The sequence below is a fragment of the Streptomyces sp. NPDC127119 genome, assembly GCF_042677425.1.
Lineage (GTDB): Bacteria > Actinomycetota > Actinomycetes > Streptomycetales > Streptomycetaceae > Streptomyces.
Genome location: NZ_JBHXTO010000053.1, coordinates 1 through 45963, shown reverse-complemented (window position 1 = coordinate 45963; position 45963 = coordinate 1). Strand labels below are relative to the sequence as shown.

The window sequence follows — 45963 nt, the reverse complement described above, 5'->3', positions numbered from 1 at the left end:
TTCTGTGCGTGGTTTGGTAGGGGTGGTGTTGGTTGTCGGGGGGGGGCGGGGCCCCGGCGCCGCCCCCCCCCCCACGACCCGACGTCGAAGCGTTGACAGTGTTGCTGAGAGTCTCGACCCGCAGCTTCTCGGTCTTGATCCGCTAGGCGCCTTCTAGCGTTGAGGCGCTGTGAAGACCTCGGGGGTAGAAGTGAGAGCGCAGCGCACGCAGAAAACTTCATCCCGACGTGACCCCTCAGAGGGTTTCTACGCCAACACTGCCTGCGGCCCAGTGGTCTCCGCTACTATTTCTGCATATTTGAGGCAACGCACGTCAGCGGTGTCAACTTTTTCTTTGGGGGGCTTGTGCGTCTCGTATCATTCTCGCTGCAGAATTTTCGCAGCATCACAAAAACTGAACGCCTAAATCTGGGATCGCTGACCGTACTCGTAGGGCCGAACAATGAAGGTAAATCGAATATTCTTCTCGGCCTGGTCACGGGAATGAAACTACTTTCACTACACTTCGACCGTCTGTCTTTCAGGCATCGCAATTACTCGCGCCTAATTGCGTCATCCGCTCGCAGTAGAAGAATCTATCTTGCAGACCGAGACGTGCCGGTCAATCTGCAAGGAAAGCCCTCTGGGAAAACGACTTTTGACTTCGAATTCGAACTAACCGATAATGAGGTAGTCGAGTTTAAGAGTGCGGTTGGTAGTAACCTGAACGGCCGTTTGCCGGTTCGCATTATTGCATCACATGACGCCGTAGAATTTGAGGTCCGCAAACAGGGGCGTGGTGCTGCAACTCTGTCGGCTAAGGCGGCCGTAATTTCTGCATTCATTGCGTTGAAAATTGATGTTCAGGATATCCCTTCGATTCGTACTGCAGATGACGCAGTGGATCTCGTGAGAGGTATGGTGGAACGCGAACTTCAAACCCTAGAAAAGAATGAAGACTATCGGCTTGCCGTCGAGAGGATTGCTGAAATGCAAGCCCCTATTCTACAGAGCCTTCAGGAGGGTCTTGAGGAATCGCTGAGGGTCTTCCTGCCAGATCTAAAGTCAGTCGAGGTGACGGTTTCCGACCGACTCTCTGCTCTGAGGAAGAATTGTAAAGTAGTGATCGACGATGGCGCGGCTACTGAACTACGCTACAAGGGTGACGGCGTCCAGAGCCTGGCAGCCATGAGCTTGATGCATCATCTAACAAAAACCGCACCCACCGACAAGGGGTTGGTTCTCGCGATCGAAGAACCGGAGGCGCATCTTCATCCGCAAGCAGTACATGACTTGCGTCATGTCATTTCTTCGATTTCTCAACGACAGCAGGTGGTGCTTACGACTCACAGTCCCCTATTCGTTAACCGGACAGAAGTGGCAAGCAACGTTATTGTAAACGACAGTAGAGCCAAAGCGGCTCGGAACATCTCTGAAATTCGCGATGTCCTCGGTGTTCGCGTTTCAGATAATCTACACTCGGCTCGTGCGGTTCTCCTGGTCGAAGGATCGGAGGATCGCGATGCTATGGTTGCCTTGCTGAGTGCAGAATCTTCATCCCTGAAATCACATTTGGAAAATTCCACCCTATCTGTTGAATTCATGAAGGGTGCAGGGAATCTCGGCTATCAGGCCACTCTCTTCAAGCATCAACTCTGTCTTGTTCATGCATTTATGGATAACGATGCCGCCGGTATTGAGGCAGTTGCCAAGTCGATTTCACTGAAGGGTCTAGATCATTCCGAGGTAACTTTCTCCAACTTCCCCGGAATGAAATATTCTGAAATCGAAGATATGTACGACCCTAAGGTTTATGCGGAACGTCTAACTCTTGACTATTCCGTAACGTTCCCCACTGCCGACTTTGATAGGCGTAGAGCGAAGTGGTCAGACAGGATGAAGCGCGTTTTTCAATCATCCGGTCAGCAGTGGAATGAAGCTATCGAGGCAAGTGTTAAGGCCATGGTGGCGGAACAGGTCACCCGCAGTCCTGGGGTGGCGGTTCATCCAACGTGCAAGTCTGTAATGGATAATCTAGTGGCCGTACTCGAAAGGCGACTTCGCTGAATCAGGGAAGCCGCTATCGCTCGCTTTTGAGATCTGCTTCGAATCAGCCGGTGCTCGCACGTATGCAGCCTCGTTTGTTCGTATCGGCGACTCAATGCTTATACAGCTAAAAGCCTCTCCAGATCCGAGTGAATCGGCCGAAGTGATGCTTGACCGGCTTAGGTGTCAGCTCTCGGGCTGGCGAGGCGGGATAGTTTCCAGGGCCGCAAGCGCCGCTGCCGGGTCGCCGTAGTGCAGGAGATGCGGTTCGTCTGCTGCCGGGGGCACGAACCGCGTCCGGTACCGCTGTAGGTCGCTTTCTGCGAAGTAGATCGAATTCGGATCGTTTGCGTGAAGTTCGTTGCGCTTGCTGATTCTCGCCCATAGCTCTTCGTGGCTGGCTGCGAGATAGAAAAGCACTGGGGTGGCGCCAGCGCCAGTCGCGATGGCCCGCCATCTGGCCCGTTCCTCTGGGGTCCAAAAACCGTGGTCGACGACCACATCATGTCCCGCCTTGAGGTGTTCGCTCAGTTCATCCGCCACGTCTTCGAGGACCGGCCGCTCCAGGGTGGGAAAGGTGCCCCGGGGGAAGTCCACCCCGTAGACGCCGTGCCGTCGGTACATCTCCTCATCCGGGCACAGCCGAACGAACCCACGGGCTGTGAGAGCGCGGGAAAGGGTGGTCTTTCCGGAGCCGGGAAGCCCGGCCATCAGGACGCAGAAGGGCGGGCGCGGTGGCATCGGTCTCGTCAAGGTATGGGAGATGGCTTCTATCTCTGCTTCGGCTTCGGGTGTGATTATGCCAGCCCTGCGGGCCACGAGCAGCGTTCCTAGGCGGTCTTCCAGCACGCTCACGAGCGTGTCATCCATGACCGTCACGAGGAGACCTCCGATTCCGTGCGCCATGTACGGCCCGGACCGCCGAGGTCCACGCCGTACTCAACGATGTTGCCCTCGGTGTCGACGAACTTCGCGGTCATCACGACTACCGGTTCCGCCGGTGGGTTATCGGGGTCAAGCTCCAAGAGCCGTGCGTACTCCGGTGTAAGGAGGTGCGCGGAAGCGGTGTCGATCCGATGGCTGATCGGGTGGCCGGTCACCTGCGTGATGAGCTGGAGCGACGTCCCGCCTGTCAGCCGCTCGCTTGCTGCCAGTTGAGGGATCAGCTTCCCGTATCGCGCAGGAATCCAAGACGTGCTGTGGGCCACGATGCCGTGCCGGTCCCTGTAGACCCGGCTGCGTCGGACCACATCGGACCCGGGGTCAAGGTCCAGCGCCTGGGCTACTTCGGCGGGGGCAGGCACCACGGCCGCCTCGTGTGAGTCGGACCGCTCGCCCTGGCCCCAACTGGACCCGGTACGGCGTCCCCGGTCCTGACGCTGAGACCCCGACGACATTGATGCCGGCCGGTCCAGCACCTCAGTTCCGATGCCGTGGATGCCGCGAACTAGGCCCTCGTTGCGCAGCTTGCGTAGCGCTTTCTCAGCCGTCGCGGTGCTCACTTTCCACTCTTCCGAGAGGTTCTTGATGCTCGGCAAGAGGGACCCCGGCTGTAGCTGACCTGACGCGATCAACTCCGTGTAGTGGGCGGCAATCTTCGCGTACGGGGCCCGATTGTCGGCCTGGCCTGCCATGTCGCTTGCTCCTTGTCGTCACTTCCCTGAGGTTCCCTAGCTTACCGCTTGGCACCGCAGGGAACCCTAGGGAACCTTAGGGATGTGCCCGGAGGAAAGCCCGAGGGGGTGAGTACGAAGTGAGTACGCATTGATTGAGAACTCAACAGCGTGCCTGAGGTAGCCGCTCCACCTCTGCAAGCAAGAGGGCGGCGTGCGCGGGTTATGGCCCGTGTGCGGTTCAGCGCGACACGACTTTTCCGCAGCTCATCGGCTGTGGGCCGGTTGCCTCCGCTGCTCGTCTCGTACGAGCAGCGCTGAGGGGAGCCGGATCTTTCCGTCTTCAACGGCGCGCGGCCCCGGAGGTGCAACTCCGGGGCCGCTTTTCGGGCCGTTCCACTGATGAAGGAGTCACGACCCATGAAGTGCATCGTTGCTGGTCATGAAGCCGTTACCGCGTCGGAGTTCGCAGAGCTCGCGCTGGGTATCGACCTTGAACTGTTCACCGGTCTGGCTGCCGAGTCGGACTCCGACCGTGCGGCCCGGCTGGACGTGGCGCGGGAAGTCCTCGCGGAGCTGCGCGAGAGCGACCCGCAGACCGCGGCCTACGCGGAGTCCCTGCTGCGTACGAGCCCGCTCAACCCGCGGTCGATCGTCCGGCGTTCGCGCCGGACGGCGCACCGTGCGGCCCTGCACCACACCGTCCGCACGGCAGCCGCAGCGTGAGCGGGGAACCCCGCGGGCGGATGGTGGATTCGCTGAGTCCGCAGCAGATCCAGTCTGCGGAGAGGACGCTGGCTGCGGGCACGTGGACGATCACCGCGGGTGCGGTGCTGTTCTCGGTGCTCACGGTCACGCCGCTGGTGGAGGAAGTCACACCGGCTGAGTGGGACTGGACGGCGCCGATCCTGCCGCTGGTGGTCGACGCGGCGGTCGTCATCGTGGTCCGCCTGGACGCGGTCGTGGCACGGCTCGGGGGCGACTCCGGGCGCTGGCCGGCCGTGCTGCGGTGGATGACCGGTCTGATGACCCTGCTCCTCAACGTCGGCAACAGCGCGCTGAAAGGCGACCACGTCGGCGTGGCCGTCCACGCAGTCGCACCCCTGCTGCTGATCGTCACCGCGGAAGCCGGACTCGCCTACCGACGGGCGATCAACACGGCGTTGGAGCGCATCGAGCGTTCACGGGCCGCCGAACAGACGGCGCGTGAACAGCGGGCGAGGGCTGATCGTGAACACGAGCGGCAGACCCGTGAACAGCGTGAACACGACGCCCGCGAACACGCCGAACGCCTGGAGCGCGAGCGGGCCAACCGCGAGGCCAGCGAGCGTACCGCGGAGCGTGAGCATGCGCAGCGGGTGGAGCGTGAACGCCTGGACCGTGAGGCGGACATGCGCCGTGAGCAGCGCGAGCACGACAACCAGGTCCGCCGCGAGACCCAGCAGCGTGAGGATGCGCTGCGCCGTGAACAGCAGGACCGCACGGAGCGTTCACGCCCCGCTCAACCGGTCCGCGAGACGGCCGGCCACGCTGCCCGCGAGACCGCCGGACTGGAGTCCGTGAACACGGCGGATGCCGCCGTGAACACGGCCGTGAACAGCGGACCGCAGACGTTCACGAAGATGCCCGAGTCCGACGCCCGCTCCTATGTCCGGTCCTTCCGTGAGGGTGAGCGGACGGTGCGGCAGCTCTCGGAAGACACGGGCTGGTCGATCGGCTGGGTGTCCGCCCGGGTACAGGAAGCCCGCGAGCAGGCAGCCTCCAAGGCGCCGCAGGTTGAGGCGATGTTCTGATGCCTGCCGCCTACGCGAAGTGCTTCGACCCGTCCGGGGCCCGCTACGGGGTGCCCACCTACCCGTGGCGGATGGCCCCGGATGGCTACGCCACCCGCCGACAGCTCCGCTCCCGCGGGCTGCGGCCCGGCGGGCAGCCGATAGCGGCGCAGCTCATGCGGTTCAACCGCCGGACCGGCGGCCCGCGGGTGGCCTACCTGTACCGCGAGGAGCTGGCGCTGCCGGTGCGGCCGATGACGTCGCGCAAGTGGGGCGCGCTCGCTCTGGCGATGCTCGCCCGCCGTACCTGCCCCGGCTGCCGGCTCGATGTCGGCTACTGCATCCCCCGCTCGTACGGCATCTGCGGGTCCTGCATCGCCTCCGAGGAACAGCGCACCGCCTGAACATCCCTCACCCATCTGGGAGTTTCGCTGTGACCAGCCGTACCCGACCCCGCCGCGCCGTGAAGGTGCCTGCCGGGGCCACCACCGTCCGTCTCCCGCGCCAGCGCGGGCGCCGTAACGCTCAGCCGTTCGTCGTCGTGATGCCCGAACAGCCCTCCCTCACCCGCGAGGCCCTGTCGGTCGTGGGATCTCTGCTGTGGCACTTCCGCAGCGCGCTGGCCCCTACCGGTTTCGCGCTGCTCGCTCTCGTGGTGACCGCGCTTCTGCATGTGATCGCGTGGTGGTCGGGTTTGATCCTCGCCCCCGCCGCCGCGGCTCCGCTGGTGTGGCTGCTGGTCATGCAGCGCCGTCGCCCCGCCGCCGGCTCCGCCCTCGCCTACCGCATTGCCCTGGCCGCTCTGACCGCGTCGTCGCTGGCCTGGTTGGCGCTGGCCGCCGGGTTCGGGCCGCTGGCCGGAGCGCTTGAGGTGTGGTGGCTGCTCACCTGGCTCACCGCACAGACCGCCTGGCTCATCGTCCGCCGCACCCACTGACCCCACAGGGAGATTCTTCGATGGCAGCACACGCACGTCCTCAGCGCGCCGCCGGCTCCGGGGCCAACGGCGCGAACAACGGCAAGGGCAACAAGTTCGCCAACGCCGGCGCCGCCGCGGGCGGGTTCGTCGGCGCGATGGGCAGCTCGTTCGTCCCGCCGATCAACGTCACCGTGAACAACAACAAGGGCATGGCCCGCACCAGCAGCAGCAACTCCCAATCCCTGCTCCCCGCACCGGAGTTCACCTCCCCGGCGATGGTGCGCAACTACTGCAACACCCTCCGAGCGGCGGCTGTGACGCTGTCGATCGAGGTGGCCATGGGCGCCGAGATCCTCAAGGGCGTCTTGGCCACCGTCCCCGACCCGGACGGCCGGCCGTTCGGGTCCCGCCTGAGGGCGGCGAAGGTCGCGCGGAAGATGCAGAAGTCCGCCGACGATCTGCGCCACGCGGCGAAGAACGCCGCCGCCTGCTACGCCACGTTCCAGCAGGAGTTCGAGGAAGAGATCAACCGGGTGCGCCACCGTGCCCGCAAGCCGCAAGCACCGGTCATGAACTGGGCCCAGCAGTAAGGGAGGCGACACCGTATGAGCAGGAACAACCGGCGCAGCCGGAGCGATTTCCCCGACAACGCAACCGTCATGTCCCCCTACACGCTGGCCGACAACGGCTCCGGCGGGAGCATCGGCGCCTACCTCCTCAACCGGGCCAAGCCGCATCTTCCCCCGTGGCTGGGGGTCGGTGCGGCGGGTCTGGCCGGAGCGATCGGCAACTGGCGGTGGGACGAATCCGCTGCCGCCGGGGTCGGTCTGACCCTCGCCTCGGTGGCGCTGTCCGGCGCTACCTGGTGGATCGGCCGCTCCACCAGCACTCAGCGCCGTCTGCACTCCGCGATCACCGTGGCGTCCGGGTCGGCGTGGGTGACGGCCGCGTGCCTGGCCGGGCCGATGGCCGGTCCGCTGGACGACCTGTACCTGATGGGCGGCCCCGTCCTCGCTCTGTCGTGGAACGTGCGGATGCTCCTGCGCACCTCCGACGCCTCCGACGCATCGGGCGAGAGCGGCGACAAGGGGCTGCTGGAAAAGGTCGGACTGGCGCGGGCGCAGATCGGTGCGGCCAAGGTGGAGCCGAACCGGGTCACCGCCCCGGTCGCGCTGGAGCCGGGCGAGCAGACCAACGAGGACGTCACCAAGAGCCTCGCCCGCCTCGCCTCCGCGCTGGACCTGCCGCGCAACGCCGTGCGCTACACCCCCGACCCCGGCTCCGAGCGGCGCGGGGAGCTGGTCATCGTCCCCGAGGACATGCTCTCTGAGGTGGTGGAGTGGGAGGGTCCGTCGAACGTGGGCGGCTCGATCGCTCAGCCGCTGGTCATCGGCCGCTACGACGATGGCGCCCCGCTGGTCATCTGGCTGCCCGGCGACCCGGAGGCGGGCCGCAACGGCACCCACGTCCTGGTGGCCGGCGGAACGGGCTCCGGCAAGGGTGATGCTGCCCTCAACCTCCTCACCGAGGTGGTCTCGCGCCGGGACGTCATCGTGTGGTTCTCGGACCCGAAGATGTACCAGGACTTCGCCACCCTGCGCCCCGCACTCGACTGGGCCGCGGAAGGCGGAGCATCCACCGAAATCATGGTCGCTGCCGTGGAAGCCGTCATCCCGGCCCGTACCCGCTGGCTGGGTGCCCACGGCTACCGCCAGTGGGTCCCCGAAGCTGCCGAGACGCAGAGCAGCGCTGAGCACACCTGCCGTACGGACGGCACGGTGTGCGGGTGTGAGGGGATGCCGTTCCTGGTCACCTGGTTCGAGGAGGCCGCCAACACCCTGCGCGCGCTCGGGGATGACGCGTTCACCGGCATCGCGCAGGAAGCCCGCTCCGCCGGTGTCTCCCTGATCGTGTCGCTGCAGCGCCCCTCCTACGACCAGATGTCCACCAGCACCCGCGCCTCCCTCCCGTCCGTGATCGCGCTCGGCTGCGACCCGCGCGACGAGGGATTCTCCCTCCCGGATGAGGTGCTGGCCGCGGGTGCGCATCCGGGAGCGTGGGGCAACCGGCGGCCCGGCTACTGCTATGCCGTCTCGCCGGGCATCCCCGAGGACCGCTACGCCTCCCCGGGCCGGACCCGGCGCTTCACCCACCGGGCCGTGCCGGTCATGGAAATGCTCGCCACCTGGTCCCAGCGCAACGGCGCCCTCGCCGACCCCATCACCGCCGGCGCCGCCGTCAGCATCGCCGGAACCGCCTACACCGGCCGCCCCGACGAGAACGACAACGCTCAGCCAGCAGGGCTGCGGGTGGTCCAGGAGGAGTACGCCGTGGACGATCAGAACGGGCTGCGGGTGGACCCCGAGGACGCGCACATCGACCCGGAAGCCGACCTCCCCGAGGCGGAAGTCGGCGACGATGCGCCGATTTTCGGGCAGGACTCCGGGCGCAAGCCGTCGCCGCAGGAGGCGCGGGAGCTGTTCGCCCGCGCGCTCACGGAGTTCGAGCAGAGCGGCCAGATGGTCGTGGGGCCGGTCGACTTCCTGGAGTGGTGCGACCGCAACCAGCTCTCCCGCCCGTGGGTGTCCGCCCGCCTGAAGGAAGCCGCCATTGACGGTCGGCTGGAGGCGACGAACACCACCGGCCGGTGGCGCATCGTCCCCGCCCTGACAGCAGCGTGACGCCTGACACCGTCACGACGCCCTGACACCCAAACCCCTAGGCACACGCGGTGTCACGCACTCCTGACACCCCGCCCTGACACCCGCCTGACACCTCACCCACGCACGCCCACGGCGCCCCTGCGCCCGCTCGCGCGTGCCTCACCCGAGGAAGGTTCCGATGACCCACCACGACCCGCCGGGGATCATCGCCCCGCACATCCCCGCCGACGCCTACCGGCGCGCGCAGACCACCGGAGCACCGGTCGTCATAGTCGTCCCGACCACGAACCCGACCGGCGTCCCGTGGCGCCGGATCATGATCCCGCTCGCAATCGCCGGGGCCGCGGCCCTCGGGGGCTGGGGGCTGGTTGTCGCGCTGTGCGCGCTGCTCGATGCCGCCGCCCACACCGTGACCGTCATCGCCGGCGCTGCCGGACCCATCGGATTCGGAGGGATCACCCTCCGGCTCGCCCGCACCAAGCACCTCTAGCTACGCCCGGGGCGACCGCCCCTCTCGCCAAAGATTCGCGGTCGCCCCGGCCCAACCAGTCCTCAACAGACCTGTTGGAGGTCTCCCAGCATGACGCAACCCACCACCCTCCGGCGAGTGCGCGGCCACCGGCCGCGGCTGCTGGACGCGTTCTGCCGTCAGGGCGGAGCAGGCAAGGGCTACGACGACGCCGGATTCGACGTGACCGGCATCGACATCGACCCCCAGCCCCTCTACCCCTACCGGTTCATCCAGGGCGACGCGGTTGACTTCATCCGCGAGCACGGAGCCGAGTTCGACTTCATCCACACCTCACCCCCCTGCCAGCTCGACAGCGACTGCCAGCGCCTGCACGGCAACAGCCATCCGGACCTGATCGACCCCACCCGCGAAGCCCTGGAAACCACCGGGCGCCCGTGGGTGATCGAGAACGTACGCGGGGCGCTGCCCAAGCTCCGTGAGCCGGTGATGCTCTGCGGGGCGATGTTCGGGCTGGAGACCTACCGGCACCGCTACTTCGAACCCGGTGGCGGCTTCACCCTCAGCCAGCCTCCGCATCCGGTCCACCTGGTGCCGCAGGCGAAGATGGGGCGCCCCGTCCCGCCCGGTCACTTCGGGCAGTACGTCGGCAACTTCTCCGGCGTCCCCCTCGCCCGTCGCGTGATGGGCGTGCCGTGGATGACCCGTGAGGGCATCCGCGAGTGCATCCCGCCCGCCTACGCCGAACACATCGGCCGCGCCGCGCTGGTCCCCGCGCTGGAGGTGGCCGCATGAGCGGGCGCCTGACGCGCGCTGCCCTCAGCGCCGCCGAGCGCGGTTGGTACGTCTTCCCGCTGCGTCCCGGCACGAAGCGGCCCGCCCTGCACGGTGAAGCCGCCTGCACCCGTACCGGGGACTGCGCGGGAGGGCACCGCAAGTGGGAGGACCGGGCCACCGCTGACCCGGACCGCATCTGCGCTGCATGGTCGCGGGCGCCGTTCAACGTCGGTATCGCTACCGGCCCCTCCGGGCTGGTCGTCGTCGACCTGGACGTGCCCAAGAACCAGGACAACGGCAACAGCAGTGCGGACGCGCCTGACGGCGCGGCGACCTTTGAGGCGCTCTGCGAGCGCACCGGGCATTCCGTCCCCGACGCCCACCGCATCCGGACCGCGAGCGGCGGGGGGCATCTGTACTTCGCCGCACCAGCCGGTGTCCGGCTGGGCAACACCGCGGGCACCCTCGCCCCGCTGGTCGACACCCGGGCATGGGGCGGCTACGTCGTCGCCGCGGGCAGCACCACGGCGGGCGGCGCGTACGAGACCGTCAACGACACCGCCCCGGCTCCGCTGCCGGGATGGCTGCTGGAGGTGCTGCAACCCGCCCCCGTCCGCCTCGCGGTGCCGTTGCGGCTGCCCGCGGTCGACGGCAGCCGCGCGGCCCTGGCAGCGCTGGAAGCCGAATGCGCGACCGTGGCCGCGGCGCCGGAGAAGCAGGGCAACATCACGCTGAACCGGTGCGCGTTCAAGGTGGGGCGGTTCGTCGCATGGGGCGACCTCCCCCGGAACGTGGCAGAGAACGCCTTCCAAGCGGCGGGAGAGGCCCGCGGACTCACCGCTGCCGAGTGCCGCTCCACCATCCGCAGCGCCCTGGACAGCTCCCTGCGCAAGATCCGGCCCCGGGAGACGGCATGAACACCCCCCGCTGCTCCCGCTTGGAAGGCCAACCAGAACTGAGCGGCCCGCACCCCGCCGAACCGGCCGCACCCGGGCCGGTCGTGGGCGAGCCGAAAGGCGCCGCCCGTCAGGGCGTCCGCACTGCTCTTCGTCCTGACTCGCAGGCCGGAGACGGCCGGTACCCCGTGGCGTGGCTGCACATCGTCGCCCCGCGCGGCGCGGTGCCCACCGCCACCTCGAAATGCCTGTGCGGACGTGACCGCAGCGCGGTCGGCAAAGCCCGCGTACTCACCCTGATCACCGACCACGCAGCACACCGCGACACCTGCCCGCTCCGCACCACCCAGGAAGGGAAGGCCGCAGCATGACCGACCAGACCCCCGCCCCGGCCACCATCGACGCCGCCGCTCTGCTCGATGAGGTGGAAGCCTTCCACCGCCGGTTCAACATCTTCCCCACCGAGCACGCCTACGTGGCGGTCGCGTTGTGGGACGCGCATGCCCATCTGATCGACGCGCTCGACGGCACCGCCCGCATCGCCTTCCTGAGCCCTGAACCGGGATCGGGGAAGTCACGGGCCCTGGAGATCATCGAAACCCTCACCCCCCGCGCGGCCACCACCGTCAATGCGTCTGCCAACGCGCTGTTCCGGCTCGTGGCTGCCGACGAGGGAACCCCCACTCTGCTCTTCGATGAGATCGACACCGTGTTCGGGCCCAAGGCCGGCGGGAACGAAGAGGTCCGCGGGTTCCTCAACTCCGGCTACCGGCGCGGCGCCAAGTCGCTGCGCTGCGTCGGAGAGGGGTCCGATCAGAAAGCGGGCTGGTTCAACTCGTTCTGCGCGGTCGCCATGGCGGGACTCGGCTCGCTCCCGGACACGATCCTGACCAGGTCGGTCATCATCCGCATGCGCAAGAAGGCACCCAACGAGAAGTGTGAGCCCTACCGGCGCCGCGTCCACGAGAAGCAGGGCCACGTCCTGCGGGACCGGCTCGCGGAGTGGACCGCCACCATTGAGGACCAGATCGCAGACGCGTGGCCGGAGATGCCCGAAGGGGTTTCCGACCGGCCCGCCGACGTGTGGGAGCCCCTGCTGGCCGTGGCGGACGCGGCCGGCGGGCACTGGCCTGAGCGGGCCCGGGCCGCCTGCATCGCGCTCCTCAAAGCCGCTGCGCAGGGCGGTGAGGCGTCCCTTGGGGTGCGGCTGCTGACGGACCTGCGCGACAAGGTGTACTGCGGCTCCGACCGCATGCCCACCGCCGCGATCCTCGAAGTCCTCCTCGCCCTCGATGACGCCCCGTGGGCCGATATGAGCGAGGACGGACAGAGCATCAAGCCCCTCACCGCGCGCGCTCTGTCCAAGCTCCTGAGCCAGTACGTCCGCCCCGACAACACCCCCATCAAGCCCCGCGGCATCCGGGTCGGCAGCGGCACCCCCAAGGGCTACTACGCGGAGGACCTCTCCGACGCCTGGGCCCGCTACTGCCCTCCGGACCCCCAGAAGTCCGCAACATCCGCAACGTCCGCAACACCGCAGGTCAACGGGGGTGAAGTTGTGGCGGATGCCCCCGCTGAGAGCCGCCACGTGTCCGCGGAAACCGACACACGACAGCTCCGCATCGCCGGCTGACCAGCCACAACACCCGATGCCGCCACGTGCCCGGCGTGGCGGCATCTATCCGCAACAGAAACGGCATCCGCCGCAGATTCAAGCCGCTGACCAGCAATGTTGCGGCGTGGCGGATGTTGCGGATTCCCAGAGACCCCCAGGACGCCAGCTCCACGCGGTGGCTGCGTAGGCAGTCGCTCGCCCAGGAAGGACGTCATGAAGAAGTACCTGACGACTGCGGAAGTCGCCGAGCGCTACCGGACGTCGCCCGCGACCATCCGCTATTGGCGCTACGCCGGAACAGGCCCGCTGTGCTTCATCAAGCGCGGTCGACACGTCCTCTACGACGCCCAAGCTCTCGACAAGTACGACGCTGAGGAGATCGGAGGCCGGTGCGCGGCATGACCCAAACAGCAACGGGCCCCACCAGATGGAGCGCCCCCTCAGGGCTCGCTCGGCTTGCTCTGAGGGGGAGGGGAACAGATGGCTGACGTCTATGACCGATGGCACCTGTCTCGCCCGCCGGCCGACGCCGAGCCGTGCGAGACGCACAGCAGCAAAACCCAGACGGTGTTCCCCAGCACCGACCACGGCACAGGGAAACGCTGGCAGGTCCGCTACCGGGACTTGTCTGGCAAGCAGTGCAAGGAGAACTTCGACAAGAAGACTGCCGCCGAGTCTCGGGCCGCCAAGGTGACGAGTGAACTCGACGGTGGCACCTTCGTGAACCGGGAGTTGGGCAAGCAGAAGTTCAGGACCATCGCTGAGCGCTGGCAGGAGACGGCCGTACACCGCGAGCGGACCGAGACGAACGTCGAACGGGCCCTACGGCTGCACATCTACCCGACGTTCGGCAGTCGGGAGATCGGCCGGATTCAGCGGGCGGACGGACAGAGGTGGATCAAAGAGAGGTCTTCGGTCATCGCCCCGTCGACCTTTGCGACGCCCTGGAACGTCTGCACCAGCATCCTGAAGATGGCCCACCAAGAAGGGATCATCGCCAAGTATCCGTGGGAGGGGCTGAAACCGCCGGAGGTGTTCTATCCGGAGATCCACCCGCTGCACCCGGAAGCAGTGAAGGCGCTCATAGTGACCGCGTCCCCGCGCTACCGCGCCCTGGTGCGGCAGGCGGCATCGACGGGCCTAAGGCAGGGCGAGTTGTTCGGGCTGGAGGACGAGGAGCCTACCGAGATCGTGACGGTGAAGCAGCAGTTGATCGGTCCCGACAAGGGGGTGCCGTACCTCGGGGAACCGAAGACCAGCCAGAGCTACCGGCCGGTTCCTCAGGGACGTTCGGTCGTGGACGCGATCGTCCGGCACCGCCAGGAGTTCCCGCCGCGCGTCGTCCACATTGAGGACCGAACGAACCCGCGGAAGCCCGTGTGGCGCCATGCCCGGTTGCTGTACACCAGCGAGACCGGTGGAGCGATCCGACGCGGTAGCTGGGCAAAAGTGTAGGCCCGCAACGTCAAGCGCGCGAACGCCCACTTGGCGAAGTCTGGGAGCAAGGCCCGTGTCCCCGAGGACACGACGATGCACGACCTACGCCACTTCTACGCCTCGGTCCTGATCAAGAACGGAGCAACGCCGAAGCAGGTACAGAAGAGGCTCGGTCACGCCAAGCCGTCGATCACGCTGAACGTCTACACCCACCTCTGGGAGGCGGAAGAGGATCGGACGGCCGGCATGATGGAGGCGACGTTGGGCGATGTGCCCTGAGAGTGCCCTTCGGGCGCGGTGGATGGCTGACTTCCCAGCTCAGGAAGTCAGCCATCCACCTTGTGCGGGGGTGCCGCCTCTTCCTGTGCGGTGAACACACCGACGCGGCCCCGGCGTCCGGCGTGCAGGCCGACCGGGGGCGAAGCCGCGCGGACCGCCTCGTGTAGCGTGAACTCCGCGTCGACAGCGTGAAGTTCGGCGGGCCTGGGATGATCGGTTCGAGCAGGTCCGAGCGGAACCGCCGGGCTTCTGGACGCGGCCGCGTGGCCCCCTGTCGACCGTCGGACTCCGAGGAGTGCCTCATCCGGACCCTCAAGAGTGTCCCATCGGTCCTTGCTGCCGCCCCCGGAGGGCTGGTTGGCTGTGCGATCAATAACCGCCCGCTGTCCGAAAGGCAGGGCCCATGCCCGCATACCAACGGGACCCGGCGTCACCTGAACGAAGCGCCGTGCAGCGCGCCGCGCGGCGCGGCGCCACGGTTCCGCCCATCCTGGCCCTGCAGCGTGCGGCGGGGAACGCCGCGGTGTCACGCCTCGTCGAGGTGCAGCGCGAACGTGACGAGGAGCAGCACACGCACGGCTCGGGCTGCGGCCACGACCAGCCCGTGCAGCGCTCGTCGGTGCTCGGCGTCATACAGTCGGCCGGACGGCCCGTGGACCCGGCCATCCGCGCCAAGGCGGAGCAGGGCATGGGCACTTACCTCGGTGACGTGCGGGTGCACGACGGCCCGGCCGCGCAGCGTTCGACAGCCGAACTCGGGGCTCGCGCCTACACGACGGGCCGGCACATCGTCGTCGGCGCCGGCGGCGGGGACGAGCACACGATGCTGCACGAACTGCGCCACGCCTGGCAGCAGCAGCGGGGATCCGTGGCGGGCACGGACAACGGCGGCGGCATCTCCCTCTCCGACAAGAGCGACAAGGACGAGAAGGACGCCGAGTCCTGGGCCACCAGCATGAAGAACGCCCCCGTGCCGCAGAGCGCCCCGGCCGCCGGGGGCACACAGGAAGCCGCCGCCGCGCCCGCCTCGACGCCCGCGGTGCAGCGCGCGCCGAACATCGTCACCGTCACTCGTGAGCCTGACGACTACGAGGAGAACGGCGTCAGTTACGTCACGAGGGATTCCATGTCCAACCGGCCGTCCCGCCGCGTTCCGGACCAGAACACGTTGATGGGCCGGTCGGCGAACGACGCGATGCGTGCCTCGGGGCGCCCCCAGGCCAGCGGCTACAGCTGGCTGCACCGCGATGCGGCCTGGTCCCACGGAGACCCGGTGCACGGCACGCCGCAGCGCCGCGACAACATGCTCGCCGGCACGCAGCACACCAACATGGAACACCTCCGGTACGAGTCCGGCGCGTCCGGGCGCGGCGTCGACATGCTCGGGGCTCCGATCACCCAGATGGGGACACGCGGACGGACCGGCCCGAACATGTACAGCCAGGCGGAGTACAGCGTCCGGTCGCCCTACGACCCCATGAACGACAGGTACTCCAGGCGACTGGATCCGCACGACACACGCCGTGTCGGAGAGCGGGAAAGGGCCGGAGACCTGCCGCCGCGCGACGCCATCCACGACGACATGGAGCGGCACTACGCGCACTGGACCATGCGCGGGCTCTCCCCGTCCGCGGTGCCGAGCGAGTACGAGGAGTACGAGGAGGAGCAGCGCCGTGGCAGGGACAGCCGCTCGGCGTCTCCGAACATCGTCACCGTGTCGCCGGGGCGCCAGAGCTACCGTGACCGCCGGCACTGAGTGTCTCCCGGAGTGCCGGCGCCCGACTCGGCCAGGTGACCGGCGTTCCTCGCCCTGACCGACCGGGATCAGCCGGAGTTGCCACGCCTGCGCGCCGCGACCAGCACGCCGCCGCCCGCGAGGAGGACGAGCGCCCCGCCGCCCGCCAGATACGGGGTGACGCCGCTGCCGCCGGTCTCGGCCAGGTCGGTGCCCGGCTGCTTCGACTGCTCCGAGGAGGCGGAGGAGGGCTCCTCGGCGCCGTCGGCCCCTCTGTCGTCCACCGGGACGAAGCCCGCCGGCGGCTTGTCGCAGCCGATGCCGTCCTTGTCGCGGTCCAGGTGCTCGCCGTAGTGGTCGTCGCCCTTGACGATGTCGGAGTACCCGTTCTCGTACGCCTCGGTGCAGTTCTTGAACGGGTGCAGGCCGTCGTGGGCCTCGGCGGTGGTGACGGACAGGGCGGCCAGGGCCAGTGCGGCGACGGCCGCGGAGGCGGACTTGCGGAACAGGTTCACGGTGAGCCCCCAGATATCTGTCGATATCCGTATGCATGATCACGAGGGTGATCAGTCGGATCTGAGGTGACGAAAGTATGAGAGGGGCTCTCGGTGCTGCGGCGGAACGACGGACCCGTGATGCGAACGTTACGTGACCGGGTGGTGGCTCTCCGCTCACGGGCCCGTCGTCCGTGGAACGGGACGGGTGCCGGGTTACGCGCGGAAGGGGCCCGTCACCTCGTACGTGATGCCGCCGGACGAACTGCCGCTGGTGCCGCGCTGGCTGGAGAAGTAGAGGCGGGTGCCGTCGGGGGAAAAGGCGGGGCCGGTGATCTCCGAGCCTGACTGGCCGTCGACACGCAGGAACGGGGCGATCACGTCGTCGGGCGTGATCACGCAGATCTCCATGTTGCCGCCGTCCTCCGCGACGAACAGGTCGCCGGAGGCGGTGCCGGTGATGTTGTCGACGCCGGTCAGCGGGGCCGTGCCCGAGGTGACGAGCGAGTCGTCGTACGCCAACTCGTAGGTGCCCGCGAGGAGGTTGAGTTGCCAGACGCGGTTGTCGCCCTTGCTGGTGAACCACACCGTGTCGTCGGCGTAGTGGCAGCCCTCGCCGCCGTTGAACTTCTTCGACCCCGAGACCTGCGTACGGGTCGTGGTGGGGGAGCCGTCCGGATCGGGCACGTTCGCCCAGGTGAAGGAGCCGGAGGTGGCCGTTCCGGCGACCAGGACCTGGAGGGTGCCGGCGGAGAGACTGCCCCAGGTCGTCGGTACGAAGCGGTAGAGACAGCCGTTCGTCTCGTCCTCGGTCAGGTACACCACCTTGCGCACCGGGTCGGCCGCCGCGGCCTCGTGCTTGAAACGGCCCATGGCGTCCCGGCGCACCGCGGCGTTCACACCCCACGGGTCGGTCTCGTACACGTACCCGAGCGACACCTCCTCGCAGGACAGCCACGTGTTCCACGGCGTCCTGCCGCCCGCGCAGTTCTGCCGGGTGCCGGACAGGATGCGGTACGCGCCCGTGATCGCGCCCGCCGACGAGAACTTCACCGCGCTCGTGCCGCCGGACGGGTTGATCTCCGAGTTCGAGACGTAGATCCAGCCGGTGCCGTCCGCGTAGCAGGCTCCGCCGTCGGGGGCGCTGTGCCAGGTGTACGAGGTGCCGGTGACGGTCTGGCCCGACCTGGCGATCACCCGGCTGGTGAAACCGCCCGGCAGTCTGACGCCGTTCGCGTCCGCCGAGCCGAGGGCCCCGTACGGGCCCGTGCCGGGCTGGGCGGGGGCGGCGTACGCGGCGCCGCGCCACAGGGTTCCGCCGAGGACGGCCGACGATCCACCGAGTACGGCCGCGCGCAGGAGAGTACGACGTTCCACTGTCGCTCCAAGGGGTGCCGAGGCTGGCCCGTCCGCCGGTCGGGGACGGGGTCGCGCAACGCCGGCAGCCTAGGAGTGCGGGGTGGACGGGCTGTGGCCGCGTGGTGACGTGTGCGCGTCACGCTTGAGCGTCCCACCACGACGGCGACCACGCTCCCCACGGGGAGGACTTGCCTGGACCTGTGGCTCGTATCCGTCCGCGGCCCCGGTGGGGGTCACCCGCGCCGTTCCCCGCGCCCCTGACGGGTCCGGCCCCGGACGGATGGGCGTCGCGGATCCGTCTGCGGGTCCGGTGGGGGTCACCCGCGCAGTTCCCCGCGCCCCAAAAGCAGGGCTGCGCCCCTGCTTTAGCCCCTAAGGGGCGCGCTCAACCCCCACCGGACCCGCAGCCAAGGACGGCGGGCCACCGGGGTCTTTAGGGGCGCGGGGAACTGCGCGAGCAACCCCCACCGGACCCGCAGTCAAAGACGGCGGGGCGTCGGGGTTTTTCAGGGGCGCGGGGAACTGCGCGGACGGCCCCCGCCGGGCCGCAGGTGACCAAGAGCGCTCAGTGCGCCCGCACCTCGTACGTCGGTACCCGTACCGATTCGTCGTCCAGGCATACGCCCGACGCCAAGTCGAACCGCTGCTTCAGGAGCGGCGAGGCCACGAACGGCCTCCCCCGGTGGGACCCGGTCAGCCCTCGGGAGAGAACCGCCGCCCCCGAGAACGGATCACGGTTGCCGATCGCGTACATCCGCCCCGTACGGTCGAGGAAGAGCGCCACCTGCCGCCCGTCCGGCAGCAGCGCGGCCACCCCCCGCCCGGGAATCAGCACGGACAGGTCGCACACGGCGAACCAGTCGTCGTCGGGTCCGGCCAGCCGGAGCTGGACCGTGAGCGTCGTGGTCTCGGGTGCGAGCGTCATCGCTGGGCGCTTCCTTCCAGGGGACGGGTGCCGATGGTCAGCAGCGGCAGGTCGGGCTTGATCTGGTCGCGCTCCGGGACGAAGCCGACGACCGGGTCGGGCGTGTCCGGCGCGTTCACGAACGACACGAAGCGGGACAGTTTCTCGGGGTCGTTGATGGTCTCGGCCCACTCGTCGCGGTAGGCGGCGACGTGCGCCGTCATCAGCGACTCCAGTTCCTCGCAGATGCCGAGCGAGTCGTCCACGACGACGTCACGGACGTGGTCGAGGCCGCCGGGGATCCGCTCCAGCCATGTCGAGGTGCGCTCCAGCCGGTCGGCGGTACGGATGTAGAACATCAGGAACCGGTCGATGAGGCGGATGAGTTCGGCGTCGGAGAGGTCCTGGGCGAGCAGGTCCGCGTGGCGCGGGGTGGCGCCGCCGTTGCCGCCGACGTACAGGTTCCAGCCGGCCGCGGTCGCGATGATGCCGAAGTCCTTCGACTGGGCCTCGGCGCACTCACGGGCGCACCCGGACACCGCTGATTTGAGCTTGTGCGGCGACCGCAGTCCCCGGTAGCGCAGTTCCAGGTCGATGGCCATGCGTACCGAGTCCTGGACGCCGTAACGGCACCAGGTCTGCCCGACGCACGATTTGACCGTCCGCAGCGACTTCCCGTACGCGTGCCCGGACTCGAAGCCCGCGTCCACCAACCGCGCCCAGATCAGTGGCAGTTGTTCGACGCGCGCGCCGAACATGTCGATCCGCTGACCGCCTGTGATCTTCGTGTAGAGGCCGAAGTCGCGGGCCACCTCACCGATCACGATGAGCTTCTCGGGCGTGATCTCGCCGCCGGGGATGCGCGGCACGATCGAGTACGAGCCGTTCTTCTGCAGGTTCGCGAGGAAGTGGTCGTTGGTGTCCTGGAGGGCGGCCTGCTCACCGCCGAGGACGTACCCCTCGGCACCGATCGTGGGCGCGAGCGACGCGACGATCGAGCCCACGGTGGGCTTGCAGACCTCGCACCCGTCACCGCCCCGCGCGTCCTCGCGGCCGTACCGGTCGAGGAGTTGCTGGTACGAGGAGATGCGCAGGGCGAGGACGATCTCGTACAGCTCCTCGCGGGTCTGGGAGAAGCAGCCGCACAGGCCCTTGTCGACCTCGACGCCGCTCGCCTCCAGTTCGGAGGTGACGAGCTGGCCGAGCACCTTGACGCAACTGCCGCACCCGGTACCGGCCTTGGTGCACTTCTTGACCTCGGGGACCGTCGTGCACGCGTGCTCGGTGACCGCGCCGCGGATCGCGCCCTTGGTGACGTTGTGGCAGGAGCAGATGATCGCCTCGTCCGGCAGCGAGGACGGGCCGAGCTGGACGGGGGCGCCCGCGCCGGCGGGGAGGACCAGCTGCTCGGGTGCGATCGGCGGCACCGAACCGGTGAACGCCCGCAGCGTGCCGTACGCGTCCGCGTCACCGACCAGGATGCCGCCGAGCAGTTCCCCGCCGGGCCCGATGACCAGCTTTTTGTACGTGCCCGAGCGGGAGTCCGCGTAGACGACGTCGAGGCAGTCCGCGGCGGCGCCGTGCGCGTCACCGAAGGAGGCGACGTCGACGCCGAGGAGCTTCAGCTTGGTGGAGAGGTCGGCGCCGGTGAAGGAGACGGCGTCGGCGGCGGGGTCGGTGACAGGGGTCGCCGCGGCGGCGATCGTGGTGGCCGCCGTCTCCGCCATCTCGTAGCCGGGCGCCACCAGACCGTAGACCCGGCCGTCCGAGGCCAGCGCGCACTCGCCGATCGCGAAGACCGCCGGGTCGGAGACCGTACGGCACTGGTCGTCGACGCTGATGCCGCCGCGCTCGCCCACGGTGAGTCCGCAGTCGCGGGCGAGCTGGTCCCGGGGGCGTACCCCGGCGGAGAACACCACCAGGTCGGTGGCGACCGTCGAGCCGTCGGAGAGCTTCATGCCGGTCACGGCGCCGTCGTCGCCGGTGACGACCTCCTGCGTACCCGTGCCGGTGTGGACCGTCAGGCCCATGTTCTCGATGGTGCGGAGCAGGGCCGCGCCGCCGCCCTCGTCGACCTGGACGGGCATCAGCCGGGGCGCGAACTCCACGATGTGCGTGGTCAGTCCGAGCCCCTTCAGCGCACCGGCGGCCTCAAGTCCGAGCAGCCCGCCGCCGACCACCGCGCCGGTCGTCGCCCGCGCCTTCGCGTACTCCTCGATGGCGAGCAGGTCCTCGATCGTGCGGTAGACGAAGCAGCCCTCGGCGTCCTTGCCCGGTACGGGCGGCACGAAGGGGAACGAGCCGGTGGCGAGGACCAGCGTGTCGTAGCCGACGACGAGACCGGAGCGGGCGGTGACCTTACGGGCGGCCCGGTCGACGGTCTCGGCCGGGTCCCCGAGATGCAGCTCGATCCCGTGTTCCGCGATGAACTCCATGTCCGTCACGGACAGTTCCTCGGGCGTGCGGCCCGAGAAGTACGAGGTGAGCTGTACGCGGTCGTACGCGGGACGCGGCTCCTCGCACAGCACGACCACCCGGTGCGTGGCGGTCAGGCCGCGCTCGGCCAGCGCTTCGAGGAAGCGCTGGCCGACCATGCCGTGGCCGACGAGCACGATCGTGGGGCGGGGGCCAGTTCCCACAGGGGCGGTCGCGGACATCAGGAGCCTCCATCGTTGGTGAGCAGGTGGAGCAGCGGTGCGCCGTCCGCGGGGAGCGGTTCGGCTCCCTCCCAGGCGCGGGCGAGCGCGCCGACGGTGCCCAGCTCGCCGACGAGCACCCCGCCGACCAGGCGGTCGTCGCGGACGACGACCTTGCGGTAGGTGCCGCGGGTGGCGTCGGCGAGCTGGACGACGTCGTCCCCGGGGAGCGGGGTGTGCTCCCCGAAGGCGGCGAGGTCGAGAGGGCCCCCGGCGGCGGGGGAGCTGCCGGTGGCGAGGGTCAGCCGGGTGAGGGCGCGGGTGCCGCTGTAACCGGCCGCACCCCCTGTGGAGCCGGTTCCGGCGGGTGGCACGCTCAGTGATGCGGCCAGCAACTCGGCCAGGACGTCGGCCTGTTCGAGCGCGGGCGCGGCCAGCCCGTACACCTGGCCGTCGTGCTGCGCGCAGTCGCCGATCGCCCGGATGCGAGGGTCGGAGGTGCGCAGCTCGTCGTCGACGATGACGCCCTTGTGGACGGCGAGCCCGGCGTCCTGGGCGAGGCCCGCGCGCGGACGTACTCCGCAGGCCAGCACCACCAGGTCGGCGCCGAGGGTGTAGCCGTCGGCCATCTCGACCGAGCGGACCGCGCCCTCGACGCAGCGCACACCGCGCACCCGGCTCTCGGTGTGCACCTCGACGCCGAGGTCCTTGAGGTGCCGGAGCACCAACGTGGAGGCCGACGGGTCGAGTTGACGTTCCATCAGGCGCTCGCCCTGCTGCGCCAGGACGACCTGGGCGCCGCGTTCGGCGAGCGCGCGGGCGGCCGAGACGCCGAGCAGGCCGCCGCCGATGACGACGGCCCGGGTGCCTCGCCGTACGGCCGCGGACAGGCCCAGACAGTCGTCCATCGTGCGGAACGCGTGCACGCCTGCGGGCAGTTCGTGCCGGTCGGGGCCGAACAGGCCGCGCAGCGGCGGCAGTACGGGGTTCGAGCCGGTGGCCAGGACCAGCGTGTCGTATGCGATCACCGTGTCGTCGGCGAGGTGCACCTGCCGCCGGGCGCGGTCGATGTGCACCACCCGGCCGCGGGTCAGCCGCTCGGGCGCCGGGAGTGCGATGACCTCGGGGGCGTACCGCCCGGCGAGGACCTCCGCGAGCAGCACCCGGTTGTACGGGCTGTGCTCCTCCTCGCCGACGAGCACGGCGGACACGCCGAGCTCTCCGAGCCTGCGGGCGAGACGTACGCCCGCGAGGCCGGCGCCGATCACCACCACACGCGTATTCGAGGTCATGTACCGCAGCGTGCGGTGCCGGTGTTACCCGGCCGCATCACGACTGTTTCCCGCGGGGAACGCTGCCCTCAGCGGGGCCCGGACGCGGATGTGAGGGTTCTCGGGGGGAGGTCGGGGGCGGTCAGGGGGCGGTTAACCGAACCCCCGGCCTCCGTGCGAGCACCATCGATCGGGGCCCCGGAACACGGAAACCTTCGGTACACGCGTACACGTCCGTACGCGCCCGACGGAGGAGCGAACATGGACATCGCCCGGGAACCGCACGCCGGGAAAGCGCACGTCCGGGACCGCGTACCCGTACGGGCCCGGCAGCTCGTGCGCGAGCCGTTCACCGCGCGCACCCGGCGGCGGGTCGCGTACGCGCCGCCGGCCGTACCGGTGGCGCTGCTCGGCGGCCGGGCGGCGGCGGGCCGCCGGCAGCGCGACCTCGTCGGCCGCTTCCTCGGCGGGCGCCTGCCGGGCTCCTCACCCGGTGTGCTGCACGCGCCGCTCGCCCTGCCGCTGAACCTCGCGGTGGCGGCCGTCACCCTGTACGGCCGGTCGATCGTCCCCATGAACATCGGCCGGCCCCTGCGCGGCGGCGACCCGTCCACCTCCTGGTGCGGACCGGCCTTCGCCGGCGCATGGGCGTTCCACGCGGTCCTGGGCGGTATCGGCTTCCTGCTGCTGTTGCCGTGGCTCGGCCGCGCCCTGGCCGCGCCAGTTGCGGCTGGCGACGGCACTCCTCGCGCGGCCGTAGGTTGACGAGATGCCTGACCCCAGGTCCACGCGCCGCCCGGTCACCGCCCTCGCGGTCACGGCCGCCCGGCGCCCGCTCGCCGCCTTCACCCCGCGGGCCCTCGCCACCCTCCTCTACGCGCTGATCGCGCTCCCGCTCGCCCTCGTCGGCTGTCTGCTGACGCTCGCGGGGCTGCTCGTCGGCGGGGTCCTGTCCGTGACCACGCTGGGGCTGTGGGTCCTCGCGCTGACCGTGCGGGGCGCGCTCGCGCTCGGCGCGCTCCAACGGGCCCTCGCACGCCGCCTGCTGCACCTGGACATCGAGAAGCCGCCGACACCCGGCGCCCCCGGCGTCCTGGGCCGCCGCCGCGCCCTGCTCCTCGGCCGGGCCGGCTGGCGCGCCGTCGGCTGCGCGCTCGGCGTGCCCGTCACGGCGGTCCTCGCGTACGCGGCGGCCCTCGGCGCATACGGCTACGGGACGCAGTCGGTCCTCCACCCCCTCCTCAAGCGCTGGAACCACCACACCGTGCGCGACGGGGACTCCGTACGGCACGTGTCCCTCGAAGTTCTCGGCGTCCAGCTCGACTCCTGGCCGCGCTGGCTGATCCCGGTGGCCGCGGGGCTCCTGCTCCTGTCGGCCGCGCCCTGGCTGATGCGCCACGCCCTCACCCCGCACCGCCTGCTGCTGGCCGCCATGCTCGGCCCGAGTGCCGCGGACCGCCGTATCCGCACCCTGGAGGAGACGCGCGCCCAGGCCGTGGACGACGCGGCGGCCACCCTGCGCCGGATCGAGCGCGACCTGCACGACGGGACGCAGGCCCGGCTCGTCGGGCTCGCGATGCATCTGACGATGATCCGGGAGCTGATCGGCGCGGACGCGGACCGCGAGCGGCTCCTCACCGTCGTCGACACCGCCCAGGGCAACGCCAAGCAGGCCATCGCCGACCTGCGCCATCTCGTCAAGGGCATCCATCCGCCCGTACTGGACCAGGGCCTGGACACGGCCCTCGCCACCCTCGCGGCGGACGTGGCGCTGCCCGTCGAGGTCGTCACCGACATCGCGGACCGGCCCGCGCCCGCCGTCGAGTCGATCGCCTACTTCTGCGCCGCCGAACTCCTCGCCAACGCGGCCAAGCACAGCGGGGCGCCGGGCGCCACGGTGCGGGTGACCGCCCGCGCCGGGCTGCTCGCGCTCACCGTCCGGGACGAGGGCCGCGGGGGCGCGGCGATCGGCGCGGGCTCGGGACTCACCGGCCTGCTGACCCGGGTACGGACCGTCGACGGCACGCTCACCTGCGACAGCCCACCGGGAGGGCCTACGGTGGTCACGGTCGAGCTGCCGTACCGAGGCTGAGGCACCCACCGGAGGCCGAGGCACCCACCGGAAACAAGAGGCACACGGGGCACATGGGGGAGACGGGGCACATGCGCGTGGTCATCGCCGAGGACTCCGCACTCCTGCGCGACGGCCTGGCCCAGCTCCTGCAACTGCGGGGCCTGGAGGTCGCCGCGGCCGTCGGGGACGCCGACGCGCTGCTGACCGCCGTGGCCGAGCACCGCCCGGACGCCGCCGTCGTCGACATCCGGCTCCCGCCGACCCAGACGGACGAGGGGATCAGGGCGGCCGTGCGGCTGCGCGCCGACCACCCCGGCACCGGCGTGCTGATCTTCTCCCAGTACGTCGAGACGAAGTACGCGGCCCAACTGCTCGGCACCCACCCGGGCGGCGTCGGCTACCTGCTCAAGGAGCGGGTCGTCGACATCGGCGAGTTCGTGGACGCGCTGGAGCGGATCGCCGCCGGCGGGACCGCCCTCGACCCCGAGGTCGTCGCCCAGCTCTTCGGCGCGAGCCGCCGCGCCACCGCCCTGGACGCCCTCACGCCCCGCGAGCGCGAGGTGCTGGCGCTGATGGCCGAGGGGCGGACGAACCACGCGATCGCCGCGTCCTTCACCGTCTCGGAACGGGCCGTGGAGAAGCACATCGCCAACATCTTCGCCAAGCTCGGCCTGCCGCCCTCCGAGACGGAGAACCGGCGGGTGCTGGCGGTCCTGCGCTACCTGAAGACGACGGGCTGACCTGCGGGGCGATCCGCCCGTGTGATCTGCGGGAACCTCAGAAGACTCTCAAGGATCACAGGATTCGTGGACGACACATCCATCTCGTCCGTAGTGTCGTGATCATGCCCGACATATCGCTGACCATGGTCGTCGTCCTGTGCCTCGCCGCCCTCGCGGCCGGCTGGATCGACGCGGTCGTGGGCGGCGGCGGCCTGCTCCTCCTCCCCGCGCTGCTCCTCGGCCTGCCGAACTCGGGCTCGGCGGCCCAGTACGCGCTCGGCACCAACAAGGCCGTGGCGATCGTCGGGACGACGGGCGCGGCGGTCACGTACGCGCGCAAGGCGCCCGTGGACGTCCGCACGGCGATACGGATCGGACTCGCGGCGCTCGCGGGGTCCACGGCCGGGGCCTTCGTCGCCACCGGGATGAGCACCGAGATCCTGAAACCGGTCGTCATGGTCGTCCTGCTCGGCGTCGGCACCTTCGTGATCCTGAAGCCCGCGTTCGGTACGGCCCCCTCGGCCGAGCCCGTCTCACCGCGCCGCGTCCTCGCCGCGATCGGACTCGCGGGCCTGGGCATCGGCTTCTACGACGGACTGGTCGGCCCCGGCACGGGCACGTTCCTCGTCCTCGCCCTGACCGCGCTGCTGCACCTCGACCTGGTGTCCGCCTCCGCCACCGCGAAGATCATCAACTGCTGCACCAACGCGGGTGCGCTGGCCACGTTCGCCTGGAAGGGCACGGTGTTCTGGCAGCTGGCCGCGCTGATGGCCGTGTTCAACCTGGTCGGCGCCATGGCCGGGGCGCGCACCGCGCTCAAGAAGGGCAGCGGCTTCGTACGGGGCGTGCTGCTGACGGTGGTGTTCGCGCTGGTGGCGAAGCTGGCGTACGACTTCTGGCTCTGAGCCCGGCCGGCCCTGTGCCGCCTCCGACGCGTCTGACACCCCTGACGTGTCTGGCGATCAGGAGCGGCGGCTGCCCGTGAGGTGGGCGAAGACGACCACGTTGCCCTGGTAGCCGGTGCCCGCCGAGTAGCCGCCCCCGCAGGTGATCACGCGCAGTTCCGGGCGCCCCGCGGCCCCGTACACCTTCTCGTCCGGGAAGTCGCGGGCGTCGTACACCTCGACCGCGTCCACGGAGAAGAGGGCGACGCTGCCGTCCCGGCGGCCGACCTCGATCGTGCTGCCCTTGCCGAGGGCGCCGAGCCGGTAGAAGACGGCGGGGCCCTCGGCGTTGTCGACATGGCCCGCGACGATCGCGGTGCCCTTCTCGCCGGGCGCGGTACCGGCCTCGTACCAGCCGGCAAGGTTCTTCCGGGCCGCGGGCGGCACGTCGAGACTGCCCTGCGGGGAGAGGCCGAGGCCCATGAGGGGGGCGTCCACCCGGATCGAGGGGATACGGACGCGGTCGGGCGGTGAGTGCGGCAGCGCGTCGGCCGCGGGCCGGTCCACATGGCTGCCCGCGCGGGCCTGCGCGGCCGACGGCTGAGGCGGCGCGTGCGTCTGGGCGCCGCGGTGCAGCAGCCAGGCCCCGCAGAGCAGCGCGAGCAGCGTGGCGACGGTTATCGAGACGTTGGAGATGTTCGAGACGCTGCCGAACGGACGCACTCGCACCCGGGCCCCTCTCCTCCTGTGACGTTCCATGGGTCCCGCGTCCTCCTCCGGGCCGCGAGGGGCGTCGGGCCCGGAGGAGGAAGGGGACAGCGGTACCGGTGGACAGCGGAGGGTGTCCGTCAGATCCCGTCGCCTCTCGCCCGGCGATGCAGGAGCCAGGTACCGCCCGCGGCGGCGACGGCCAGGGCGGCCACTCCCGCCGCGGTCTGCACGGGGTCGGGGCCGAGTGCGCCGCCGACCCCCGTCTTCACACTTCCCCGCGGGTGGACCTGCGTCTGCGGCCTGCTCTCCTCGGTGGAGGTGAGCGTGACCACCAGGTCGCCGGTCATCCGCGTACCGCCGGAACAGCGCACGACGATCTCGTACGTGCCGGGCTGCGCGGAGGGCGGCACCTCGAACCGGCCGACCGCGTCCCCTTCGTGCGCGCTGGGGATCAGCGTGAAACGGCCCGCGCCGACGGCCCCGGCGTCACCCGACACGGCGTCGTCGGCCTCGCAGGACGCGGTGTTCACGGTGACCTCGGCGCCGGGCGCGACGGTGGCCGGATAGAGCTCGATGGACCCCGCGCCGGCCTCGTCCCCAGCCGCCCCGTACGCGGGTGCCGCGCAGAGGGCCGCCGAGGCGACGGCGAGCGCGGTACCGGTCAGCAGGCGGGCTGTGCGCATCGTGCGTGCTCCTGTCGAGGGGGCGCGGCCCGCGACACCCCCATGTGTCGCTGCGTCGGTCACGCCCTGCCCTACCGAGGTAAGTGGCAGTCGACGGCGTACGCCTCCTGATGGCGCGTCAGAAGTGCGGTGAACGGGTGTCAGGCGGGGGCTGCGCGATACCGCCCCGTCTACGTTTCACCAGGTCACCGAGGGTGCGAGAGGCGTCGCGCCAAAAAGAACCCGAAGAGGACGGGCGGCACGTGTGAACGGGTGACCGGTTCTCGCCGCTGCCGCCTTGACCTCAAGTTTGGTCGAGGTGTGAGGCTCGGTGCATGAACCCCACAGCGGACGTCTCCGCATCCCTTGCCGCCCCCGCCCCCGCCCCCGCCTCCTCGCCCCTCAAGGTCGCCGTCATCATCGGCAGCAACCGGGAGGGCCGCTTCGGCCCCGTCGTCGCCGACTGGCTCCTGGACCGGCTCCGCGAACGCGACGACCTCACGGCCGAGGTGGTGGACACGGCCGACGCCGGACTGCCGACAGCCCTCTCCTACTCCCCGACGCCCGAGGTGACCGCCGAGCTGGCGAAGATCACGCCCAAGCTGGCCGCCGCCGACGCCTTCGTCGTCCTGACCCCCGAGTACAACCACTCCTTCCCCGCCTCGCTCAAGGCCCTCATCGACTGGCACTACGAGGAGTGGCGGGCCAAGCCCGTCGGCTTCGTCTCGTACGGCGGGGTCTCCGGCGGCCTGCGGGCCGTCGAACAGCTCCGCCAGGTCTTCGCCGAGCTGCACGCCGTCACCGTCCGCGACACGGTGTCCTTCCACAACGCGGGCGCGTCCTTCGACGACGAGGGCCACCACCGGGACCCCGCGGCCCCGAACGCGGCCGCGAAGGTGATGCTGGACCAGCTGGGGTGGTGGGGATCGGCACTGCGGGAGGCGAAGACTGCACGGCCGTACGGCAGTTGACGCTGCCGGGCTCACTACTGCTGAGGCAGCCGGGCTTCCTGCTCGGCGTCGGCGAGGGCCTCCGTCACCGTCCGGTGGCCGACGGCCGCCAGTACGGGATTGGTGACCCGGTAGTGGTGTTCCGCCGTCAGGCCGAAGTACAGGGCCCAGCCGCGCCCGCGGGCCCAGGTGTCGTCGTCGACGTCGGCGGTCTCGCGGAACAGGGGCCGGGTCTCGCCGTCGAACACGGCCCAGGCGGCGAGTACGTCGGCCGCCGGATCGCCGGTGCCGAGCCCGCCGAAGTCGATGACCGCGCTGAGGCGACCGTCCTGCGCCAGCAGATTGCCGGGCAGGAGGTCGCCGTGCAGCCAGACGGGTTCGCCGGTCCACCGGGGGACCCGCAGGGCGTCCTCCCAGACGGCTGTCGCCGCGCTCGCGTCCAGCGTGCCGTCCGCGCCGAGATCATGGATGGCGGCCCGCACGTGCCGGTCGTCGGCGAGCGGACCCCCACGCCAGGAAGGCGACCCGCCGACGGCATCGACCCGCCGCAGCGCGGCCACGAACCGGCCCAACTGGCGTGCGGCATCGGCGAGTTCGGCACCCTCCCTCAGTGGCTGGTCGTAGACGTTGCTGCCGTCCAGCCAGCGGAACACGCCCCACGGGAGCGCGTACCCCTGCCCGGGGGCGCCCGCGGCGAGCGGCACGGGGACGGCGAGCGGCAGCCGCGGCGCGAGACTCGACAGCCACCGCTGCTCCTTCTCGACCTGCCCCGCCCCACCGGGCAACCGCGGCAGCCGTACGACCATGTCCTCGCCGAGCCGGTACATGGCGTTGTCGGTCCCGGCGGACACCACCTGCTTCACGGACAGCCCGGCCCACTCGGGAAACTGCTCGGCGACGAGCCGCCCGACGAGCGCCGCGTCGATGTCGAGCTCGTCGGGGTGCATCTTGGGTGCGGGCGGCATGGGGCTCCGTGATCTCCGTGTCCTACGAGTGACGTGAACCGTGACACGCGGCGCCCATGAGCGGCCAGCCTTTAAATCCGGACCGACAGGCGGACGGGCGGACGGACCCACACGGCGTACGCAGGATCGATACCTCGTTCACGTGCGGGTGACACCGCGTATCGGGGCGGCCCGGCCGGGGGATGCGGCCAGACGGATTCACGGACTCCCCGGGCTCATCGGCCCCGAGGAGCCGTCAACGTTCCGGAGGAAAAGGAATGCGTCTTCGCCACACCGCTGCCGCCGCAGTCGGAGCGCTCGTTCTCGTCGTCACCCAAGCGGCGTCCGCGAGCGCCGCCACAGGGGACTTCTCCTACAAGTACGCAGGGCCCGACGGTCGGCCGCAGTCGGTCACCCTGCACGACCCGGAGAGCCCCGCCTGCATCGTGCTGCCCGAGGTCGCGGACCCGGACGCGTCCGAGCCGGCCTTCGCCCCGCACAACGACACCGACACCTGGGTGATGGTGTTCACCGAGCCCGACTGCAGCGGCGACTCCTGGACCCTGCGCCCCCACGGCCAACCGGCCACGGACCGCCTCAAACTCCGCTCGGTGTTCCTGACCGACCGCCACTGACCCGAACCCTCACGCCCGCCCGGTGCGAGGGCTCCGCGATCTCGAAGAGAAGCGGGTCGTCAGCGTCGTACACCGCTGACGCCCCGCCACCGGATGTCAGCCGATCAGAAGCGGATCCAGTGGTAGCGCAGTGAGGTGCGGCCTCTGTCGTCGGAGTAGATCGAGGCAGTGGAGGCCGCCCTGGAGGCTTGGTTGCCTCGGCCTGCCCGGACGCGCCCTAGCTGCGGGGCGGCACCAGTTCACCGCTCACCAGGGCGGTGCGGAAGGCCGTCCAGGTGGCGGGCCGGATGTGGAGGGAGGGGCCGGGGGAGCGTTTGGAGTCCCGTATCGCGATGGCGGTGGTGGGGATGTTGGTGGCTATTTCCACGCACTCGGCCTTTTCGTTGCTGAAGCTGGACTTGCGGTACTCGTACTTGTACTCAGGCACGACTCACAGTTCCTTACGCAGCTGGTGGAGGAATGCCACCGACTCTCCTTCGTCCAGGGCGCGTTCGGTGATCCTCTCGAACAGCTCATCGTAAGCAGCTGCGGCCTCCCCGCCCTCCACCCAGCGTTCGACGAAGGGGGCCTCGACGTAGACGATGTCCATGGCTCCGGGAGCGGCGAACGAGATGATGTTGAATGAGCCGACCAGGCCTGGGTGTGTACCGGCGCTGAACGGGAAGATCCGCAGCTCGACGCTTGGCAGGGCGGCCGCCCTCGTGAGTGCTTGGAGTTGGCCTTCGGCTGTTGCCGTACCGCCGGGGAAGTTGCGGAGAGCGGCTTCGTAGACCACCACTCGCAGGGAGAGCGGCGGGTCGTCGGTGAGTCGCCGCTGACGTGCCAGCCTCGCCGCGATGAACTCCTCGTCCGGCTCGGGGCCCTTGGTCACTGATGCGGCCGGGCTCGATCTCAACGCCCTTACGTAAGCGGGTGTTTGCAGGAGTCCCGGGATGAACGCCGGCTGCCATGCCTTGATGGCAGTGGCCGCGCTCTCCAGCGAGACGTACTCCTGCAGGACGGCGGGGATCGTGTAGTCGCTCCACCAGCCCCTGGCCTTGCGGCGCTCGCGGTCGACCCTGGCCAGTTCAAGGAGCCCGCCGACGACCCGGGGGTCATGGACGCCGTACAGCTCGCACAGCGCCCGGAGGTCCGGGTCGCGCATGGGGACCCAGCCCCGCTCCATCTTGGTGACCTTGGTGATGGACGAGGAGAGGACCTTGGCGGCGTGGGACTGCGTCAGCCCCGCTGCCGTACGCAGCGTGATGAGTTCTCCGCCCAGTCGGCGTCCCAGCACCGAGGAGGTGCTGTTGCCCAACGTCGCTTGATTCGCGGTCAAGTCGTGCTCCTTCGGCCCCGGTACGCGGTCAGTCTGTCGCGGTGCGTAGTCGCCCTGCAACCTCGATCGGATTAATTAGTCCAGGACTAACTTGCATGGCCAGCGCCAGATGCCTACCTTCGGTGGCGAACCGATCACAGAGCGGCACCGGTCGAAGTCCGGCGCAACTCACCCCTGCCCGAAAGCGAGCGGCATGATCGCCCCCGACGAGCCTTTGGCTCTCCAGCACGACCGCCTCGACTACACCCCGCTTCCCAGAAGCGTCACCCTCGCCCGACGCCGGGCCCACCGCCTGCTCACGGACTGGGGGCACTCGGAACTCGCGGCCGATGCGGCTCTGTTGGTGTCCGAGCTGGCCAGTAACGCCGTGCTGCACGGCAGCCTTCGCGAGCGGCTCTTCCGGGTGGAACTCACCCTCACCGAGCAGGTTGTACGAATCTCCGTGTCCGACCCGAAGGGGGAGTTACGGCCCAACCTCCGCGAGGCGACCGCGGACGACATGTTCGGGCGTGGGCTGCTGATCGTCGGACAGGTGGCCGACCGCTGGGGCGTACACACGCTGACCGTCGGCAAGTCCGTCTGGTGCGAACTGGACGTCGCGGGCGCGGAGTCCGACCGGGAGTGCAACGCAATCGGGTCGCGTGCCGGCACTCGCGCAGCCCGCTGAATGCCCGACCCCCGCTTGACATGCGAGTGGCCGCCCCGGTCGTGAACCGGGGCGGCCGACAAAGATCTCGCGTCGGTTCAGGACACCGATACCGCCGACCAGGCCGCGCCCACCGCCGCGTACTCCGTGCTGCCGGCGCCGTACAGGTCCTTCGCGGCGTTCAGGGTGGCCGTGCGGGCGCCCGCGTACTTCGTCGACGACGTCATGTAGACCGTCAGCGCCCGGTACCAGATCGCGCCCAGTCTGGCCCTGCCGATGCCCGTCACCTTCGTGCCGTCGCAGGTGGTGCCGTTGTGGGCGACGCCTCCGACGGTCTTCGGGCCGCTGCCCTCGGCGAGGAGGTACGCGAAGTGGTTGGCGACGCCCGAGGAGTAGTGGACGTCGAGGTCGCCGACCGAAGAGGTCCAGCAGTCCGCGGAGTTGCCGTCCTTGGAGGGCTGATCCATGTACCGGAGCGCCGAGCGGCCGAAGCCGGACTTCACGACCTTCTCGCCGATCCGCCAGTCCCCGGGGTCGGAGGGGTTGGCCGCATAGAACTCCACCAGCGTGCCGAATACGTCGGAGGTCGCCTCGTTCAGGCCGCCGGGCTCGCCCGAGTACGTCAGCGCCGCCGTCTTCGAGGTCACGCCGTGGGACATCTCGTGGCCGCTCACGTCCAGGGACACCAGCGGCCCGAAGGTCGTCCCGTCACCGTCGCCGTACGTCATGCAGAAGCAACCGTCGTCCCAGAACGCGTTGTTGTAGGCGCTCCCGTAGTGCACACGGTTGTACGAGCCCTTGCCGTCGCCCGCTATCCCGCTGCGGCCGTGGGTCTTCTTGTAGTAGTCCCAGGTGGTGTCGGTCCCGTACTGCGCGTCGACCGCCGCCGAGGCGCGGTTTGAATTGGCCCCCGTCCCCCAGTGGTTGTCGGCGTCGGTGAGGACGGGCGCCGCCGCACGCTTGTAGCAGAGGATGAGGATGCAGGAGTCGGTCTTGTTCTGCGTGTCGCCCGTGTACGTGTTTCCCCTGGTGGGGTCGGTCAGTTGATAGGTCGAGCCGGACTTCGTCGTCTGCAGCGGGACCGTTCCCGCGTAGAGGGAGCGCCCGTCACCGGCCGCCGTCTCGATGCTGTCCCAGGCGTCGATCTGCTGTCCGGTGACCGCGTCGGTGAGGACGACCCGGGCCATCGGATTCCCGAGCGAGTCCTTGCCGGTGGCCTCGGTGCGCCAGGCCAGCCGAGGCTTGCCGTGCAGGGCGTCGACCACCAACTGCGGCTTGGCGACCAGCCCGCGGAGCGTCTCGCCGACGTTCGCGAGACGCAGGGCCGCGGTGGCGAGACCGGCCGCCTTGGGCGCCGACACCGACGGCTCGACGCTCGTGAGGGAGAGTGGACGCGTGGTGGCCCGTTCGGAGCTGCGGTAGTCACCGGCCGACGTCAGATGGACAACGAAGTCGCCGCCCAGTACCGGCAATTGACGGTATGTACGGTCGTACCGCACATGCTGTGTGCCGTCCGTGTCGACGATCACGTCACGGGCCTTCGTGCCCTGGTCGGAGGTGAGGCCCAGCCGTGCGGCCTGATCGGCGATCACCGCTGCCGCGTTGCCGAGCACGGTGTCGCGGCTCGGCCCGTCGGCCGCGCCCGCGCCGGGGGACAGGGCGCCCGCGAGCAAGGTGGTGGCCGCCGCGGATATACCGACGGTGGCGAGGCGCGAGCCCCGGATGTGCCGTGTCCGACTCATCGAACGCATCGAACTCCTCAAGAAGGCACGCGAAACGCGTGGTGGGGGAGTGGAGGGTGGGGGGATGCGAATGCGAATGCCCGTTCAGTTCTAGGTGGCCGGGTGGTGTCATGTCCATAGCTGATCGCTGGGGGACGTGTGGGGATGTGTGTGGGGTGAGAATCGTTTCTGCGAAGGTCCGGGCAGGGTGAACCGACTGCCGTTCTTCGTCTACGGGACGCTGCTCCGAGGTGAGGCGAACCACGACGCCTTCCTTCGCGGACGCACACTCTCGGAGACCCCGGCGACCCTCACGGGCGCGCTGCTGTACGAGGGTCCCGGATACCCGTACGCGGTCGAGACGCCTGAAGCCCACGGAGGAGTGGTGCACGGCGAACTCGTCACGGCCGACCCCGCCGCCTACCCACAACTCCTCGCCGCACTGGACGAATTGGAGGAGTACGCCCCGGGCGACCCGGCACATCTCTACGAGCGCGTGGCAAGAGACGTAACAAGGACGTCGGACGCCGCACGCGTACGGGCATGGGTGTACGTGGCGGCCCCGACGGTGGCGGCGGAACTGAGGGCGGGCGGCCAGCTGATCAAAGGCGGCGACTGGAGGCCCCGTTAGGGGCGCGGGGAACGGCGCAGTCTTTGGCCTTTAGGGGCGCGGGGCTGTGTCTACGTGCGGCTCCGCCGCGGGGCGCGACCAGCCCCCACGGACCCGCAGCATCCCCCCGACCTCAACCCACCCGCTCAACACTCCCCACCCGCTCCACCCGAACCGCACACCCCTTGAACTCCGGCATCCGCGACACCGGATCGAGCGCCGGATTCGTCAACGTGTTGGCCCGCCCTTCCCCCGGCCAGTGAAACGGCATGAACACCGTGTCGGCCCGGATCGTGGTCGTGATCCGCGCCGGCGCCACCGCGCGCCCCCGCCGCGACACCACGGCCAGTGGTTCCCCCTCCACGACCCCGAGCCGCTCGGCCAGCCGGGGATGCAACTCCACGAAGGGGCCGGGCGCGGCGGCGTTCAGCTCGTCGACGCGGCGCGTCTGCGCACCCGACTGGTACTGGGAGACCACCCGGCCGGTGGTCAGCAGCACCGGGTACTCCTCGTCCGGCTCCTCAGCCAGCGGCCGATGGCTCACGGCGACGAACCGCGCCCGCCCGTCCGGCGTGGCGAACCGGTCGAGGAACAGCCGGGGCGTACCGGGGTGCGCCCCGCCCGCACCGGTGCCGGCAGCGGGCCCTGTCGAGTCACCGGCCTCTTCCGCGGGGCACGGCCAGAACACCCCGTTCTCCTCCGCCAACCGCCGGTACGTGATCCCCGAGTAGTCGGCGGCCCCACCCGCACTGGCCCGCCGCAGTTCCTCGAAGACCTCCTCCGGGTCCGTGGGGAAGCCCTTCTCCACGCCCAGGCGGGCGGCCAGTTCCCGCAGCACGTACAGATCGCTGCGGATGCCGTCCGGCGGTGTGATCGCCTGCCGGCGCAGCAGGACGCGGCCCTCCAGGCTGGTCGTCGTGCCCGTCTCCTCGGCCCACTGGGTGACGGGGAGGACGACGTCCGCCAGCTCGGCCGTCTCGGACAGCACCACGTCGGCGACGGCCAGGAAGTCCAGCGACCGCAGCCGTTCCTCGATGTGGGCGGCCCGGGGCGCGGACACCACCGGATTGGAGGCCATCACCAGCAGCGAGCGGATGTCCGTGCCCATGGCGTCGAGCAGCTCGTACGCGCTGCGGCCCGGCCCCGGCAGCGAGTCGGGGTCGACGCCCCAGACCTCGGCCACATGCCGCCGCGCGGCCGGGTCGTCGAGTTTGCGGTAGCCGGGCAACTGGTCGGCCTTCTGCCCGTGTTCACGCCCGCCCTGCCCGTTGCCCTGCCCGGTGAGGCAGCCGTACCCGGAGTACGGCCGCCCCGCCCGCCCGGTCGCCAGGCACAGGTTGATCCACGCGCCGACCGTGTCCGTGCCCTTGGACTGCTGCTCGGGCCCGCGCGCGGTGAGCACCATCGCGGACTCCGGCTCGCAGAACATCCTTACGGCCTCGCGGAGTTGGGGAACGGACACCCCCGTGATCCGTTCCACGTACTCCGGCCAGTGCGCCATCGCCGCCGCCCGCGCCTCCTCCCACCCGCTCGTACGCTCCTGGATGTACGCCTCGTCCGTACGCCCCTCCGCCACCACCAGGTGCAACAGCCCCAGTGCCAGGGCGAGATCGGTGCCAGGACGCGGGGCGAGATGCAGATCCGCCTGCTCGGCCGTACGCGTGCGGCGCGGATCGATCACGATCAACGTGCCGCCGTTCTCCCTCAGCTCCGTGAGGTAGCGCAGCGCGGGAGGCATGGTCTCGGCGAGATTCGAGCCGACGAGGATCACACACCCCGTCCTCGGGATGTCCTCCAGCGGGAAGGGCAGCCCCCGGTCAAGACCGAAGGCCTTGATGCCACCGGCCGCCGCGGACGACATGCAGAACCGTCCGTTGTAGTCGATCTGCGAGGTGCCGAGCGCGACGCGGGCGAACTTGCCGAGCGTGTACGCCTTCTCGTTGGTCAGCCCGCCCCCGCCGAAGATCCCGCACGCGTCCGGGCCATGCTCCGTACGAGTGCGGGACAGCCCCTCGGCGATCCGGTCGAGCGCCTCGCCCCAGCCGGCCGGCCGCAGCTCGCCGTCCTCGCGGACCAGCGGGGTGGTCAGCCGCACCCGGGACGAGAGCAGCGCGGGCGCGGTGCGGCCCTTGCCGCAGAGGGCGCCCCGGTTCACCGGGAAGTCGGTGCGTTCCGTCACCTCCACCACGCTGCCGCCCTCGCCGCCCGGCACGGGCGTCAGGTTCATACCGCACTGCAGCGCGCAGTACGGGCAGTGGGTGGGCGTCACGGAGGTCTGCATACCGTTCAGCGTGCGTCGGACGTGTTACGCGGCACGACGCACCCCGTTACGCGGCAGGCACGGGGACCTCCCCGCCCGCACCGGCCGGCCGTGAGGGCGCCCGCGCGAGGAGGGGGCGGCGGGGTGGGAGCACCCGCCAGTGCTCCGCCCCGCCGCCCGCCCGAAGACCGCGATCACTCAGCCACGTGTGCGCGGCCACACACACGCGGCCCGCTCACGCGGCCCCGCTCAGCACTCGTACGCGTAGTAGGGCTCGTCGCCCGCCTCCAGGCCGATGCGTCCCACCCCGCCGGGTCCGATCTGGATACAGCTGGGGTCCCACCCGTCGACTTCGACCGTGGCGGAGATCGTGTGGCCGCACACGTTGTGGATGTCGGCCCATCCCCAGCCGGAGGCGCCGAGCTTGGCGCAGCCGGGCTCCCGCAGCGCCCCGTCGCTGTCCGCCGAGGCGGTCACCACGGCACCCGGCACCGACAGCAGTGCGGCCGCCATGGCGGCGACGAAGGCAGTACGAAGTCCAGTCATCATGTGTCCTTCCCATCAAGCCCAGTTGAAGGTCCGGGCTGCTGAAAAAGACACTATCCGTAGTCGGTTGACTACAGAACGCTTCGGAACCGCTTTCACGCGGCAGGGTGAGCGACCGCCGCCAAACCCCGTCGGCGGCGTGACATCCATCTCCCGACTACTGCCCCGCAGACTGTTTGGCGGACGCCAACGCCCTTTCCACGCCCGGCTCTTGAGGCCCCAGGAAGGTGGGATCGGGCTCGAAGACCGCGTCCAGGAGCGCCTTCCCGGCCGCCACCACCTCGCGGGCCCCGCCGTAGTACCAGGTCGTGTCGTGCACGTCGTCCACCCCGACCCCGTACGACGCGACGCCCGCCTCCTCGCACAGCGCGACCGCGCGCCGGATGTGGAAGCCCTGGCTGATCAGTACGGCCTCGTCCACGCCGAAGATCTTCTTGGCCCGCACACAGGAGTCCCAGGTGTCGAAGCCGGCGTAGTCGCTGACGATCCGCCCGTCGGGCACGCCCCGCTTCGTGAGATAGGCGCGCATGGCGTCCGGCTCGTCGTAGTCCTCACGGCTGTTGTCGCCGGTGACCAGGACCACCTGGATACGGCCGGACCGGTACAGCTGCGCCGCAGCGTCCAGCCGGTGCGCGAGATACGGGGACGGCTCGCCCTGCCACAGCCCGGCCCCGAAGACGACCGCGACCTCGGTGCGCGGCACGTCCGCCGCCGTCCGCAGCCGGTCGCCCGTGACCGTGAACATCCACGCCGACGGGAGCAGCCCGAGCACGCACCCGGCCATCACAGCCTGCACGGCACGGCGCTGCCCGGTACGGGTGCGCGGCAGCCGCGGTCGCAGGAACTCCGGCAGTCGCGGCAGTCGCGGACGTCTCGGACGACGCATGGGACGGTCCCTCCCCGGGTGGCCTCGGGCGGCCTCGCCACGGGAGACGCCTGGCGGGGCCATCCGGTTCACTCCGAGTGACTCCACTCATGGCGCGACCTGTGGCGCGACTCGTGGCACGGCTCACGGCACGGCATCTCACACGGCCCCGCACCCCACCGTGAAGCCCCGGAAAAGCTCCGTGATCACGGCGCAACGGGCAGGCAACCTCCTACCGGCACCCTTGACGCATGACGGCGCACCTCATGAACCGGAACAGCAGCAGTCGGCGCGGCACCCGGCGTCCTGCCCCGCCCGCGCTCGTCCTGGTGGGCCACGGCAGCCGCGATCCACGTGCCCTGAGCACCGTACGGACCCTCATGGAGCGGATCCGCGAGCTGCGCCCCGGTCTGCCCGTGCACCTCGGGCACATCGAGCTGAACGAACCCCTGCTGCCCGACACGCTCGCCGCCCTCGGCACCGGTGACGCGGTCCTCGTACCGCTGCTGCTGAGCCGCGGCCACCACGTCAAGCGGGACATCCCCGAAGTGGCCGCGGCGTCGTCGGCGCACGTCCGGATCGCCGGACCGCTGGGCCCGCACCCGCTGCTCGTGGAGACGCTGTACGAGCGTCTGGTCGAGGCCGGCTGGCGCACGCCGGACGCGGTCGAGCGCCGGACGAGCGCGGTCGTGCTCGCCGCGGCGGGTTCGCGCGACCCCGACGCGGCCGTCGACACCCGCCACACCGCGAGGCTGCTCGCGAACCGCCTGGGCGTCCCGGTCGTCCCCGCGTACGCCTCCGCCGCCACCCCCACGGTCACGGACGCCGTACGCGCCCTCACCGCCCGGGGCCGCCCCCGCATCGCGGTGGCCTCCTACTTCACGGCCCCCGGCCGCTTCGCCACGCAGTGCACGGCAGCGGCCCCGGGCCTGGCGGCGGCCCCCTTGGGCTCCCACCCGACGATGGCCCGTCTGGCCCTGCACCGCTACGACCAGGCCATGGCGACCCCGACATCTTCACAACACACCCTGGCCGCAACCGCCTAGGGGCGCGGGGAACGGCGCGACCAGCCACAACGAACCCGCACCCGCCCCCGGCCAGTACACGGCAGACGCGCAGGCGCAAAACGCGCAGAGGCAAAACGCAGGCGCAAAAACCGCGCAGGCGCAATCACACACCCCAATTGTCAGCCCCTCCGCTTACTGTCAAGGCATGGAAGGCACGAGCACCGAAACCCCCCGCCCCCCACAGGCAGAGGCACAGGCACAGGCACACGAGCCAAAGACCAACCCCCCGGCCTACGACCCCACGTCAGTGGCCCGCTGGGCCACAGAGCCGGACAAACGCCCGGGCCGCACCGCCTTCCAGCGAGACCGCGCCCGCGTCCTGCACAGCTCCGCCCTCCGCCGCCTCGCGGGCAAGACCCAGGTGGTCACCCCCGGCACCCGGAGCCAGATCTGGGACGCGAGCCCCCGCACCCGTCTGACCCACTCCCTGGAGTGCGCCCAGATCGGCCGCGAGCTGGGCGCCGCCCTCGGCTGCGACCCCGACCTCGTCGAGGCGGCCTGCCTCTCCCACGACCTGGGCCACCCGCCGTTCGGGCACAACGGAGAACAGGCGCTGAACGAGTTCGCCGAGGACTGCGGCGGCTTCGAGGGCAACGCCCAGTCGCTCAGACTCCTCACCCGGATCGAGCCCAAGCGCTTCGTGCGCGGCGCGGCCGTCCCGTCGGCGGCCCTCGCGGACGGTGACGGCCTGTTCAGCGTCGGCCTCAACCTCACCCGCGCCACCCTCGACGCCGCCACGAAGTACCCCTGGCCGCGCGGCTCCCACCCCACCGACCCGGGCTCCGTGAAGTTCGGGGTCTACGAGGACGACCGCCCCGTCTTCGACTGGATCCGCGAGGGCGCCCCCGGCACCCGCACCACCTTCGAGGCCCAGGTCATGGACTGGGCCGACGACGTGGCGTATTCGGTGCACGACGTGGAGGACGGCCTGCACGCGGGTCACATCGACCCCGAGTGCCTGCACGCGGAGCCCGAGCGGCAGGAGATCTTCCGGGTCGCGATCGGGCGGTACGTGGAGGCGGACACCGATCCCGCCGAGCTGGCCGCGGCCCTCGACCGGATCCTCGGCCAGGAGTGGTGGCCGCACGGCTACGACGGCTCGGCCGTCGCGCAGGCCCGGCTGAAGGACGCCACCAGCCAGCTCATCGGCCGGTTCTGCCTCGCCGCGGAGAGCGCCACGCGCGCGAGGTACGGGACGGGCAGACTCACGCGGTACGCAGCCGAACTGGTCGTCCCGCGCGCCGCGCGCCTGGAGTGCGCGGTGCTCAAGGCCGTCGCCGACCGGTACGTGATGCAGCGCGCCGAGCAGGAGCTGCTCCGCGCCGACCAGCGGATCGTCGTCGCCGAGCTGGCCGAGGCACTGACCGAGCGGGCGCCCGAGGGCCTCGACCCGCAGTTTCGAGCCTTGTTCGACGAGGCGTCCGACGACCGGGCCCGCAAGCGGGTGATCGTCGACCAGATCGCCTCGCTCACGGACGCCGCCGCACGATCACTGCATGCGAGGCTCAGGGTGCAGGTGTGACGTCCGGAGGGGGCGTACGTGACCCTGCGTGGCCTGAAGGGGCCGCTCCCTCTTCCCCCATCACGCTGCGTGCGGGACGCTCGCAGGTGGCGACACCGTAACGAGGAGGCATCAAGTGGTCGACGCAGATCAGACATTCGTCATCGTCGGAGGAGGCCTGGCCGGCGCCAAGGCGGCCGAGACGCTCCGGGCGGAGGGCTTCAACGGCCGGGTGATACTGATCTGTGACGAACGGGACCACCCGTACGAAAGGCCGCCGCTGTCCAAGGGATATCTGCTCGGCAAGGAGGAGCGCGACAGCGTCTTCGTCCACGAGCCCGCCTGGTACGCGCAGAACGACGTCGAGCTGCACCTCGGCCAGACCGTCGACGCGATCGACCGGACCGCGAAGACCGTCCGCTTCGGCGACGACGGCACCCTCGTCCACTACGACAAGCTGCTGCTCGTGACCGGCGCCGAACCGCGCCGTCTCGACATCCCGGGCACCGACCTCGTCGGAGTCCACCACCTGCGGCGCCTCGCCCACTCCGAGCGCCTCAAGCAGGTCCTGGCCGCCCTCGGCCGCGACAACGGCCACCTGGTCGTCGCGGGCGCCGGCTGGATCGGCCTGGAGATCGCCGCGGCGGCCCGTGAGTACGGGGCCGAGGTCACCGTCGTCGAGTCCGAGCAGACCGCGCTGCACGGCGTGCTCGGCCCCGAGCTGGGCGAGATCTTCGCCGAGCTGCACCGCGAGCACGGTGTCCGCTTCCACTTCGGCGCCCGCCTCACCGAGATCACCGGCCACGACGGCCTGGTCCTGGCCGCCCGCACCGACGACGGCGAGGAACACCCCGCGCACGACGTCCTGGCCGCGATCGGCGCGGCCCCGCGCACCGGCCTCGCCGAGGCGGCGGGCCTGGAACTGGCCGACCGGGCGCACGGCGGCGGCATCGCGGTCGACGAGCGGCTGCGCACCTCCGACCCCGACATCTACGCGGCCGGTGACGTGGCCGCCTTCCCGCACCCGCTGTTCGGCACGCGGCTGCGCGTCGAGCACTGGGCGAACGCGCTGAACGGCGGCCCGGCGGCGGCCCGAGCGATGCTGGACCGCGGAACGACGTACGACAGGGTGCCCTATTTCTTCTCCGACCAGTACGACGTAGGGCTTGAGTACTCGGGCTGGGCGCCCCCGGGGACGTACGACCAAGTGGTGATCCGGGGAGACGCGAGCAAGCGCGAATTCATCGCCTTCTGGGTGAAGGAGGGGCGCGTGCTCGCCGGGATGAACGTCAATGTGTGGGACGTCACAGAACCCATCCAGCAGCTGATCCGCACGGGGGCACAGGTGGACACCGAGGCGCTCGCCGACCCGCACGTTCCGCTGGACAGCCTGGTCCCATGACCGGCGCAGAGGCTCGGGGGGACTCCACTGTCACACCGTCCCCGTAGACTCGGCGCGTGGCCGGCAGGATCAACGACGAGGACGTGAAGGCGGTTCGGGACGGGGTCCCGATCGACGCCGTGGTGTCCGAGTACCTCCAACTGCGCAACGCGGGCGGCGGAAACCTCAAGGGACTGTGCCCGTTCCACGACGAGAAGTCGCCCTCCTTCCAGGTCAGCCCGAGCAAGGGGCTCTTCCACTGCTTCGGCTGCCAGGAGGGCGGCGACACCATCACGTTCGTGATGAAGGTCGACCACCTCACCTTCTCGGAGGCGGTCGAGCGCCTCGCGGGCCAGGCGGGCATCACCCTTCGTTACGAAGAGGGCGGGTACAACCCCTCCCACCAGCGCGGCGAGCGGATCCGCCTGGTCGAGGCCCACCAGGCCGCGGCCAAGTTCTACATCGAGCAGCTCGACAGCAGCTCCGAGGCCGACACCGGCCGCACGTTCCTCGCCGAGCGCGGCTTCGACCAGTCGGCCGCCACGCACTTCGGCGTCGGCTACAGCCCCCAGGGCTGGGACCACCTCGTCCGCTACCTGCGCGGCAAGGGCTTCACCGACAAGGAACTGCTGCTCTCCGGCCTCGCCCAGGAGGGCCGCCGCGGCCCCATCGACCGCTTCCGCGGCCGGCTGATGTGGCCGATCCGCGACATCGGCGGCGAGGTCGTCGGCTTCGGCGCCCGCAAGCTCTACGAGTCGGACAACGGCCCGAAGTACCTGAACACGCCCGACACGCCGATCTACCGCAAGTCCCAGGTCCTGTACGGCATCGACCTCGCCAAGAAGGACATCGCCAAGAGCAGCCGGGCCGTCGTCGTCGAGGGCTACACCGACGTCATGGCCTGCCACCTGGCCGGCATCACCACCGCCATCGCGACCTGCGGCACGGCCTTCGGCAACGACCACATCAAGATCCTGCGCCGGCTCCTGATGGACAACGGCTCGGCACGGGTGATCTTCACCTTCGACGGGGACTCGGCCGGCCAGAAGGCCGCCCTGCGCGCCTTCGAGGACGACCAGAAGTTCGCCGCCGAGACGTACATCGCGATCGCCCCGGACGGCATGGACCCCTGCGACCTGCGCCTCGCCAAGGGCGACGCGGCCGTCGCCGACCTCGTCGAACCGCGCACCCCGCTCTTCGAGTTCGCCCTGCGCCAGATCACCGCCCGCTACGACCTGGAGACCCCCGCGGGCCGCGCCGCCGCGCTCGACGAGTCCGCGCCCGTCGTGGCCCGCATCAAGAACAGCGGCGCCCAGCACGAGGTCGCCGTCCAGCTCGCCGGCATGCTCGGCATCCTCGACACGCAGTTCGTCGTCAAGAGGGTCGCCCAGATGGCCCGCTGGGCCCGCGACCGCGGCGGCAAGGGCCCCGCGCCGACGGGCAACGGCCGCGCCCCGCAGCAGTACGAGAACAGCGGCCCCAAGCCCCCTTCGGGCCCGGCCCTGACCCTGCGCAACCCGGTGTTCGCCACCGAGCGCGAACTGCTGAAGCTGGCCCTGCAGCGCCCCGACCTGGTCTCCCCGGCCTTCGACGCGTACGGGGTGGACGAGTTCACCGCCCCGCCGTACGCGGCCGTCCGCGAGACGATCATGGAGGCGGGCGGCGCGGAGTACGGCGTCCAGGACCCGCAGGAATACCTCGTACAGGTCCGCGAGGCCGCCCGGGACGACGTGGTTCGCGCCATGGTCACGGAGCTGGCCGTCGAGGCCATCATGCGCAAGACCGTCGACGAGGCCTACGCCGGCGAGCAGTTGGTGACCGTCCGCCGGCGGGCCGTCGAGCGCCGGGTCCGCGACGTCCAGGGCGCGCTCGCGCGCGCCAGCGCGCAGGGCGACCCGGCCCAGCTGACGGCCGTGCAGAACGAGCTGTGGGTCCTCCAGCAGTACGACCAGGCCCTGCGCGAGAAGGGCCCCGCCGCGCTCTGAGCGGGCGGGCGGCGGCGAACCCCTGGTCGGGACCCCTGGTCGGGAACCGGACACCTCGGGGAACGTCCCAGATCAGGGTGCACAGGAGCATACATACTTTCCGTGAGGGTAACCGGGCAGTCACGGACAGGACTCAAAAAGTCACCGCACGCCCCTCGTGGCGAGGATGTGTCGTACTCCACACTGGGTTCCGGTGCCTGAGTCCTCGGAGCGCGGCCGACCCGAACGCGACGGGTCCGAAGTCCCCGCGGTTCCGCTCAACGTGTTCGGGACGGACAGCGGCAAGGCCGTCGTCCCCGTCCCGCTGCCGCACGCCTCAGCAGCGACATTCCTGGAGGTCGCCCCCGTGCAGACCCAGACCCTGACCGACAACAGCACGCACCCCGCGCACCCCGCGCACAAGGACACGGACGCCGATGTCCTCGCGGCCGTACCACCGCAGAACCGTGCCGCCCAGCACCCCGAGAGCGCACCGGAGCCGGAGAGCACGCCGGAGCCGCCCGCCGCCGTCCTCGTGGAGAGCGAGACCGAGACGCCGGAGCCGGTGGAAGTGCCGCGCGGACGCGCGGACACCGGCGGGCCGTCCTCCGACCTGTTCCGCCAGTACCTGCGGGAGATCGGCCGGATCCCGCTCCTCACTGCGGTCGAGGAGGTCGAACTCGCCCGCCGGGTCGAAGCGGGCCTCTTCGCCGAGGAGAAGCTCCGGCTGGCCTCCGACCTCGACAGCCAACTCGCCCTGGACCTCGACAAACTCGTGGTCATGGGCCGCATGGCCAAACGCCGGCTCATCGAGGCGAACCTGCGTCTCGTCGTCTCCGTCGCCAAGCGGTACGTGGGGCGCGGGCTCACCATGCTCGACCTGGTCCAGGAAGGCAACCTGGGGCTGATCAGGGCGGTCGAGAAGTTCGACTACGCCCGCGGGTACAAGTTCTCGACGTACGCGACCTGGTGGATCCGCCAGGCCATGTCCCGGGCCCTCGCCGACCAGGCCCGCACGATCCGGGTCCCCGTGCACGTGGTCGAACTCATCAACCGGGTCGTGCGGGTGCAGCGGCGGATGCTGCAGGAACGGGGGTACGAGCCGACGCCGGAGGAGGTCGCGGCGCATCTCGACCTGCCCAGTGAGCGGGTCAGTGAGGTGTTGCGGCTCGCGCAGGAGCCGGTGTCGCTCCACGCGCCGGTGGGGGAGGAGGACGATGTCGCCCTCGGGGACCTGATCGAGGACGGGGACGCGACGAGTCCTGTCGAGTCGGCGGCGTTCCTGCTCCTCCGGGAGCATCTGGAGGCGGTGCTGTCCACGCTGGGCGAGCGTGAGCGGAAGGTCGTCCAACTCCGGTACGGGCTGGCGGACGGGCGCCCGCGCACGCTGGAGGAGATCGGGCGGATCTTCGGCGTCACCCGTGAGCGGATCCGCCAGATCGAGTCCAAGACCCTCAACAAACTCCGCGACCACGCGTTCGCGGACCAGCTGAGGGGCTACTTGGACTAGGACTTCTCCTCGCCCCCGCCGCCCCTTCCCCTTCCCGACCACGCATGGGGGCTGCGCCCCCTCGCCCCCTTTGTCCTCAAACGCCGGACGGGCTGATTTTCAGCCCGTCCGGCGTTTGAGGACACAGT

45 protein-coding genes are annotated in these 45963 nt (G+C 70.2%); 29 read left to right on the top strand and 16 right to left on the bottom strand.

The features are described 5' to 3' along the window. The first annotated feature begins 345 nt into the window (after positions 1-345). On the top strand, positions 346-2046 hold the full coding sequence (locus tag ACFVH5_RS22755; RefSeq protein ID WP_385835444.1) for an ATP-dependent endonuclease: 1701 nt from the start codon (positions 346-348) through the stop codon (positions 2044-2046). Positions 2047-2211: 165 nt separating this feature from the next. Here ACFVH5_RS22755 and ACFVH5_RS22750 read toward each other — a convergent pair whose 3' ends face one another. After that, entirely contained in the window at positions 2212-2895 is a 684-nt protein-coding gene (locus ACFVH5_RS22750) for an AAA family ATPase (protein WP_385835442.1), read from the bottom strand. A 5-nt stretch (positions 2896-2900) separates the two neighbouring features. Beyond that, on the bottom strand, positions 2901-3659 hold the full coding sequence (locus ACFVH5_RS22745; protein WP_385835441.1) for a GntR family transcriptional regulator: 759 nt from the start codon (positions 3657-3659) through the stop codon (positions 2901-2903). A 399-nt stretch (positions 3660-4058) separates the two neighbouring features. Between ACFVH5_RS22745 and ACFVH5_RS22740 the strand changes: the two genes are divergently transcribed. The 15 genes from ACFVH5_RS22740 (at position 4059) to ACFVH5_RS22670 (ending at position 16221) form a co-directional block, all read left to right on the top strand. Further along, the gene (locus ACFVH5_RS22740) at positions 4059-4364 is read left to right on the top strand and encodes a hypothetical protein (protein WP_385835440.1); all 306 of its coding nucleotides are present in this window, start codon (positions 4059-4061) and stop codon (positions 4362-4364) included. 20 nt (positions 4365-4384) lie between these two features. Continuing rightward, positions 4385-5431, top strand: coding sequence for a DUF2637 domain-containing protein (locus tag ACFVH5_RS22735; RefSeq protein WP_385835439.1), 1047 nt, complete (start codon positions 4385-4387; stop codon positions 5429-5431). Continuing rightward, positions 5431-5814: an RRQRL motif-containing zinc-binding protein gene (locus tag ACFVH5_RS22730; protein ID WP_385835438.1), complete on the top strand. Its 384-nt coding sequence runs from the start codon at positions 5431-5433 to the stop codon at positions 5812-5814. Before ACFVH5_RS22735 ends, ACFVH5_RS22730 begins: the two co-directional genes overlap by 1 nt. Positions 5815-5843: 29 nt before the next feature. Beyond that, positions 5844-6347, top strand: a complete 504-nt coding sequence (locus tag ACFVH5_RS22725) for a hypothetical protein (RefSeq protein WP_385835437.1) — start codon at positions 5844-5846, stop codon at positions 6345-6347. A 20-nt stretch (positions 6348-6367) separates the two neighbouring features. Next, positions 6368-6919, top strand: a complete 552-nt coding sequence (gene traA / locus ACFVH5_RS22720) for a plasmid transfer protein TraA (RefSeq protein ID WP_385835436.1) — start codon at positions 6368-6370, stop codon at positions 6917-6919. A gap of 69 nt (positions 6920-6988) precedes the next feature. After that, a complete protein-coding gene (traB, locus tag ACFVH5_RS22715; RefSeq protein WP_385835451.1) occupies positions 6989-9010 on the top strand; it encodes a plasmid transfer protein TraB in 2022 nt (673 codons plus the stop codon). A gap of 160 nt (positions 9011-9170) precedes the next feature. Next, a complete protein-coding gene (locus tag ACFVH5_RS22710) occupies positions 9171-9482 on the top strand; it encodes a hypothetical protein (RefSeq protein ID WP_385835434.1) in 312 nt (103 codons plus the stop codon). A 90-nt stretch (positions 9483-9572) separates the two neighbouring features. Further along, positions 9573-10256, top strand: coding sequence for an SAM-dependent methyltransferase (locus tag ACFVH5_RS22705; protein ID WP_385835433.1), 684 nt, complete (start codon positions 9573-9575; stop codon positions 10254-10256). Further along, positions 10253-11155, top strand: a complete 903-nt coding sequence (locus tag ACFVH5_RS22700; RefSeq protein WP_385835432.1) for a bifunctional DNA primase/polymerase — start codon at positions 10253-10255, stop codon at positions 11153-11155. The genes ACFVH5_RS22705 and ACFVH5_RS22700 overlap by 4 nt, the downstream gene beginning before the upstream one ends. Continuing rightward, entirely contained in the window at positions 11152-11505 is a 354-nt protein-coding gene (locus ACFVH5_RS22695; RefSeq protein WP_385835431.1) for a hypothetical protein, read from the top strand. Before ACFVH5_RS22700 ends, ACFVH5_RS22695 begins: the two co-directional genes overlap by 4 nt. Next, positions 11502-12767 carry a DUF3631 domain-containing protein gene (locus tag ACFVH5_RS22690; protein WP_385835430.1) on the top strand — a complete coding sequence of 422 codons (1266 nt, stop codon included), beginning with the start codon at positions 11502-11504 and terminating at the stop codon, positions 12765-12767. The genes ACFVH5_RS22695 and ACFVH5_RS22690 overlap by 4 nt, the downstream gene beginning before the upstream one ends. Positions 12768-12962: 195 nt before the next feature. Next, the gene (locus ACFVH5_RS22685; protein ID WP_384275555.1) at positions 12963-13151 is read left to right on the top strand and encodes a helix-turn-helix domain-containing protein; all 189 of its coding nucleotides are present in this window, start codon (positions 12963-12965) and stop codon (positions 13149-13151) included. Between the two features lie 78 nt (positions 13152-13229). After that, positions 13230-14204 (top strand): site-specific integrase, encoded by a 975-nt coding sequence (locus ACFVH5_RS22680; protein ID WP_385835428.1) that lies wholly within the window; start codon positions 13230-13232, stop codon positions 14202-14204. Between the two features lie 30 nt (positions 14205-14234). Further along, positions 14235-14465, top strand: coding sequence for a tyrosine-type recombinase/integrase (locus ACFVH5_RS22675; protein ID WP_385835427.1), 231 nt, complete (start codon positions 14235-14237; stop codon positions 14463-14465). A gap of 448 nt (positions 14466-14913) precedes the next feature. Continuing rightward, positions 14914-16221 (top strand): DUF4157 domain-containing protein, encoded by a 1308-nt coding sequence (locus ACFVH5_RS22670; RefSeq protein WP_385835426.1) that lies wholly within the window; start codon positions 14914-14916, stop codon positions 16219-16221. 68 nt (positions 16222-16289) lie between these two features. On the opposite strand, the gene ACFVH5_RS22665 is transcribed toward ACFVH5_RS22670, so the two are convergent. The 5 genes from ACFVH5_RS22665 to ACFVH5_RS22645 form a co-directional block, all read right to left on the bottom strand. Beyond that, positions 16290-16715, bottom strand: coding sequence for an LAETG motif-containing sortase-dependent surface protein (locus ACFVH5_RS22665; RefSeq protein ID WP_385835424.1), 426 nt, complete (start codon positions 16713-16715; stop codon positions 16290-16292). 195 nt (positions 16716-16910) lie between these two features. Continuing rightward, a complete protein-coding gene (locus ACFVH5_RS22660) occupies positions 16911-18071 on the bottom strand; it encodes an alkaline phosphatase PhoX (RefSeq protein WP_385835423.1) in 1161 nt (386 codons plus the stop codon). A 547-nt stretch (positions 18072-18618) separates the two neighbouring features. Beyond that, entirely contained in the window at positions 18619-18978 is a 360-nt protein-coding gene (gene nirD / locus ACFVH5_RS22655) for a nitrite reductase small subunit NirD (protein WP_385835421.1), read from the bottom strand. Next, on the bottom strand, positions 18975-21614 hold the full coding sequence (gene nirB / locus ACFVH5_RS22650; RefSeq protein WP_385835420.1) for a nitrite reductase large subunit NirB: 2640 nt from the start codon (positions 21612-21614) through the stop codon (positions 18975-18977). Before nirB ends, nirD begins: the two co-directional genes overlap by 4 nt. After that, the gene (locus tag ACFVH5_RS22645; protein ID WP_385835419.1) at positions 21614-22885 is read right to left on the bottom strand and encodes an NAD(P)/FAD-dependent oxidoreductase; all 1272 of its coding nucleotides are present in this window, start codon (positions 22883-22885) and stop codon (positions 21614-21616) included. The genes nirB and ACFVH5_RS22645 overlap by 1 nt, the downstream gene beginning before the upstream one ends. Positions 22886-23125: 240 nt before the next feature. Between ACFVH5_RS22645 and ACFVH5_RS22640 the strand changes: the two genes are divergently transcribed. The 4 genes from ACFVH5_RS22640 to ACFVH5_RS22625 all read left to right on the top strand — a co-directional run bounded on the left by ACFVH5_RS22640 (position 23126) and on the right by ACFVH5_RS22625 (position 26565). After that, complete coding sequence (locus ACFVH5_RS22640) at positions 23126-23629, top strand: hypothetical protein (protein WP_385835418.1); 504 nt, start codon at positions 23126-23128, stop codon at positions 23627-23629. A gap of 4 nt (positions 23630-23633) precedes the next feature. After that, positions 23634-24956 carry a sensor histidine kinase gene (locus tag ACFVH5_RS22635; protein ID WP_385835417.1) on the top strand — a complete coding sequence of 441 codons (1323 nt, stop codon included), beginning with the start codon at positions 23634-23636 and terminating at the stop codon, positions 24954-24956. Between the two features lie 71 nt (positions 24957-25027). Beyond that, positions 25028-25678, top strand: coding sequence for a response regulator transcription factor (locus tag ACFVH5_RS22630; protein WP_385835416.1), 651 nt, complete (start codon positions 25028-25030; stop codon positions 25676-25678). A 104-nt stretch (positions 25679-25782) separates the two neighbouring features. Then, a complete protein-coding gene (locus tag ACFVH5_RS22625) occupies positions 25783-26565 on the top strand; it encodes a TSUP family transporter (RefSeq protein ID WP_366785006.1) in 783 nt (260 codons plus the stop codon). Positions 26566-26622: 57 nt separating this feature from the next. Here ACFVH5_RS22625 and ACFVH5_RS22620 read toward each other — a convergent pair whose 3' ends face one another. Both ACFVH5_RS22620 and ACFVH5_RS22615 read right to left on the bottom strand, forming a co-directional pair. After that, on the bottom strand, positions 26623-27273 hold the full coding sequence (locus ACFVH5_RS22620) for a class F sortase (RefSeq protein WP_385835414.1): 651 nt from the start codon (positions 27271-27273) through the stop codon (positions 26623-26625). Between the two features lie 119 nt (positions 27274-27392). Next, positions 27393-27938, bottom strand: coding sequence for a hypothetical protein (locus ACFVH5_RS22615; protein WP_385835413.1), 546 nt, complete (start codon positions 27936-27938; stop codon positions 27393-27395). Positions 27939-28252: 314 nt separating this feature from the next. On the opposite strand from ACFVH5_RS22615, the gene ACFVH5_RS22610 reads away from it, so the two are divergent. Next, positions 28253-28888, top strand: a complete 636-nt coding sequence (locus ACFVH5_RS22610; protein ID WP_385835412.1) for an NADPH-dependent FMN reductase — start codon at positions 28253-28255, stop codon at positions 28886-28888. 14 nt (positions 28889-28902) lie between these two features. On the opposite strand, the gene ACFVH5_RS22605 is transcribed toward ACFVH5_RS22610, so the two are convergent. After that, positions 28903-29832, bottom strand: a complete 930-nt coding sequence (locus ACFVH5_RS22605; protein ID WP_385835411.1) for an aminoglycoside phosphotransferase family protein — start codon at positions 29830-29832, stop codon at positions 28903-28905. Between the two features lie 257 nt (positions 29833-30089). Here ACFVH5_RS22605 and ACFVH5_RS22600 point away from each other — a divergent pair, with 257 nt between their 5' ends. Then, complete coding sequence (locus ACFVH5_RS22600; protein WP_385835409.1) at positions 30090-30446, top strand: hypothetical protein; 357 nt, start codon at positions 30090-30092, stop codon at positions 30444-30446. Between the two features lie 217 nt (positions 30447-30663). On the opposite strand, the gene ACFVH5_RS22595 is transcribed toward ACFVH5_RS22600, so the two are convergent. Together ACFVH5_RS22595 and ACFVH5_RS22590 are read right to left on the bottom strand one after the other, a co-directional pair. After that, a complete protein-coding gene (locus ACFVH5_RS22595; protein WP_385835408.1) occupies positions 30664-30873 on the bottom strand; it encodes a DUF397 domain-containing protein in 210 nt (69 codons plus the stop codon). 3 nt (positions 30874-30876) lie between these two features. Then, positions 30877-31764, bottom strand: a complete 888-nt coding sequence (locus ACFVH5_RS22590) for a helix-turn-helix domain-containing protein (RefSeq protein ID WP_385835407.1) — start codon at positions 31762-31764, stop codon at positions 30877-30879. A 193-nt stretch (positions 31765-31957) separates the two neighbouring features. Between ACFVH5_RS22590 and ACFVH5_RS22585 the strand changes: the two genes are divergently transcribed. After that, on the top strand, positions 31958-32431 hold the full coding sequence (locus ACFVH5_RS22585; protein WP_385835406.1) for an ATP-binding protein: 474 nt from the start codon (positions 31958-31960) through the stop codon (positions 32429-32431). Between the two features lie 77 nt (positions 32432-32508). Here the strand turns inward: ACFVH5_RS22585 and ACFVH5_RS22580 are convergent, their stop codons facing one another. Further along, positions 32509-34152, bottom strand: a complete 1644-nt coding sequence (locus tag ACFVH5_RS22580; RefSeq protein WP_385835450.1) for a M4 family metallopeptidase — start codon at positions 34150-34152, stop codon at positions 32509-32511. Positions 34153-34339: 187 nt separating this feature from the next. On the opposite strand from ACFVH5_RS22580, the gene ACFVH5_RS22575 reads away from it, so the two are divergent. Continuing rightward, positions 34340-34762, top strand: coding sequence for a gamma-glutamylcyclotransferase family protein (locus tag ACFVH5_RS22575; protein WP_385835405.1), 423 nt, complete (start codon positions 34340-34342; stop codon positions 34760-34762). A gap of 112 nt (positions 34763-34874) precedes the next feature. Here ACFVH5_RS22575 and ACFVH5_RS22570 read toward each other — a convergent pair whose 3' ends face one another. The 3 genes from ACFVH5_RS22570 to ACFVH5_RS22560 form a co-directional block, all read right to left on the bottom strand. Beyond that, a complete protein-coding gene (locus tag ACFVH5_RS22570; RefSeq protein ID WP_385835404.1) occupies positions 34875-37022 on the bottom strand; it encodes a molybdopterin oxidoreductase family protein in 2148 nt (715 codons plus the stop codon). Positions 37023-37250: 228 nt separating this feature from the next. After that, on the bottom strand, positions 37251-37547 hold the full coding sequence (locus ACFVH5_RS22565; protein WP_384814026.1) for a hypothetical protein: 297 nt from the start codon (positions 37545-37547) through the stop codon (positions 37251-37253). 157 nt (positions 37548-37704) lie between these two features. Then, entirely contained in the window at positions 37705-38433 is a 729-nt protein-coding gene (locus ACFVH5_RS22560) for a vancomycin high temperature exclusion protein (protein WP_385835403.1), read from the bottom strand. 230 nt (positions 38434-38663) lie between these two features. On the opposite strand from ACFVH5_RS22560, the gene ACFVH5_RS22555 reads away from it, so the two are divergent. The 5 genes from ACFVH5_RS22555 (at position 38664) to ACFVH5_RS22535 (ending at position 45835) form a co-directional block, all read left to right on the top strand. Then, positions 38664-39458, top strand: a complete 795-nt coding sequence (locus tag ACFVH5_RS22555) for a sirohydrochlorin chelatase (RefSeq protein ID WP_385835402.1) — start codon at positions 38664-38666, stop codon at positions 39456-39458. Between the two features lie 166 nt (positions 39459-39624). Next, a complete protein-coding gene (locus ACFVH5_RS22550) occupies positions 39625-41001 on the top strand; it encodes a deoxyguanosinetriphosphate triphosphohydrolase (RefSeq protein ID WP_385835400.1) in 1377 nt (458 codons plus the stop codon). Positions 41002-41116: 115 nt separating this feature from the next. After that, positions 41117-42382: an NAD(P)/FAD-dependent oxidoreductase gene (locus tag ACFVH5_RS22545; RefSeq protein ID WP_385835399.1), complete on the top strand. Its 1266-nt coding sequence runs from the start codon at positions 41117-41119 to the stop codon at positions 42380-42382. Between the two features lie 56 nt (positions 42383-42438). Next, positions 42439-44346 (top strand): DNA primase, encoded by a 1908-nt coding sequence (gene dnaG, locus ACFVH5_RS22540; RefSeq protein WP_385835398.1) that lies wholly within the window; start codon positions 42439-42441, stop codon positions 44344-44346. A 193-nt stretch (positions 44347-44539) separates the two neighbouring features. After that, the gene (locus ACFVH5_RS22535) at positions 44540-45835 is read left to right on the top strand and encodes an RNA polymerase sigma factor (RefSeq protein ID WP_384814012.1); all 1296 of its coding nucleotides are present in this window, start codon (positions 44540-44542) and stop codon (positions 45833-45835) included. Positions 45836-45963: the final 128 nt, after the last annotated feature.

Bases quoted from the DNA above. Each gene is read 5' to 3' on its own strand.
- ACFVH5_RS22750 (WP_385835442.1), bottom strand. From the start codon at position 2,895: ATGGATGACACGCTCGTGAGCGTGCTGGAAGACCGCCTAGGAACGCTG.
- ACFVH5_RS22745 (WP_385835441.1), bottom strand. From the start codon at position 3,659: ATGGCAGGCCAGGCCGACAATCGGGCCCCGTACGCGAAGATTGCCGCC.
- ACFVH5_RS22740 (WP_385835440.1), top strand. From the start codon at position 4,059: ATGAAGTGCATCGTTGCTGGTCATGAAGCCGTTACCGCGTCGGAGTTC.
- ACFVH5_RS22735 (WP_385835439.1), top strand. From the start codon at position 4,385: ATGGTGGATTCGCTGAGTCCGCAGCAGATCCAGTCTGCGGAGAGGACG.
- ACFVH5_RS22730 (WP_385835438.1), top strand. From the start codon at position 5,431: ATGCCTGCCGCCTACGCGAAGTGCTTCGACCCGTCCGGGGCCCGCTAC.
- traA (WP_385835436.1), top strand. From the start codon at position 6,368: ATGGCAGCACACGCACGTCCTCAGCGCGCCGCCGGCTCCGGGGCCAAC.
- traB (WP_385835451.1), top strand. From the start codon at position 6,989: ATGTCCCCCTACACGCTGGCCGACAACGGCTCCGGCGGGAGCATCGGC.
- ACFVH5_RS22710 (WP_385835434.1), top strand. From the start codon at position 9,171: ATGACCCACCACGACCCGCCGGGGATCATCGCCCCGCACATCCCCGCC.
- ACFVH5_RS22705 (WP_385835433.1), top strand. From the start codon at position 9,573: ATGACGCAACCCACCACCCTCCGGCGAGTGCGCGGCCACCGGCCGCGG.
- ACFVH5_RS22700 (WP_385835432.1), top strand. From the start codon at position 10,253: ATGAGCGGGCGCCTGACGCGCGCTGCCCTCAGCGCCGCCGAGCGCGGT.
- ACFVH5_RS22695 (WP_385835431.1), top strand. From the start codon at position 11,152: ATGAACACCCCCCGCTGCTCCCGCTTGGAAGGCCAACCAGAACTGAGC.
- ACFVH5_RS22690 (WP_385835430.1), top strand. From the start codon at position 11,502: ATGACCGACCAGACCCCCGCCCCGGCCACCATCGACGCCGCCGCTCTG.
- ACFVH5_RS22685 (WP_384275555.1), top strand. From the start codon at position 12,963: ATGAAGAAGTACCTGACGACTGCGGAAGTCGCCGAGCGCTACCGGACG.
- ACFVH5_RS22680 (WP_385835428.1), top strand. From the start codon at position 13,230: ATGGCTGACGTCTATGACCGATGGCACCTGTCTCGCCCGCCGGCCGAC.
- nirD (WP_385835421.1), bottom strand. From the start codon at position 18,978: ATGACGCTCGCACCCGAGACCACGACGCTCACGGTCCAGCTCCGGCTG.
- nirB (WP_385835420.1), bottom strand. From the start codon at position 21,614: ATGTCCGCGACCGCCCCTGTGGGAACTGGCCCCCGCCCCACGATCGTG.
- ACFVH5_RS22645 (WP_385835419.1), bottom strand. From the start codon at position 22,885: ATGACCTCGAATACGCGTGTGGTGGTGATCGGCGCCGGCCTCGCGGGC.
- ACFVH5_RS22640 (WP_385835418.1), top strand. From the start codon at position 23,126: ATGGACATCGCCCGGGAACCGCACGCCGGGAAAGCGCACGTCCGGGAC.
- ACFVH5_RS22635 (WP_385835417.1), top strand. From the start codon at position 23,634: ATGCCTGACCCCAGGTCCACGCGCCGCCCGGTCACCGCCCTCGCGGTC.
- ACFVH5_RS22630 (WP_385835416.1), top strand. From the start codon at position 25,028: ATGCGCGTGGTCATCGCCGAGGACTCCGCACTCCTGCGCGACGGCCTG.
- ACFVH5_RS22625 (WP_366785006.1), top strand. From the start codon at position 25,783: ATGCCCGACATATCGCTGACCATGGTCGTCGTCCTGTGCCTCGCCGCC.
- ACFVH5_RS22615 (WP_385835413.1), bottom strand. From the start codon at position 27,938: ATGCGCACAGCCCGCCTGCTGACCGGTACCGCGCTCGCCGTCGCCTCG.
- ACFVH5_RS22610 (WP_385835412.1), top strand. From the start codon at position 28,253: ATGAACCCCACAGCGGACGTCTCCGCATCCCTTGCCGCCCCCGCCCCC.
- ACFVH5_RS22605 (WP_385835411.1), bottom strand. From the start codon at position 29,832: ATGCCGCCCGCACCCAAGATGCACCCCGACGAGCTCGACATCGACGCG.
- ACFVH5_RS22600 (WP_385835409.1), top strand. From the start codon at position 30,090: ATGCGTCTTCGCCACACCGCTGCCGCCGCAGTCGGAGCGCTCGTTCTC.
- ACFVH5_RS22585 (WP_385835406.1), top strand. From the start codon at position 31,958: ATGATCGCCCCCGACGAGCCTTTGGCTCTCCAGCACGACCGCCTCGAC.
- ACFVH5_RS22580 (WP_385835450.1), bottom strand. From the start codon at position 34,152: ATGAGTCGGACACGGCACATCCGGGGCTCGCGCCTCGCCACCGTCGGT.
- ACFVH5_RS22570 (WP_385835404.1), bottom strand. From the start codon at position 37,022: ATGCAGACCTCCGTGACGCCCACCCACTGCCCGTACTGCGCGCTGCAG.
- ACFVH5_RS22565 (WP_384814026.1), bottom strand. From the start codon at position 37,547: ATGACTGGACTTCGTACTGCCTTCGTCGCCGCCATGGCGGCCGCACTG.
- ACFVH5_RS22560 (WP_385835403.1), bottom strand. From the start codon at position 38,433: ATGCGTCGTCCGAGACGTCCGCGACTGCCGCGACTGCCGGAGTTCCTG.
- ACFVH5_RS22555 (WP_385835402.1), top strand. From the start codon at position 38,664: ATGACGGCGCACCTCATGAACCGGAACAGCAGCAGTCGGCGCGGCACC.
- ACFVH5_RS22550 (WP_385835400.1), top strand. From the start codon at position 39,625: ATGGAAGGCACGAGCACCGAAACCCCCCGCCCCCCACAGGCAGAGGCA.